The sequence below is a fragment of the Marinobacter changyiensis genome (genome assembly GCF_009193265.1).
GTDB lineage: Bacteria > Pseudomonadota > Gammaproteobacteria > Pseudomonadales > Oleiphilaceae > Marinobacter > Marinobacter changyiensis.
This window is the reverse complement of record NZ_VZZZ01000005.1, coordinates 345,219-400,372: the sequence shown is the minus strand read 5'-3', so window position 1 is coordinate 400,372 and position 55,154 is coordinate 345,219. Positions and strand designations below refer to the sequence as shown.

The 55,154-nt window shown below is 56.4% G+C and carries 63 protein-coding genes (2 of these 63 cut by a window edge); 38 read left to right on the top strand and 25 right to left on the bottom strand.

The features are described from left to right. The 4 genes from F6Y09_RS15310 to F6Y09_RS15295 all read right to left on the bottom strand — a co-directional run. Positions 1-66, bottom strand: partial view of a TRAP transporter substrate-binding protein gene (locus tag F6Y09_RS15310; RefSeq protein ID WP_152207792.1) — the 5' end (the start) only. The gene continues 975 nt to the left of window position 1, outside the view; 66 of the gene's 1,041 nt are visible here — the first part of the coding sequence; the start codon lies at positions 64-66; its stop codon lies off the left edge, out of view. A 163-nt stretch (positions 67-229) separates the two neighbouring features. Next, a complete protein-coding gene (locus F6Y09_RS15305) occupies positions 230-1,552 on the bottom strand; it encodes a TRAP transporter large permease (protein ID WP_152207791.1) in 1,323 nt (440 codons plus the stop codon). Continuing rightward, entirely contained in the window at positions 1,552-2,058 is a 507-nt protein-coding gene (locus F6Y09_RS15300) for a TRAP transporter small permease subunit (protein WP_152207790.1), read from the bottom strand. The genes F6Y09_RS15305 and F6Y09_RS15300 overlap by 1 nt, the downstream gene beginning before the upstream one ends. Further along, positions 2,058-2,894 (bottom strand): N-formylglutamate amidohydrolase, encoded by an 837-nt coding sequence (locus F6Y09_RS15295; RefSeq protein ID WP_218944180.1) that lies wholly within the window; start codon positions 2,892-2,894, stop codon positions 2,058-2,060. Before F6Y09_RS15295 ends, F6Y09_RS15300 begins: the two co-directional genes overlap by 1 nt. 253 nt (positions 2,895-3,147) lie before the next feature. Here F6Y09_RS15295 and F6Y09_RS20365 point away from each other — a divergent pair, with 253 nt between their 5' ends. Next, positions 3,148-3,291: a hypothetical protein gene (locus F6Y09_RS20365; RefSeq protein ID WP_218944179.1), complete on the top strand. Its 144-nt coding sequence runs from the start codon at positions 3,148-3,150 to the stop codon at positions 3,289-3,291. 203 nt (positions 3,292-3,494) lie between these two features. On the opposite strand, the gene F6Y09_RS15290 is transcribed toward F6Y09_RS20365, so the two are convergent. Together F6Y09_RS15290 and F6Y09_RS15285 are read right to left on the bottom strand one after the other, a co-directional pair. Continuing rightward, on the bottom strand, positions 3,495-4,469 hold the full coding sequence (locus F6Y09_RS15290) for a PA2778 family cysteine peptidase (protein ID WP_246180552.1): 975 nt from the start codon (positions 4,467-4,469) through the stop codon (positions 3,495-3,497). A 15-nt stretch (positions 4,470-4,484) separates the two neighbouring features. Then, positions 4,485-4,886, bottom strand: coding sequence for a PA2779 family protein (locus F6Y09_RS15285; protein ID WP_152207788.1), 402 nt, complete (start codon positions 4,884-4,886; stop codon positions 4,485-4,487). Between the two features lie 279 nt (positions 4,887-5,165). On the opposite strand from F6Y09_RS15285, the gene F6Y09_RS15280 reads away from it, so the two are divergent. Then, a complete protein-coding gene (locus tag F6Y09_RS15280; RefSeq protein WP_179959434.1) occupies positions 5,166-5,630 on the top strand; it encodes a tetratricopeptide repeat protein in 465 nt (154 codons plus the stop codon). Between the two features lie 127 nt (positions 5,631-5,757). Then, positions 5,758-6,411 (top strand): DNA oxidative demethylase AlkB, encoded by a 654-nt coding sequence (gene alkB, locus F6Y09_RS15275; RefSeq protein ID WP_152207786.1) that lies wholly within the window; start codon positions 5,758-5,760, stop codon positions 6,409-6,411. A 22-nt stretch (positions 6,412-6,433) separates the two neighbouring features. On the opposite strand, the gene F6Y09_RS15270 is transcribed toward alkB, so the two are convergent. The 3 genes from F6Y09_RS15270 to F6Y09_RS15260 all read right to left on the bottom strand — a co-directional run bounded on the left by F6Y09_RS15270 (position 6,434) and on the right by F6Y09_RS15260 (position 10,083). After that, positions 6,434-7,237, bottom strand: a complete 804-nt coding sequence (locus F6Y09_RS15270; protein ID WP_152207785.1) for a DUF3750 domain-containing protein — start codon at positions 7,235-7,237, stop codon at positions 6,434-6,436. A 103-nt stretch (positions 7,238-7,340) separates the two neighbouring features. Further along, positions 7,341-8,717: a sodium:solute symporter family transporter gene (locus F6Y09_RS15265; RefSeq protein WP_152207784.1), complete on the bottom strand. Its 1,377-nt coding sequence runs from the start codon at positions 8,715-8,717 to the stop codon at positions 7,341-7,343. 199 nt (positions 8,718-8,916) lie between these two features. Then, complete coding sequence (locus F6Y09_RS15260; protein ID WP_152207783.1) at positions 8,917-10,083, bottom strand: GNAT family N-acetyltransferase; 1,167 nt, start codon at positions 10,081-10,083, stop codon at positions 8,917-8,919. 227 nt (positions 10,084-10,310) lie between these two features. Between F6Y09_RS15260 and F6Y09_RS15255 the strand changes: the two genes are divergently transcribed. The 7 genes from F6Y09_RS15255 (at position 10,311) to F6Y09_RS15225 (ending at position 16,077) form a co-directional block, all read left to right on the top strand. Further along, positions 10,311-10,997 carry a response regulator transcription factor gene (locus F6Y09_RS15255; protein WP_152207782.1) on the top strand — a complete coding sequence of 229 codons (687 nt, stop codon included), beginning with the start codon at positions 10,311-10,313 and terminating at the stop codon, positions 10,995-10,997. Beyond that, a complete protein-coding gene (locus F6Y09_RS15250) occupies positions 10,994-12,346 on the top strand; it encodes a sensor histidine kinase (protein WP_246180551.1) in 1,353 nt (450 codons plus the stop codon). The genes F6Y09_RS15255 and F6Y09_RS15250 overlap by 4 nt, the downstream gene beginning before the upstream one ends. Before the next feature lie 135 nt (positions 12,347-12,481). Next, on the top strand, positions 12,482-13,006 hold the full coding sequence (locus tag F6Y09_RS15245; protein WP_152207781.1) for a DUF4136 domain-containing protein: 525 nt from the start codon (positions 12,482-12,484) through the stop codon (positions 13,004-13,006). A 32-nt stretch (positions 13,007-13,038) separates the two neighbouring features. Next, positions 13,039-13,389 carry a putative signal transducing protein gene (locus F6Y09_RS15240; protein ID WP_218944178.1) on the top strand — a complete coding sequence of 117 codons (351 nt, stop codon included), beginning with the start codon at positions 13,039-13,041 and terminating at the stop codon, positions 13,387-13,389. Positions 13,390-13,525: 136 nt separating this feature from the next. After that, the gene (locus F6Y09_RS15235; protein ID WP_152207780.1) at positions 13,526-13,882 is read left to right on the top strand and encodes a translation initiation factor Sui1; all 357 of its coding nucleotides are present in this window, start codon (positions 13,526-13,528) and stop codon (positions 13,880-13,882) included. Positions 13,883-14,038: 156 nt separating this feature from the next. Continuing rightward, entirely contained in the window at positions 14,039-15,298 is a 1,260-nt protein-coding gene (locus F6Y09_RS15230) for a D-amino acid dehydrogenase (RefSeq protein ID WP_152207779.1), read from the top strand. A gap of 110 nt (positions 15,299-15,408) precedes the next feature. After that, positions 15,409-16,077, top strand: coding sequence for a glutathione S-transferase family protein (locus F6Y09_RS15225; RefSeq protein WP_152207778.1), 669 nt, complete (start codon positions 15,409-15,411; stop codon positions 16,075-16,077). A 56-nt stretch (positions 16,078-16,133) separates the two neighbouring features. Here F6Y09_RS15225 and F6Y09_RS15220 read toward each other — a convergent pair whose 3' ends face one another. Continuing rightward, the gene (locus F6Y09_RS15220; RefSeq protein WP_152207777.1) at positions 16,134-17,777 is read right to left on the bottom strand and encodes a fatty acid--CoA ligase; all 1,644 of its coding nucleotides are present in this window, start codon (positions 17,775-17,777) and stop codon (positions 16,134-16,136) included. 174 nt (positions 17,778-17,951) lie between these two features. After that, positions 17,952-18,233 (bottom strand): pyrimidine/purine nucleoside phosphorylase, encoded by a 282-nt coding sequence (ppnP, locus tag F6Y09_RS15215; protein ID WP_152207776.1) that lies wholly within the window; start codon positions 18,231-18,233, stop codon positions 17,952-17,954. Between the two features lie 64 nt (positions 18,234-18,297). Between ppnP and F6Y09_RS15210 the strand changes: the two genes are divergently transcribed. Next, on the top strand, positions 18,298-18,792 hold the full coding sequence (locus F6Y09_RS15210; RefSeq protein WP_152207775.1) for a DUF4112 domain-containing protein: 495 nt from the start codon (positions 18,298-18,300) through the stop codon (positions 18,790-18,792). Positions 18,793-18,798: 6 nt separating this feature from the next. Here the strand turns inward: F6Y09_RS15210 and F6Y09_RS15205 are convergent, their stop codons facing one another. From F6Y09_RS15205 to F6Y09_RS15175, 7 genes are all read right to left on the bottom strand, one after another. Further along, on the bottom strand, positions 18,799-19,131 hold the full coding sequence (locus tag F6Y09_RS15205) for a Na+/H+ antiporter subunit G (RefSeq protein WP_152207774.1): 333 nt from the start codon (positions 19,129-19,131) through the stop codon (positions 18,799-18,801). Between the two features lie 58 nt (positions 19,132-19,189). Continuing rightward, positions 19,190-19,459: a K+/H+ antiporter subunit F gene (locus F6Y09_RS15200; protein ID WP_152207773.1), complete on the bottom strand. Its 270-nt coding sequence runs from the start codon at positions 19,457-19,459 to the stop codon at positions 19,190-19,192. After that, complete coding sequence (locus tag F6Y09_RS15195; RefSeq protein WP_152207901.1) at positions 19,456-19,944, bottom strand: Na+/H+ antiporter subunit E; 489 nt, start codon at positions 19,942-19,944, stop codon at positions 19,456-19,458. Before F6Y09_RS15195 ends, F6Y09_RS15200 begins: the two co-directional genes overlap by 4 nt. Beyond that, the gene (locus F6Y09_RS15190) at positions 19,944-21,461 is read right to left on the bottom strand and encodes a monovalent cation/H+ antiporter subunit D (protein WP_152207772.1); all 1,518 of its coding nucleotides are present in this window, start codon (positions 21,459-21,461) and stop codon (positions 19,944-19,946) included. The genes F6Y09_RS15195 and F6Y09_RS15190 overlap by 1 nt, the downstream gene beginning before the upstream one ends. Continuing rightward, positions 21,458-21,826, bottom strand: coding sequence for a Na+/H+ antiporter subunit C (locus F6Y09_RS15185; RefSeq protein ID WP_152207771.1), 369 nt, complete (start codon positions 21,824-21,826; stop codon positions 21,458-21,460). The genes F6Y09_RS15190 and F6Y09_RS15185 overlap by 4 nt, the downstream gene beginning before the upstream one ends. Position 21,827: 1 nt before the next feature. Next, positions 21,828-24,638: a monovalent cation/H+ antiporter subunit A gene (locus F6Y09_RS15180; protein WP_152207770.1), complete on the bottom strand. Its 2,811-nt coding sequence runs from the start codon at positions 24,636-24,638 to the stop codon at positions 21,828-21,830. Between the two features lie 350 nt (positions 24,639-24,988). After that, positions 24,989-25,816 carry a crotonase/enoyl-CoA hydratase family protein gene (locus F6Y09_RS15175; RefSeq protein ID WP_152207769.1) on the bottom strand — a complete coding sequence of 276 codons (828 nt, stop codon included), beginning with the start codon at positions 25,814-25,816 and terminating at the stop codon, positions 24,989-24,991. Positions 25,817-26,009: 193 nt separating this feature from the next. Here F6Y09_RS15175 and F6Y09_RS15170 point away from each other — a divergent pair, with 193 nt between their 5' ends. Continuing rightward, on the top strand, positions 26,010-27,053 hold the full coding sequence (locus tag F6Y09_RS15170) for a CNNM domain-containing protein (protein WP_152207768.1): 1,044 nt from the start codon (positions 26,010-26,012) through the stop codon (positions 27,051-27,053). On the opposite strand, the gene F6Y09_RS20180 is transcribed toward F6Y09_RS15170, so the two are convergent. Beyond that, complete coding sequence (locus F6Y09_RS20180; protein ID WP_179959433.1) at positions 27,042-27,206, bottom strand: hypothetical protein; 165 nt, start codon at positions 27,204-27,206, stop codon at positions 27,042-27,044. The genes F6Y09_RS15170 and F6Y09_RS20180 overlap by 12 nt on opposite strands. Positions 27,207-27,595: 389 nt before the next feature. Between F6Y09_RS20180 and F6Y09_RS15160 the strand changes: the two genes are divergently transcribed. The 7 genes from F6Y09_RS15160 to F6Y09_RS15130 all read left to right on the top strand — a co-directional run bounded on the left by F6Y09_RS15160 (position 27,596) and on the right by F6Y09_RS15130 (position 35,665). After that, on the top strand, positions 27,596-29,398 hold the full coding sequence (locus F6Y09_RS15160; protein ID WP_152207767.1) for an acyl-CoA dehydrogenase: 1,803 nt from the start codon (positions 27,596-27,598) through the stop codon (positions 29,396-29,398). Positions 29,399-29,489: 91 nt separating this feature from the next. Then, on the top strand, positions 29,490-29,747 hold the full coding sequence (locus F6Y09_RS15155; protein WP_152207766.1) for a hypothetical protein: 258 nt from the start codon (positions 29,490-29,492) through the stop codon (positions 29,745-29,747). Positions 29,748-29,909: 162 nt separating this feature from the next. Further along, positions 29,910-30,221 (top strand): hypothetical protein, encoded by a 312-nt coding sequence (locus F6Y09_RS15150; RefSeq protein ID WP_152207765.1) that lies wholly within the window; start codon positions 29,910-29,912, stop codon positions 30,219-30,221. 308 nt (positions 30,222-30,529) lie between these two features. Beyond that, the gene (locus F6Y09_RS15145; RefSeq protein WP_152207764.1) at positions 30,530-32,566 is read left to right on the top strand and encodes a PhoX family protein; all 2,037 of its coding nucleotides are present in this window, start codon (positions 30,530-30,532) and stop codon (positions 32,564-32,566) included. A gap of 221 nt (positions 32,567-32,787) precedes the next feature. Continuing rightward, positions 32,788-34,434, top strand: coding sequence for a methyl-accepting chemotaxis protein (locus F6Y09_RS15140; protein ID WP_152207763.1), 1,647 nt, complete (start codon positions 32,788-32,790; stop codon positions 34,432-34,434). Between the two features lie 185 nt (positions 34,435-34,619). Beyond that, a complete protein-coding gene (locus F6Y09_RS15135; protein ID WP_152207762.1) occupies positions 34,620-35,228 on the top strand; it encodes a LysE/ArgO family amino acid transporter in 609 nt (202 codons plus the stop codon). A 74-nt stretch (positions 35,229-35,302) separates the two neighbouring features. After that, positions 35,303-35,665 (top strand): DUF4870 family protein, encoded by a 363-nt coding sequence (locus F6Y09_RS15130; protein ID WP_152207761.1) that lies wholly within the window; start codon positions 35,303-35,305, stop codon positions 35,663-35,665. 42 nt (positions 35,666-35,707) lie between these two features. Here F6Y09_RS15130 and F6Y09_RS15125 read toward each other — a convergent pair whose 3' ends face one another. Next, positions 35,708-37,015 carry an MFS transporter gene (locus F6Y09_RS15125; protein ID WP_152207760.1) on the bottom strand — a complete coding sequence of 436 codons (1,308 nt, stop codon included), beginning with the start codon at positions 37,013-37,015 and terminating at the stop codon, positions 35,708-35,710. A 113-nt stretch (positions 37,016-37,128) separates the two neighbouring features. On the opposite strand from F6Y09_RS15125, the gene F6Y09_RS15120 reads away from it, so the two are divergent. After that, positions 37,129-37,971, top strand: coding sequence for a 23S rRNA (adenine(2030)-N(6))-methyltransferase RlmJ (locus tag F6Y09_RS15120; RefSeq protein ID WP_152207759.1), 843 nt, complete (start codon positions 37,129-37,131; stop codon positions 37,969-37,971). Between the two features lie 54 nt (positions 37,972-38,025). Here the strand turns inward: F6Y09_RS15120 and F6Y09_RS15115 are convergent, their stop codons facing one another. Further along, positions 38,026-38,412 (bottom strand): DUF4168 domain-containing protein, encoded by a 387-nt coding sequence (locus tag F6Y09_RS15115; protein WP_152207758.1) that lies wholly within the window; start codon positions 38,410-38,412, stop codon positions 38,026-38,028. 238 nt (positions 38,413-38,650) lie between these two features. Between F6Y09_RS15115 and F6Y09_RS15110 the strand changes: the two genes are divergently transcribed. The 6 genes from F6Y09_RS15110 to F6Y09_RS15085 all read left to right on the top strand — a co-directional run bounded on the left by F6Y09_RS15110 (position 38,651) and on the right by F6Y09_RS15085 (position 44,655). Continuing rightward, a complete protein-coding gene (locus F6Y09_RS15110; RefSeq protein WP_246180550.1) occupies positions 38,651-40,141 on the top strand; it encodes a sensor histidine kinase in 1,491 nt (496 codons plus the stop codon). Further along, positions 40,138-41,520 carry a sigma-54-dependent transcriptional regulator gene (locus F6Y09_RS15105; RefSeq protein WP_152207757.1) on the top strand — a complete coding sequence of 461 codons (1,383 nt, stop codon included), beginning with the start codon at positions 40,138-40,140 and terminating at the stop codon, positions 41,518-41,520. The genes F6Y09_RS15110 and F6Y09_RS15105 overlap by 4 nt, the downstream gene beginning before the upstream one ends. Continuing rightward, entirely contained in the window at positions 41,517-42,428 is a 912-nt protein-coding gene (locus tag F6Y09_RS15100) for a DMT family transporter (protein ID WP_152207756.1), read from the top strand. Before F6Y09_RS15105 ends, F6Y09_RS15100 begins: the two co-directional genes overlap by 4 nt. Further along, a complete protein-coding gene (locus F6Y09_RS15095; protein ID WP_152207755.1) occupies positions 42,421-42,696 on the top strand; it encodes a GIY-YIG nuclease family protein in 276 nt (91 codons plus the stop codon). Before F6Y09_RS15100 ends, F6Y09_RS15095 begins: the two co-directional genes overlap by 8 nt. Before the next feature lie 258 nt (positions 42,697-42,954). Further along, positions 42,955-43,962 (top strand): alpha/beta hydrolase, encoded by a 1,008-nt coding sequence (locus F6Y09_RS15090; protein WP_152207754.1) that lies wholly within the window; start codon positions 42,955-42,957, stop codon positions 43,960-43,962. 36 nt (positions 43,963-43,998) lie between these two features. Continuing rightward, the gene (locus F6Y09_RS15085; protein WP_152207753.1) at positions 43,999-44,655 is read left to right on the top strand and encodes a YiaD family glycine zipper/OmpA-like lipoprotein; all 657 of its coding nucleotides are present in this window, start codon (positions 43,999-44,001) and stop codon (positions 44,653-44,655) included. Positions 44,656-44,749: 94 nt separating this feature from the next. Here the strand turns inward: F6Y09_RS15085 and serA are convergent, their stop codons facing one another. Continuing rightward, a complete protein-coding gene (serA, locus tag F6Y09_RS15080) occupies positions 44,750-45,979 on the bottom strand; it encodes a phosphoglycerate dehydrogenase (protein WP_152207752.1) in 1,230 nt (409 codons plus the stop codon). Between the two features lie 200 nt (positions 45,980-46,179). On the opposite strand from serA, the gene F6Y09_RS15075 reads away from it, so the two are divergent. The 11 genes from F6Y09_RS15075 to F6Y09_RS15025 all read left to right on the top strand — a co-directional run bounded on the left by F6Y09_RS15075 (position 46,180) and on the right by F6Y09_RS15025 (position 53,175). Continuing rightward, entirely contained in the window at positions 46,180-47,571 is a 1,392-nt protein-coding gene (locus F6Y09_RS15075; protein ID WP_152207751.1) for an FAD-binding oxidoreductase, read from the top strand. A gap of 90 nt (positions 47,572-47,661) precedes the next feature. Further along, positions 47,662-48,171: a DUF2244 domain-containing protein gene (locus F6Y09_RS15070; RefSeq protein WP_152207750.1), complete on the top strand. Its 510-nt coding sequence runs from the start codon at positions 47,662-47,664 to the stop codon at positions 48,169-48,171. 44 nt (positions 48,172-48,215) lie between these two features. Next, positions 48,216-48,539: an antibiotic biosynthesis monooxygenase family protein gene (locus F6Y09_RS15065; protein ID WP_152207749.1), complete on the top strand. Its 324-nt coding sequence runs from the start codon at positions 48,216-48,218 to the stop codon at positions 48,537-48,539. A 6-nt stretch (positions 48,540-48,545) separates the two neighbouring features. Continuing rightward, positions 48,546-49,130 carry a CPBP family intramembrane glutamic endopeptidase gene (locus F6Y09_RS15060; protein WP_179959431.1) on the top strand — a complete coding sequence of 195 codons (585 nt, stop codon included), beginning with the start codon at positions 48,546-48,548 and terminating at the stop codon, positions 49,128-49,130. Continuing rightward, on the top strand, positions 49,123-49,674 hold the full coding sequence (thpR, locus tag F6Y09_RS15055) for an RNA 2',3'-cyclic phosphodiesterase (RefSeq protein ID WP_152207748.1): 552 nt from the start codon (positions 49,123-49,125) through the stop codon (positions 49,672-49,674). Before F6Y09_RS15060 ends, thpR begins: the two co-directional genes overlap by 8 nt. Positions 49,675-49,795: 121 nt before the next feature. After that, complete coding sequence (locus F6Y09_RS15050) at positions 49,796-50,479, top strand: SIR2 family NAD-dependent protein deacylase (protein WP_152207747.1); 684 nt, start codon at positions 49,796-49,798, stop codon at positions 50,477-50,479. A gap of 75 nt (positions 50,480-50,554) precedes the next feature. Continuing rightward, entirely contained in the window at positions 50,555-50,821 is a 267-nt protein-coding gene (locus F6Y09_RS15045) for a DksA/TraR family C4-type zinc finger protein (protein ID WP_152207746.1), read from the top strand. Positions 50,822-50,890: 69 nt separating this feature from the next. Continuing rightward, positions 50,891-51,637, top strand: a complete 747-nt coding sequence (locus F6Y09_RS15040; protein WP_218944177.1) for an SDR family oxidoreductase — start codon at positions 50,891-50,893, stop codon at positions 51,635-51,637. 143 nt (positions 51,638-51,780) lie between these two features. Beyond that, positions 51,781-51,981 (top strand): hypothetical protein, encoded by a 201-nt coding sequence (locus F6Y09_RS15035; RefSeq protein WP_152207745.1) that lies wholly within the window; start codon positions 51,781-51,783, stop codon positions 51,979-51,981. A 31-nt stretch (positions 51,982-52,012) separates the two neighbouring features. After that, positions 52,013-52,390: a thiol-disulfide oxidoreductase DCC family protein gene (locus F6Y09_RS15030; RefSeq protein ID WP_152207744.1), complete on the top strand. Its 378-nt coding sequence runs from the start codon at positions 52,013-52,015 to the stop codon at positions 52,388-52,390. A 251-nt stretch (positions 52,391-52,641) separates the two neighbouring features. Beyond that, positions 52,642-53,175 (top strand): hypothetical protein, encoded by a 534-nt coding sequence (locus tag F6Y09_RS15025; protein WP_152207743.1) that lies wholly within the window; start codon positions 52,642-52,644, stop codon positions 53,173-53,175. Between the two features lie 90 nt (positions 53,176-53,265). On the opposite strand, the gene F6Y09_RS20600 is transcribed toward F6Y09_RS15025, so the two are convergent. Together F6Y09_RS20600 and F6Y09_RS20595 are read right to left on the bottom strand one after the other, a co-directional pair. Further along, the gene (locus tag F6Y09_RS20600) at positions 53,266-53,739 is read right to left on the bottom strand and encodes a DUF6596 domain-containing protein (protein WP_246180563.1); all 474 of its coding nucleotides are present in this window, start codon (positions 53,737-53,739) and stop codon (positions 53,266-53,268) included. An 8-nt stretch (positions 53,740-53,747) separates the two neighbouring features. Beyond that, positions 53,748-54,125: a sigma factor gene (locus F6Y09_RS20595; protein ID WP_246180549.1), complete on the bottom strand. Its 378-nt coding sequence runs from the start codon at positions 54,123-54,125 to the stop codon at positions 53,748-53,750. Between the two features lie 220 nt (positions 54,126-54,345). Between F6Y09_RS20595 and mscL the strand changes: the two genes are divergently transcribed. Beyond that, on the top strand, positions 54,346-54,753 hold the full coding sequence (gene mscL / locus F6Y09_RS15015) for a large-conductance mechanosensitive channel protein MscL (RefSeq protein WP_152207742.1): 408 nt from the start codon (positions 54,346-54,348) through the stop codon (positions 54,751-54,753). Between the two features lie 81 nt (positions 54,754-54,834). Here mscL and F6Y09_RS15010 read toward each other — a convergent pair whose 3' ends face one another. Next, on the bottom strand, positions 54,835-55,154 hold the final stretch of the coding sequence (locus tag F6Y09_RS15010) for an ABC1 kinase family protein (protein WP_152207741.1). It continues 994 nt past the right edge of the window; only the last 320 of its 1,314 coding nucleotides appear in the window; its start codon lies off the right edge, out of view; its stop codon occupies positions 54,835-54,837.

Genomic DNA, 55,154 nt, shown 5'->3' with positions numbered 1-55,154 from the left:
GGGAGCAATAGCGGCAGCCCCGGCGAGGGCGGCCGCGGATGTCAGGAACTTGCGACGTGAGGTCATGGTTCTCTCCTTGATAAACACTCTAGTTGGAAGCCTTGAGGGCTCCCAGGCGTTCCGGCCCCAGCCTGTTCTGGCGTTACAGCATGCCTATCGCGGCCGAACCGGTTCAGTTGCTCGTTATGGTCATAACTTGTTGTTTCAGAAATCCTTTTGTTAACATTTCTTATTTGTTGTAGATGTGTTCGGGTAACCACAGGGCAATCTGCGGAAACACCATGATCAGTGTCAGGGCAAGCAACATGACCCCCACAAAGGGCAGAATGGAACTGTAAATGTCCCTGAGGGTGATTTCCGGCGGGGCCATTGCGCGCATCAGGAATAAATTATAGCCAAACGGTGGCGTCATGTAGGCAATCTGGGTGGTTATGGTGTAGAGGATTCCATACCAGACCAGATCAAAACCCAGAACCGCAACGAGTGGCACATAAAGCGGGGCGACGATGACCAGCATCGCGGTATCGTCCAGAAAGGTGCCCATCAGCAGGAAAGACAGTTGCATCAGGATCAGGATCATCCAGGGGTTGAGGCCCAGTTGTTCGGTAAACAGATTATCAATGGCGTCAACCGCGCCGAGCCCGTCGAAGACGGCACCGAAGCCCAGGGCCGCCAGAATGATCCACATGAACATGCAGGAGATCGCCAGGGTCTGGCGCACTGAAACCTCAAACACCTGCCGGTTCATGCGGCCTTTCAGAATGGCGGCGACAAAGGCAGCCATGGCGCCAATGGCTGAACTCTCGACCAGGCTGGTCCAGCCGTTGATGAACGGCACCATCATAGTCGCGAAGATCACCACCGGCAGGACCCCTGCCCTCAGCAGACGGAGTTTTTCCGCCATGCTGACCTGCCGTTCTTCCGGCGGCAGCACCGGCCCCAGATGAGGCTGGATACGACAGCGTACTGCGATGTACAGAATGAACATTCCGGCCATGAGCAGGCCCGGGAACACCCCTGCCAGCCAGAGTTGTCCCACGGGCTGGCGAGCGATCATGGCATAGAGCACCAGCACCACCGAGGGTGGAACCAGAATGCCGAGTGAGGACCCGGCCTGAATCACGCCGGTCACCATGCGTTTGTCGTACCCGCGACGGAGCAGTTCCGGCAGTGCGATGGTAGCGCCAATGGCCATCCCCGCCACGGACAGGCCATTCATCGCGGACACCAGCACCATCAGACCAATGGTGCCGATGGCCAGACCACCGTGAACCGGGCCCATCCAGACATGGAACATGCGGTAGAGATCATCGGCAATTTTGGATTCTGACAGTACGTAACCCATGAAGATGAACATCGGCAGGGTCAGCAAGGGATACCAGTTCATCAGCTTCATGGCGGCTGAAAAGGGTATGTCCGAGCCGCCAATCCCCCACATGGTAATGGCCGATACCGCAGCAACAGCCCCGATGGCGGCAAATACCCGCTGGCCGGTCATCAGCATCAGCATCATCGTGGAAAACATGAAAACGGCGATCATTTCCTGGGACATCAGATCGCCTCTCCCCGGATACGGGCAATATCCTTGAAGAACTCCGAAAACGCCTGCAGCAGCATCAGGAAAAAACCGATGCACATCACCAGCTTGATGGGCCACATATACGGCCGCCAGGCGGTCGGGCTGCGCTCACCGTATTGCATCGAATAGCTGGTGCTGTCGTAAGCGCCGTACAGCAGCACTCCGAGGAAGAAAATCAGGAAAAAAACAGTGAAGGCGTCGAACCAGGCTTTCTTCCGGTCTGACCAACTCCCGTAGAACAGATCCATACGCACGTTGGAGTCGAGCTGGATCGAGTAGGGCCCGCCCAGAATGTAGTAGGCCACCATGGCAAACTGCGCAGCCTCGAGGGTCCAGAGCGAAGGCAGGAAAAAGGTTTTGGAAACGGACGACCAAAGCAGGATGCCTGTCATGACGAAAATGCCGTACATCATGATCCGTCCAACGCGGTAGTTCACAGCATCCACGACACGAACGTAACCGCTGATAATCGGGGGCATCAAAATCCCTCTTTGCCGGGCAATCGGGTTGTCGGCGCGTCTCGAGCTTCCAAAGCTTTCCATGCATCCAGCAAAAGACCTGCCAGCATGGCTGCCATGGCATTTTGCTGATCCGGGGTGCTGATAAGGTCATTACGGATTTCAATCATCACGTTCATCACGCCGGTTCTGAGGCCGTGAGCCTTTAACGTGTGGGTAACCCCGTCGGCCGGACCATAGGGGTCGTTTCGTCGAAACCGAAGCGGACTATGCAGGGGCGCCCGCTGCAGCAGGGTATCGGCAAAGCGGGTATCGCTATCGTGAAGGATGCCGATCTCCGTGGCCCGTTGCTGCCCGCGATAAACCGGGGTGAAACTGTGGATGGTGGCCAGAACCGGCACGGTATGGGTGCTTTGGGTGACCACCAGAGCGTCGGTCAGCAGAGCCTCGAAAGGTTGGTAGTATTCCTCGATTCGTCGATTTCTGTCGGTTTCGCTCAGGTGCACATTGCCGGGTATGTCGAATACCTCGCTTCGGGCTGGCATTGCATCCGGCGCGGTCGGCGGCCGGTTGCAGTCGTAAACCAGACGGGACACCGTAGCCGCGACAAGCCGGGCATCGAGGGTTTCACTGAGCCTCTCGGCAACCGCCAGTGCTCCCGGGTCCCAGGCAATATGGGCGGCGCGCAACCCCTCGGGCAAGCCAAGACCATCGAACTGAGGCGGTATCAAGCAGGAGGCGTGTTCACAGACCAGCAAAAACGGAGAACTTCCCTGACTGTTGATCAGTCTTACGGGCGCACTCCGCTCGGATGGGATCGGGACTTCGGGTCCGGTGTTGCTCTGGTGATCGTTCACTCAAGCCTCCCTGTTCCCTTAGAGAATTTGTCATACCTTGGAATCTGTCAAACACTTTGGCGATTTAGTTTTCGGATGGGCGTTGGCCGAAAGCCGTCCGACAGAAGCGAAAGCACTCCGATAATGCCCGGACTCAGGCATCTCCGGCGAGGAGCTCTTCAAAGGTGGTGATCTGGCCGGGGTTGTCCGGCTCATAACCGGGTAGATCCTGAATGCGCTTGAGGAACGCTTCTGAGCGCATGAGCTCGAGCAAGTGAGAGATCTTGCTCTGATTCAGACCTTGCTCGCGGCAAAGCAACAGATAGTGTTCGCATGCCAGTTCTTTGAAATCGAGATCGAACTGATTGGCAGCGGCTTAACTTCTGAGGTGTATCTTTCTGACACCGTGCTGAAGTGAGCGGGGGATTCTTTCCAAAACAGGCTGTAAATACCCCTCCGGGGCCCGGCCCGCAATCGCAGATTGCGGTCGTTCGGCTGCGCATGAAGCTTCGCTTCAAATACATTTGCCTCACCCTTGTACGCTCGGGCTCCGCCATCCATGGCTCCGCACGGTTTTGGAAAGAATCCCCTGCTTACTTCCTGCGGACCTTAGTTGCTAGCCTACAAAGGACACTGCAATTGAGGGCACTGTCTGGATTTTCTTTCGGTGTCCTGCTTCGCATCAATCATCCCTGAAAATCTTGTATCGTCCAGCTGATATGCGCATTCCGCTGCCGCGCTGGCTTCGATGTCACATCCCTGTTTTTTCAATGCATGGGCCAGATTGTTCCACCCTGCCGCCATGTCTGGAAACCGCTCTACCATCATGCTGTATTGTTTCGCGGCAGCCTGCCAGTCCGATCGCTGGTAGGCCACGTTACCGAGACCCAGCCAGGCCGCAGGTTGGTCGGGCCAGGTTTTCGCTGCGATGCTGTAAGCAGTGCGAGCGGCGTCAAGTTGCCCGGTAGACTCCAGGTCACTGGCCGCGGTCAGATACTTCAAGGGCTTGGCGGTGGCCGGTAGACGGTCTGGTGGCAACATGACGGCTGCCCATTGGTCGGCACGCTGCCAGGTGGCGAGGAATATCCGGAGCGATTGTTCGTGGGCCTTGCGGGTGTCGGTGTGAAGGATCACGACGTTTTTGGTTTGATCAAAGCCCATCACTACCGCAAAGTGCCATTGCGGCCACCAGCCGAAACCGAGGTTTTGCATGACCAGCACCGGATTGCCGGCGGCCACTTCGGTCAGCAAGTCCTTAAGTTCCGGCTCCAGAGGGTAAACCAGCAGTTGATGGCTGCGAGCTGCCGCTACGAGCTCCACTTTGAGGCTGCCTTGACGTTCCGGTAAATAAACTTTTTCCACCAGTGCGTCCGGGTCGGTATCGTGGCCCTGACTGTTGAGCATGGTGGCCAGTGCGGCGGGGCCGCATTGGTATTTTTCCTGGGGATAAAACGGCACTTCGGTGAGCAGGTGCCGCTCCTTAAAACCGACCGCATCAGGTTGCCGGGATTCAGGCCACTGGGGCGTGCTGGCACAACCGGCCAGCACCACCACGACCAGCAATATGCTGACCGTAGCCCATTGCGGAACTATCACTATCAACCTGCTGTTCTAGCGTATGCAGTTGATAAACGGATAGATATTGGTGGCACACAGTAAATCGGTGACGATGAAGATGACCAGAAACAGTACTATTACACCAACCACGCCTTCACCGGTGGGGGCAGTGGCCAGTTGCTGCTCAAAGTCAGCCAGTTCAGCCGGGGTCAGGCTCTGGATGCGGTTCTCGACTTCCGCTTCGCTCACGCCCATGCTGGCCAGAACGTCTTTGACCTCCTGTTTTTCAAGCATGGTCATCAGGGAGGCGCGATCAATATCGGCCCGCTGTTCGGAAAGTACTTCACCGGTTCCCACCATAGCTGCTGATGCAGGGACGGCCCAGAGTGTGGTCATCATCATGGCAAAGGCCATTACGATGGATACCTGACGAAGATAAGATCTGATTGACTGCATGGTACTGCTCCCGTTTGAGTTGTTATTGCGCACGTCAAAACGGCCTGACTGACAGGCCATGAACACTATGGCCTCAATACTCCGCCGTGTCGTGTCTTATCGGCAGAATACTACGCTATTACAAGGTATTAATCTTCACTACGGATCAACGACCCGCCAGGGTCTCACCCGGGCTGGAGATATTCAGAACTTTAGGACCAGAGACGCCGGCAATTGCCCTTGGTAGTGTGAACGTTGGAGTATTCCGACCAACAGTAGCGACTTCGGAGGTAAATGGTTATGAAGGGCAACCGGCTTGTTTTTCTCCGGGGCTGTGTGGGACTGGTTGTGGTTCTGAGCCTCTCAACGCCAGCAATGGGAGATGATCAGCGCAGGATAGCGAAGGAGATGGTTCAGGTGCTGGAGGCCTATGCCGTTTATAAAATGGGACGGTATGACCAGGCCTATGAACGCTACCTGGCGCTTGCCGAAAATGGCAACATCCAGGGCATGCTGAATTTGGCGGGTATGTACGGCGACGGAAAGGGAACACCGAAGGATCAGGGTAAGGCCCTGGAGTGGTACCGAAAAGCGGCAGATCAAGGCAATGGCACCGCCATGTATGAAGTTGCCCGCGCTTTTGACCAGGGCATCGGCGTCGAGTCCAACCCGGCCAAAGCTGAGGCCTGGTATCGACGCGCTGCTCTTCAGGGCGATGAGCAAGCGCAGGAGATTCTGGAGCAGCGTAATATTGACCAAAGGTAGTAATGACCAGAATAGTGTTGAGCAAAAGTAGTGCTGGCCCAAAATAGAGATTGGTAGTTAAAGACTCCCCCCGCAGGTTGTTAAAGTAGATGAACACTCAGAGATATCGGGAAAAGAAGGTGTTCGGGTGACCGGTGATCTGTTTGCAACAGATCAGAATGAGCCCTGGGCAGAGAGCATCGGTGAGGGCACGGTTTGGCTTCACGGCTTTGCTTGCGCTTCCGCCAATGCCTTGATGACGGCGATAGCGGGTATCGCCCGCCAAGCGCCGTTCCGTCAGATGACGACGCCCGGCGGTTTCCTGATGTCTGCGGCGATGACGAATTGCGGGCGTCTGGGGTGGGTTACCGATCGCACCGGTTACCGTTACAGCGAGGTTGATCCGGAGACCGGGCACCCCTGGCCTGCGATGCCGGAGTGTCTGATGGCGTTGGCGACCAGCGCGGCCCGGGAGGCTGGCTACACCGGCTTTGTGCCAGATGCCTGCCTGATTAACCGCTATTTGCCCGGTAGTCGGATGTCCCTGCACCAGGACAAGAACGAGGAAGATTACTCGGCCCCTATTGTGTCAGTGTCACTCGGGCTGCCGATGATATTTCAGTTCGGTGGACTGACCCGCAAGGACAAACCGGCGCGGCTGCCGCTGAACCACGGGGATGTGGTGGTGTGGGGCGGGGTTGACCGTCTGCGGTACCACGGGGTCAGCCCGCTGAAACCCGGGCATCACGAGTTAGTTGGAGAATGCCGTATTAACCTGACTTTCCGCAAAGCGGGCGCCTGAGGCCAGTTTGATATTAGCCGCATCAGTTGGCGTCTGATACCTGCTTCGTAACAGGGGTTGTGCTCCATGTCGAGCGATCGATCCAGGGGTCCCGCAGGCCGATGTGCCCCAATCCCGGCAATTTGACCGCCAGGGCCAGGGGGTCGATTCCGATGTTGAGGCCGAGGATGTTCAATTCAACACCTTCCCGAATGCTCGCCATAAGACCGAAGTAACCGTTCAGGGAAAACTGATAGCCCGAACCACTGGGGGCTTTCGCGAATACTCCGTCGCTCAGGTAGTCCTTCCCGATCGCGATGTTCGGCAAGGCCACGTCCAGCTCCGGTACCTGCCGGATTACCCAGGCGACAAAGGTGTTGCTGTTGGGGCCAGGCCAGGCGGTGTATTCGTTCGGGTAGGGGTAGGCAGCAATGGCCGACCGGATACTGATGATGGCAGCAGCTGCTTTTTCACCGCGAAGGTCTGCCAGCAGCATTGGCGGGTTGCCATACCAGGCGGTGTCCGGCTCACCGGGGCGGGACCGTACAGCCTGATAACCCCAGCCGGTGACATCGTGAACCACGTAGCTGGAGGCTCCGCGCTCTTTGGTTGCAATCCAGGTGTGAACCGCAAAATGGCCGCGCCAGTTGAAGGCCCGAGCACCATACACCTGCACGATGGCTTCGGTCGCATGCCCGGGCAGCGGCGCAATGCCGGCGCTGGAGCGATCCATGTCACGCCAGCTCTGACCTGCCTGACTGCTACAGGCAGCAATCAATGCCGGGCCTGCCAGCAGAACCAGCAAAAATACGGTGGTTCTGATAAGCCATCGAAGGGGTTTGATCATTCCTGGAATACCTCGAGCTGCATGGTTTGGTTGGTGATCAAAACTCAACCAGTATACGTCTCATGCAGTCCCGGGTATCAAGGGGAAGCATTACCGATAGGTTTTATTGTGGCTGCCTTCGTGGCAGCAGCAAAACCATCAGCAGGCTGACCGCAGCAGATGCGATGAGGGCACCGGCAAACGGCCCCAGGGTTGGAATGCCACCGGGGAAACTGGCAACCACAAGACCTGACATCAGGGTGCCCCCCGCGACCCAACCCGGTAACACTGCTCCTGCAAGTCCGGCCAGAGCGCCCGCAATGGCTGCCTTCGTGGTCATCCTCGACCACAGGCCCATTAATACCGGTACCACCGCAGTGGCACAGAGCAGGTCGGCAATCAGGAACAATCGGAGTACCGAAACACCCTGGAGTGCAACGATAACGACAGGCACCATCAATGTCACCGTTACCCAGCGAGCGCCGGTCAGGGACAAGCCTTTTTTCTCTGTCACTGCCAGCGACGCCATGGCGTTTTGCAGGGTATCCACCGAAGAGGCCACCAGCGTGAGCGCCAGTACAAGGGCAGGAATTGTCAGCCACGGGGGGGCATTGTTGAGCAGTGCGAAAAAGGGTATTGGCGGGGTCCCCAGGTCGAGGCCACTCATGGCGGCGGTGATGCCAAGGCCACCCACGAGAGCAACCACAACCACGGTTATGGCGCCGCCCAGCAAGGCACCCCGGCCCAAAGCCGCGTCATTTTTGGCGGCCCAAAGGCGCTGCCAATAGCCCTGATGGAACAGATTGGCAGCGGTAACGGCAATGATCAGGGTGAGGGCCACGCTCAGTGCACTGCCAACGGGAATGGAGGGCAAGGCGGCGGTATTGGCCATGTCAGGAAGCTGCCGGAGCGCTACAAAGCCCACCACAATAAGCAGCAGAATCAGCAGCAGCCCTTGCCAGCGGTCAGTCATCAGGCTGGCCCGGAGGCCACCCCAGGCGGTGTAGATCAGTGTGGTAACCGCAACACCAATCACGGCAATTCCGCCGTTAATTCCGGACAGCAACGAAGTGATAGCGCCGATCGCGGTCAGTTCTGCGGTCAGGAAGCAGAGCATGTAAAGTACCGAGATCAGCGACACCCAGCGCCGCACGCTATTACCGTAGCAGGCTTGGGCAAATTCCCCGATGCTGCGGCCTTCGGGCAGGTAGCGCCTGATGGCGGGGCCACAGTAGGCAAATACGATGAAGGGCAGTGCCGCGCCGATGGCATAACCGGCCAGGGCAACCGGGCCTACCAGCGCCCCGACTTCGGGCGGCGCAAACAGGATCCAGCCCCCCATTCCTGAGGCGAGAAAAGATAAACCGAGGGCTCTGGCCCCCTGGGAATTGCGGGCGGTCACGTAATCATCCAGACCGCCATCCGCAAGGCGCGCTCGTAATCCAAGCCAGGTAAACAACAGCAGTGCCGCAGCCAACGCCGCAACGGTGGTGTAAAGCATGTCGCGCTTCCTCCGCCGGTATTAACCGGATCAGGTTCCAGGGTTTAAGCGCTTCCCCGACTCACTGATGGGTGGCGCTGTTTCTCAGCCCTGGCCGGCATGTTGACCGACGGGGCTCCCCTGGCGACGATGAATGTAAGATTGGTTTTGGGTGTTCGGTTATCGACGTTCCATAGTGCCACAATCAGACCGTATTTGTTTATGGCTTTTCCTGTTGCCGGTAGGGAAGCGCCTCCAGTGCGGCTTGCCGATACGCTTCAACCTCGCGGGCTTCCTCCCGGGTAAAGTGGGCAATGGCGTCGGCAAAGGCAGGGTTGGCGACCCAGTGCCAGGAATGCGTCAACACCGGCTCAAACCCTCTGACCAGCTTGTGCTCGCCCTGGGCGCCGGCATCAAAACAATGCAGACCCTGCGCAATGGCCAGCTCTATACCCTGGTAGTAACAGGCCTCGAAGTGCAGGTGATTGTACTCTTCCAGGCATCCCCAGTAGCGGCCATAGAGTGTGTTTGTGCCGGTCAGGAACAGCGCTCCGGCAATCATCTCATTGTTTTTGATGGCCATAATGATGTGCAGCTGGTCCGGCTGGTGCTGTCGCAAGGCCTGAAAGAATTCGCGGTTGAGGTAGGGGCGCTGGCCACGCTTCAGATAGGTGGCCTGATAGAACACGAAAAAGGCGGACAACACGTGATCCGGGAGGCAGGCGCCGGAAAAGTGCCGGAATTCAATACCCTGAGCTGCCACATCGCGCCGTTCCTTGCGTATGGATTTGCGTTTACGGGAGGTGAGCGTCGCCAGAAAGGCATCGAAATCCTCATATTCACGATTGAACCAATGGAACTGGCAGCCCAGCCGATGCAGACGTTCCGGCGTGTCGAGCAGTTGTTGGTCCGAATGGTCGGGAAACAGAAGGTGCCAGCTACTCGCGCCGCGATCTGACGCTATGCGATCCAGGGCGTCATTGAGGTCCTCCGGGCGGATGCGGTCACGCTCATCTTTGTCGAGTAACAACCGGGCGCCGACTGAGGGCGTGAATGGCACGGCGATCAGCAGCTTGGGATAGTAATCGAAGCCATAGCGCTGATAGGCGTCTGCCCAGGCCCAGTCAAACACGTATTCGCCCCGGGAGTGGGATTTGAGAAATGCCGGCGCCACACCGACCGGCTTCTCGCCCCGATAAAAAACCAGATGTGACGGTGTCCAGCCGGTGGCGGTAACGGTACATCCGCTGTCTTCAAGTGCCTTGAAAAAGCTGTGGCGTAAAAACGGATTTCCGGTACCACTGAAACCATCCCAGATGTGGGCAGGTATCTCGGCAATGGAGCGAACGGTCCGGATTGTAAGGGGAGTGGCAACAGACTCTGCCATGGTGGGGTAATGCTCCTGAGTGTGTTTAACACTCTATACCATACGCGAGAACCCCGGCGGCGATCACCAGGATTGTCGGGATTGGATAGCTTTACGGTTCCCGGCATACTGGCGCCTGCGTCAACAGCCGTCAGAACGGTGTAAAGGTTGTGTAAAGCGCAAAATTGAGCGGATGGCCGCTGTTTGGGCCCGTGCTAGACTTCGTGCATTCATGTGAGAGGACGCCCATGCAGAACCGTATCCTGCTTGTAGAAGATGATGAAGAGCTTCGCCAGCTGCTGGCTCGTTATCTTACCGGCCAGGGCTTTACGGTTCGTGAGGCGGCCAATGGTCGGGATGGTCTGTCCCTGGCCGCTGAGAACCATTGCGACATCGTGGTGCTGGATATCATGTTGCCGGATATTAACGGCCTAGAAGTGCTACGGCAGTTGAGAGCACAGACGCATTTACCCGTGGTTCTGTTAACCGCACGGGGAGACGAAACCGACCGAATTGTCGGTTTTGAGGTTGGTGCTGATGATTATATTCCCAAACCCTGTAACCCCCGTGAACTGGTCGCCCGCCTGCAGGCTATTCTGCGTCGGGTCGCCTGGGATCAGGCCACGGATGTGGACGCCTCCCGTGAATATGGCGACTTGCGAGTGGAGCCGGTTCAACGCCGGATTTTCCAGAATGATGAGCCGCTGGACCTGACAGCCACGGAATACGAGGTACTCCAGGTGTTGCTGGCTCACATTGGCAGCGTGGTTCGCAAGACTGACCTGATGCAATGGGCTTTAGGCCGCCGTCTGGCGTCCCATGACCGCACGCTTGATATGCATATAAGCAACCTGCGCCGCAAGCTGGGCGGTGATGATTCGCCCCGAATCGAGACTGTTCGCGGCCTGGGTTACAGCTTTCGGGGTGGGGTGTGAAGCCGAGGTTCTCACTCCCGATATTCTGGCGGATTTTTCTGTTGATCTGGCTGGCCATGGCGTTGACCGTCGTGGTGAGCAATATCGCCACCCGAGAGTTGATGGACCGGGAACGACTGTCTATTGAGCGTCAGGAAGGTTTGAGGGAGCTCGCACTGGAAGCCATTGCCATCCGCGAAGGCACGGGAGAAGACCAGGGCCGGGGCCCGGCCTGGCGTTTTCTGAAAGAGCAGGGCAGAGATCTCGATTTGCATCTGATTCTCATCGATTCGTCTGATCAGAAGGGTGAGGCCCAAAGCGACGCCCTGCCCAGCTCAATCAGAGAGCGGATGGGCGGAGGCTGGCACCGGGCCCGTCCGGCAGTCATTGAAATCAGCAATGGCTATCGCTTGGTAGCCTGGCCCCGGCTGGGCAGTGAGGGCTGGCTGGATCCGAGGTTATTCAAGTTACTGGAAATGGCTCTGGGGTTTGTGATCATCACGCTCGCGTGCTGGTGGGTGGCGCGCCGTATCTCGAAACCTCTGCGCCATGTGGAATCGACTGCCCGGGCCATCACCGGCGGTGATCTATCACTCCGTGTCAGCCCAGGTATCGCTGGTCGCCGGGACGAAATAGGCGCACTGGCAACAGCCTTCAACGGTATGACAGAGCAGCTATGCGATCTGCTTGAGCGGCAGAAACATCTGTTGCGGGATATTTCCCATGATTTGCGAACCCCCCTGACACGGCAAAGGATCGCGATTGAACTGGCCAGCGAGAACGGTGACGTCGAGCCCGACTTGATGGCCAGCATCCTGCGCCAGAATGAGCGACTGGAGGCCATGACGGCGCAAATTCTGACGCTCTACCGGATAACCGAAAAGGGATCGGATTTCGCACGCACGCCGGTGCGCCTGATTGCTGTGCTCACCAGAGTCCTTCAGGATGCGGCCGATTATGCCGAACACCGCCAGGTGGACTGTGAACTCAGGACCGCGCCGGATTGTCAGCAGGTAACTGTGCTCGGAGATGAAGGTCTGCTTCAGCGGGCGCTGGACAACGTGTTGCAGAATGCGCTGGATCATACCGCGCCGGGGCAAGTGGTCAGTATTTCACTGACGGCGGGAGCTGGAACCCTGACCTGTGATATCTCGGATAATGGCCCCGGTGTGCCGTCCGAGGTATTACCCAAGCTGTTCGAGCCGTTTTACCGGGCCGACGAAGCCCGCAGCGGGCAGGGCTGGGGGCTTGGGCTGGCGATTGCGAAAGATATCATCAAGGCCCATGACGGCAGCATCACCGCTACCAACGGTAAGCAGGGTGGTCTGGTGGTGTCACTGAGCTGGCCGGTATTTACCGGGCCGGAATAACGACTTTTGCAGTGCTTGTACGGGTCAAAAACCGGATTACCCTTCTGAAACCCGACCTACACACCATGCCTCTCATAAACAGGCATCCGTGCGTATACTGTCAAAACGATCCGTTGAATTGGAGTGAGAACAATCATGCGTGTACTAATCGCCACCCTGATGATTTTTTTGCTATCTGGTTGCGCCAGCAATGTGGTGACAGATTATGACTCGGCAACCGTATTCGGTAATTACAGTTCCTGGGCCTTTGCCGACAATAACAACGGTTCCGGTTTTGTGTCTCTCGATGGCGCCCGCGTTCAAAGCGCGGTTGAGCGTGAGCTTAATCGCAAGGCCCTGAATAAGGTGGTCGAAGAAGAGGCGGATCTCCTGGTGTCCTATCGCGTCGAAAAAGTAGATCGTCTCGATACTACGGGTCTGTCTTACGGACTCGGTTTCGGACATAGTCCTTTCGGTTTTGGTTTCTCCACAGTACCTCCGGTGCGGGAAATCGAGGAAGGCAAACTGGTGGTTGAACTGGTGGACTCCGCAACCTCTCGGGTGGTGTGGCGCGGTGCCAGCAGGCGCTACCTGAATGAAAGCCAGAGCACTGAGTATCGGCGCAAGTTGATAGATGAGGTTGTCGCTGACATGTTCGCCAAGTATCCGCCAGGGATGTGAAAGCAGGTGTCTGACGTCTGGAACACTGATCAATGAGCCTGGTCACGCTTGGCCGGTATTCGTTACCTTTTGAGGCGCACCTGGCTCGCTCGCGCCTGGAATCCGAAGGTATAGAGGCCTTTGTGGCCGATGAGCACACCGTCAACATGCAATGGATGTTGTCGAATGCCATCGGAGGTGTTCGCTTGCAGGTGCAGGAAGACGATTTGTACCGCGCCCGGAAAATCCTGGCAGAGGATCGCTCGGGTCTGATCGACGATTTCCCCGAAACCGAACCTGCCCGGGAACAGGGCGATAACCGGTCCGGTTTATCCGCGTTAGCCTCAAAACGTCGCAAGCGCGGTTTTTTCGCGATGTTGCTGGCATTGTTTATCGGCTCCTGAACGCTGCTATAGTGCTGTTCTTACACCATCTCCGGGTATTAATCCCAAAACCAGATCTCGCCGCCAGCCATCGCATAATGCTGGCATGGCGCATGCGTTATGCCATGGCGGCGGGCGAAACAGACAGGAACGCAGTATGAAAAACCGCAACCAGGGCGGCCTGGTCTTCTCCACCGAACAGGGCCGCATGTGCCCCGGTTGCAGCCAGCCTGTAGACGACTGTACCTGCAACCAAGCGTCCCAGCCGACCGGAGACGGTGTCGTGCGGGTAAGTCGCGAGACCAAGGGCCGTAAGGGCAAGGGCGTCACGCTGGTTACCGGCGTCCCGATGAATGCTGATGAGCTCAAGGCTTTCGCCAAAGTGTTGAAGGCCCGATGTGGCGTTGGTGGTACGGTGAAGGACGGCGTAATCGAAATTCAGGGTGACCAGCGGGATGTGCTGGTGCCGCTGCTTCAGGAGAAGGGCTGGACGGTTCGCCGTTCCGGTGGCTGAGTTTGGGGTAAGAGTCCTCGATTTCATAAGTATCTGGTCACTCAGAAGGTCTAGGGACGCGCTGATCAATTCCCCTGCGCTTCCCTAGGGCGCAAATAGCAGACTTACCCACTACAATGAGCATTTGTGCATTTTAACCAAAGGCGGAGGACAGGCATGCATATTATGGTCATGGGCGCGGGCGTTGTCGGTATTACAACCGCCTGGTATTTAAGACAGGCGGGGCACGATGTGACCGTTGTTGACCGTCAGAACAAGGCCGGGGTTGAAACCAGTTTTGCCAACGGTGGCCAGATTTCAGTGTCTCATGCGGAGCCCTGGGCAAACCCTTCTGCACCCTTTAAAGTGCTCAAATGGCTCAGCCAGCCTGATGCACCGCTATTATTCCGGTTTCGGCTGGACCCGGCCCAGTGGCGCTGGGGCCTGCGATTCCTGATGGAGTGCACGCCGGCCCGCACCGCTCATAACATCCGTCAGATGGTTAATCTGGGCACCTACAGCCGAAGCTGCCTGCAGGCGCTGCGCAAGGACACCGGGGTGGAATACGATCACCTGGAGAAAGGCATCCTGCATTTCTATACTGACGAAGCTGAATTCCAGAGCGCCCTGGAACCGGCCCGTCAAATGCGTGAACTCGGTTGTGACCGACAGGTAATCGATGCGGCCAGGGCAGTGGAGCTGGAGCCTGCGCTGGCCCCTGCCCGTGATCGCATTACCGGTGCAACCTATACATCGGAAGATGAGTCCGGGGACGCCCGAAAATTCACCCAGGCGCTGGCCGAAAAAGCCGCCGGCGCGGGCGTGGAATTCCGCTACGGCACCGAAGTGGTGGGGTTCGATAAAACCCGGGATACCATCCTGGGAGTTCATACTGTGTGTGAGGGTTCTTATGAGACCCTTCGTGCCGATGGTTACGTGCTCAGTATGGGGAGCTTCAGTGCGCCGATGGCGAAAACTCTGGGGCTGTGGCTGAACATTTACCCCGCCAAGGGCTATTCCATCACCGTGCCGGTCAAGAATGCCGATGCTGCATTCAACGTCAGCCTGACTGACGACCAGTATAAATTGGTGTATTCACGCCTTGGCGACAGCATGCGGATAGCCGGGACCGCAGAACTTAACGGGTACAGCCGGGATCTCAATATGATCCGGTGTCAGGCGATCGTGCGACGCACCGCTGAAATCATGCCGGAGGCAGGACACTGGGATCAGGCTTCATTCTGGACCGGCCTAAGACCGACCACGCCCTCAAACGTGCCATACATCGGCAAGAGCCATTTCCGAAATCTCTATCTGAATACCGGTCACGGCACACTGGGATGGACGCATTCCTGCGGTTCGGGGGCGGCCATTGCGGACATCATTACGGGCCGGAAGCCGGAAGTGGACTTTGCCTTCACCGGTCTCACCCGCTGACTACTTCGTAGCCGGAATGCGACCCAAAGCACGAGGGTGGTGAACCAAAAAGTTATTTGCAGCCTACTCTGTTAACCTGCCCACTCTTTTGATGCGAACGGAGTTTCTGCATGATTACAGTTCACCACCTTAATAATTCCCGCTCACAACGCGTTCTCTGGATGCTGGAAGAATTGGGCGTGCCTTACGAAATCCAGCGTTACGAGCGTGACCCCAAAACCATGCTGGCGCCTGCAAGTCTCAAGCAAGTACACCCGCTCGGCAAATCACCGGTGATCACCGATGGCGATCTGGTGGTAGCGGAGTCCGGCGCTATCGTAGAATATCTTGCCCATACCTATGGCAAAGACACCATGCTGCCCGAAAGTGGCGGCCAGGCGTGGCTTGATTACACCTACTGGCTGCATTACGCCGAAGGTTCCCTGATGCCGCCGCTGGTTATGCGCCTGGTATTTGAAAAAGTAAAAACCAGCCCGATGCCGTTTTTCATCAGGCCCGTGGCAAAAGGCATTGCCGACAAGACCAACCAGATTTTCATTGGTCCGATGATCAAAACCCATATGGATTTCGTGGAGTCCCACCTGGCGAAAAACACCTGGTTTCTCGGGGATAATCTCAGCGCGGCAGACATTCAGATGAGCTTTCCGCTGGAAGCCTCGGTGGCCCGGGGTATTGTCGGCAAGACCCGGCCTCATATCACGGCTTACGTAGAGCGCATGCACGCCAGACCCGCTTACCAGAAGGCCCTTGAGAAGGGTGGTAAGTACGATTTTGCCTGAGTAGTTGGCGGCGGGGGTGTGTCTTCTGCCATACCCCCGCCGCCTTGATCGAACCCTTACTTCAACTGGTCCCGAATCAGCTTCTTGTTGATTTTGCCGACGCTGGTCTTCGGTATATCGTCGACAAAATCAATGTGTTCAGGAATCGCCCACTTGTTGATTTCGCCGCTGTCGACAAACTGTTGCAGATGCTTCTGAATCACGGCTGCATCGGCCTCTTGCCCGGGTTTGAGCACCACCAGAGCGTGGGGCCGCTCACCCCACTTCTCGTCCGGCAGGCCCACCACTGCAGCGCCGGCCACGGCAGAATGCTGACTGATCAGGTTTTCAAGATCCAGAGATGACAGCCACTCACCGCCGGTTTTGATGACATCCTTGATGCGGTCCTTGATGACGAGCGTGTAGTCGGGTTCTATGCTGGCGACATCACCGGTATGAAGCCACCCTCCGGCCCACAGCTCCTCACCTTTCTCCGGCTCTTTCAGATAGTTCTGGGTCAGCCAGGGCGCGCGGGTGACCACTTCGCCTTTGGCTTCGCCATCCATGGGCAAGCTTTTGCCACTGTCGTCAAGAACACGAATATCCACCAGGGGGACCGGTATGCCGGTTTTGGTGCGTTTGAGGGATTGCTGCTCCAGCGGCAGGTCAAGGTCTTCCGGTTGCAGGTGCGAGGTGGTCAGCAGCGGACCGGTTTCAGACATGCCGTAGCCGGTATACATGTGAATGCCGAGTTTGGCGCCCGCCTTGCAAAGGCCTTCAGTGAGTGCACTGCCGCCAATCAGAACATGCCAGCCACTGAGGTCCGCTGTCTTGATGGATTCTGTTGCCATCAGCATCTGCATGATAGTGGGTACGCAGTGGGAGAAGGTCACCTTGTGCTGTTTTAACAGGTCTACCAGCATCTCGGGCTCATACTTTCCCGGGTAGACCTGCTTGATGCCCAACAGCGTCGCTACATAGGGAACGCCCCAGGCATGCACGTGGAACATGGGCGTGATAGGCATGTACACGCTTGAGGACCGCATCAGTGGTCGCTCGTCGTAGGTCGACAGGGCGCTTGCCATCACCAGCGTGTGCAGTACCAGCTGCCGGTGGCTGAAGAATACACCCTTGGGATTACCGGTGGTGCCGGTGGTGTAGAAGGTGGTGGCAACACTGTTTTCGTCAAAATCCGGGAAGTCAAAATGGGTGTCAGCGTCAGCCAGCAAGGCTTCGTATTCGCCATGGCTTTTCAGGCTGGTGGATTTGGCCTGGCTCTCGTCAGTCAACTGGATGTAGCTTTTGATGGTTGTCAGCTCGTCGCTGACCTGCTCCAGCAGCGGCACAAAATCATCATGAACCATCACCAGATCGTCTTCTGCGTGGTTCATGGTGTATACGATCTGCTCTGGCGACAACCGCACGTTGACGGTGTGAAGCACTGCGCCGATCATCGGGACAGCAAAGAAACACTCAAGGTAGCGGGGGGTGTCCCAGTCCAGAACCGCCACGGTATCGCCTGCCTTGATGCCGGCATTGGTCAGCGCGTTGGCGAGACGGTGGATGCGATCTACAAGGTCGGTATAGGTGTACTTGCTGCGGTTGGCGTAACAGATTTCCTGGTCCGGCGCGTACCGCGGCGCTGACAAAAGCAGCTGTTTGATCAGTAACGGGTACTGGTAAGCGTTATCCGCGGCGGGAAGAATTTTGGTCTGAGCCATTGTGAAAATACCTCTGATTCTCGTGTGTTGGAGTTGTAGCGAGACTGGGGCCAATCTGACACAGTTCGGCCAAAACCGGAACCGTTCAAGAAGCAAAAATCCGCAGGGCGAGAGAGTTTCCCGGCGGATTAGCAGAATGGATGGTAATCGTGTTTTACTGCGGTTTACACGATCTTATTCGTAGCTGCAGAGATAGGCGGTATCGATATCAGCCTTGACCTGAAAGCTGGACTGGCCAGCGACCTGGAAGCCTTCACCAGCGCCGTAGACCATCCACTCGGACATGCCTGGCAGCAGAACGGTCAGAGCGCCGCTGATGACGGTCATGGTTTCCTTCTGGCCGGTACCGAATTCGTACTCGCCCGGGCTGATGACACCGACGGTCGCAGGTAAGGTAGATGATTGAAATGAAATGGATTTTGCTTTTCCATCAAAGTACTCGTTTACTTTCAACATACGATATCTCCTGAAATTTGGAAGGCCTACTATACGGCAATTTAATCTTGTGAAAATGGCAAATATGAAGAAGGTTCAGAGCGAGACCCAATCGCAAAATCCGGAACAGAAAAAATATGTGGACTCGCTGCGCCGACTGGATCGTTACGCCCGAATGCTGGATAGCAGGTTCCGGGTTCCCTTCACCCGGATCCGGTTTGGCCTCGATCCGGTGATTGGCCTGTTGCCCGGTATCGGGGATGTGGCCGGGCTCGGGTTGTCGCTCTATTTGATCGGCGAAGCCATTAAAATCGGGGCCGGGCCCAAAACCATCACGAAAATGATGGGTAATGTCCTGATTGAATTCGTGATTGGCCTGGTGCCGTTGTTGGGCGACGTTTTTGATTTATTGTGGAAGGCAAATGACCGCAATGCGGCTCTGCTCAGAACCCATATCCAGCAGCACCTGACACCATCGAGACCGCGCAAGCGCTGGCTGTCCTATGGACTGGTGACAGTGTTTGGTCTGCTGCTGGTGACTCTGGCGGTACTGGTATTCCAGGCACTGTTTCTGGCGTGAGGGCTCTTACTGGTCCCAGGGCTTGCCGCGAGTATTCTCCATAATACCTACCTTGATGTGCATGGCCGACTTGGCAAGAATGTTGGCACTGATGGGTGCTGTCAGGAAAAGGAACACCATGATCAGTAGCTCTGTCACCCCCGCGCTTTGGCCCTGACTGAAAAAGTACACAATCGAGGCCATCGCGATGCTGCCGACGCCCAGCGTTGTTGCTTTGGTCGGGCCATGCAGGCGGGTGAAGAAATCCGGAAAGCGGGCCAGACCGATAGCACCCACCAGCGCAAATGCCCCACCGGTCACCAGCAATATCGAAACAATCAGCTCTGCAGCAAAAGTCATACCCGGGCCCTCTCGGTCGGTCGCTGGTTGCTGTCAGGGACAGTCTGGTGTGCTTTACTCATTCGATTACACTCCCGCGCTTGAGGTATTTAGCCAGCGCCACCGTGCCGACGAAACCCATGACGGCGATAAGCAGTGCTGCTTCCAGATACAATCGTGTTCCCAGGATCATGCCGAACAGAAGAATCAGTGCAATGGCATTGATATACAGGGTATCCAGCGCGAGTATGCGATCCGGAGCGTCCGGACCTCTCACCAGCCGGTATATGTTAAGCGCGACCGCAAGGCTGACCAGGGCGATAGTGAGAGACAAGGCAAAGGCAATCATTGGAATAACTCCAGTAACGGCTTCTCGTAACGCTTGTGAATCCCGTCGATGAGCGCCTGGTCATCCGTCACGTCCAGGGCGTGGATCAATAGCATCTTGTGATCATTACTGACATCTGCGCTGACGGTGCCGGGTGTTAAGGAAATGGTGCTGGCCAGCATGGTAATTCCGAGGGGGTGCTCCAGGGTCAGGGGATAACAGACAAAAGCAGATCTAGGGCTCCGCCGGAAGCTCAAAACAAGGCGTGCGACAATAACGCTGGCCACTACGATATCCGCGATAACTCTGAGCGCATACGCGGCCAGTTTCCAGGGCTTTCGGATGGCCGGGTTGTCGGGCCAGAATGCCCGGGTAAACAGTGGGAGCAGCCAGGCAAGAATAAGTCCGAGTACAGCGTTACCTGCGGACGCTCCTGCCAGCATCAGCCACACCAGTAAAAGCGCAAAGCTCAGCAAGGGCTGGGGAAAGCCGAAGCGCAGGTTCATCATTCACCCTCCGTGATAACAGGCATTTGTAGAATCTCAATATAGCCTGCGGGGTTGTGCAGTTGGGCTGCAGTAGCGTCGGTATACCGGCTGATGGGCCCAGCAAGTGCCACGATCACGATGCTTAGTCCGATCAGTGCGGTCGCCGATGCCGTTACCGGCAAAGTCAGCTTGCTGTCAGATTCGATATGCCCTTCATTATTCCGCCAGAATACGATGCTGCCAGCATGACTATAGGCAATCAGGGTAAAGAAGCCGCCAATCAATATAATTGACCATAGAAACGCCATCTCGATGCCGGGCGTGACCGCCTGAAGAATCAGCAGCTTGGCAAAGAACCCGCTCAGAGGCGGCAGTCCGGCATTGGCGGTTGCACCGAGGAAAAACAGGGTTCCCAACAGCCCGCGATTACGCATCCGCGGTGCCGTTACGATTTTGTCGCTGGCAGAGCCACGCTGGTTGGAAACCAGATCGACAACCAGAAACAATCCGCCAACCACCCAGGTTGTGTTGATCAGGTAAAAAAGTGCCGCTGAGGTTCCTGCGGAGGTATTCAGGCCGATGGCGGCCAGTAGCGTACCGACAGAAATAATCACCTGCCATGCAATCAGTGTTTTCAGCGTTCTGGAGCCCAGCAATCCAATGACACCCACAGTCAGCGTGATCAGGGCAAACGGAAATATCCAGTCCATACCCAGGTTAGCCAGCTCGCCAGCATCATCACCGAATATCAGCGTGTATACCCTGAGGATGGCGTATATACCGACTTTGGTCATCACCGCAAACAGCGCAGCGACGGGCGCTGTTGCACTGGCGTAAGCCCGGGGTAACCAAAAACATAAGGGCAGGATGGCAGCTTTCAGCCCAAAGACCACCAGCAACAACATGCCTCCGGCTTTTACGAGCGGCAACTCTTCACTACTTATTTTCGGCACCTGTACCGCCAGGTCCGACATGTTCAGGGTGCCGGTCACGCTATAGATCATGCCAACGCTGATCAGAAAGAGTGCAGAGCCGATCAGGTTCAGCACCACGTAGTGCAGGCCAGGCACGGTGCGGGTAGTCCCGCCGCCATGGAGCAGCAAGCCGTAGGACGCTATCAGCAATATTTCGAAAGCGACAAAAAGGTTGAACAGATCCCCGGTCAGAAATGCAATGTTCAGACCCGCCAGCTGGAATAGAAACAGGGTATGGAAGTGGGGACCCTGGGTATCCGTTTTACATATCGAGTAAATATGGCAGAACAGTGCAAGGACTGCGGTTACCATCAGCATCAGTGCCGCCAGGCGATCCAGCACTAACACGATGCCAAAGGGAGGCTGCCAGTTACCGAATGCGTACATCCGGTAGGCGCCATCGTCGGCAAGCCCTAACAGTACGACGGCGGCAACCAACATCATCACAGTCGTGCCCAAGGCCAGCGTTCTGCGCAGCTGCATTGGGGCATAAGACATGAATATCTGCAGTACACCGCCCAGCAGCGGGATAAGAATGGGAGCGGTTAACCAATGATTCATTGGTTGTTCTCCCCTGCATCTGTCTGCTCTGGTGGCGTTGCCTGCCTTCTTGTTCCATCGACATGATCAACGCGGGTATCGGCGAGGCTTCGTAGTGCCAGGGCCACCAAAAAAGCAGTCATCGCAAAACCAATGACTATGGCGGTCAGCACCAGAGCCTGGGGCAGCGGGTCACTATAAGCTTCAGCACCCCCGATAATAGGTTGCCCATCGGTACTCAAACGACCGGTGGAGAACAGGAACAGATTCACTCCGTAGGACAATAGCGTCAGGCCGACCACAACCGGAAAGGTTCTGGCGCGCAGGAGCAGGTATACACCAGTGCTGGTGAGTGTGCCGATGATCAAAGCGAATACGAGTTCCATGTCAGGCTCCTCCTGCGTTGCGGCTGCCGAATGACTTGGCCGGTTGTACTGACAGCTTGCTGAGGCTTGTCAGGGCGAGCAAGGTTGCGCCAATGACCGTGAGATACACCCCGAGATCAAAAATCATCGCGGTCGCAAGTTCGAATTTACCGACCACCGGGAGCGAGACATAGGTGAAGGAGGAGGTCAGGAACGGATAGCCAAAGGCATAGCTGCCAACCCCGGTTAACGTGGCAGCTGCGACACCGAGCGCAAGCATGATCTGGTAAGGCAGCGCCATGCGCTTCTCACTCCATTCGATGCCGTTAGCGATGTACTGCAATATCAGCGCAACCGCAGTCACCAGGCCGGCAACAAATCCACCGCCTGGCATGTTGTGTCCGCGGAGGAAGATAAATACCGAAACCATCAAGGCGAGTGGTAACAGCGGGCGGGATATCTGCGCCAGCATGGTTGGGTAGGCATCTCTGGTCCAGGAGTGTCCCTGGCCGTCTGTCGTGGGTGGTAGAAGCCTGGCGTTTTTCATCATGGCATAAATGCCCAGTGCCGCAATGGCCAGAACGGTGATTTCTCCCAGGGTATCGAAGCCCCGGAAGTCGACCAGGATCACGTTGACCACATTGGTGCCACCGCCACCGGGTTTGCTGTTCTCAAGAAAGAATTCGGAAATCGAGGTGAACGGTCGCGTCAGCATCGCCAGCGTCGCCAGCGTCATGCCCAGCCCTGCTGCCAGCGCGATCGCTGCATCTCGCCAGCGCACCCAGGGGGCTGTTTCTATCGGTGTCCAGGAGGGCAGATAGTAAAGCGCCAGCATCAGCAGCACGATGGTGACCACTTCAACCGAGAGTTGGGTCAGGGCCAGGTCCGGTGCGGAGAACCGGGCGAATGCCAGCGCGACCATAAGACCGACCACGCTCAGAAGTATCAATGACGTGAGCCTTTCTCTGTGCATGACTACCGTCGCAATCGCAGCGCTGATCAAAATCAGGGCGCCGAGTGTGGTCGGTAAATCAATCGGGGTCAGGCCGTTGCTGCCAATCGATACACCCAGATCCAGTAGCGGCATGAAAGCGACCACCAGTGCCGTTAACAGCAACAGTAAGCCATATCTTTGCAGCGAACCGTTCTCCAGCCTGTTTATAAGGCGTTCGGACCTATCACCAGCCCATTTGACACAGGCCTCGAACACGGCTTTCTCGTCAACTTCCTTGAAACGAGCGTGGAAATCGAAGAACCGCTGACGTTGGGTGTACATGATAAGACCACCAAAGAAAGCGAAGAAGCTCATCATCAATGGCAGATTGAAACCGTGCAGGATGGCCAGTTCGTAGTCCGGCACCGGCCCCCCCAGTGTTGCGGCAGCAGCAGCGTAGAGCAGGGGGCCCACGGAAAGCGCCGGAAACATGCCAACCATAAGGCAGGCAAAGACCAATATTTCGACCGGAATCTTCATATAACGGGGTGGTTCATGGGGCGGGTAAATCGGCAGGTTCAACGGCTTCCCGTTAAAGAAAACGTCGTGGATAAAGCGGGCCGAGTAGGCCACGGCAAAAATGCCTGCCAGGGTCGCAACGACGGGCGGCAGGTAAGCCCATAGGCCCGGAAGATTGAGCTGCAATGATTCTGCAAAGAACATTTCCTTGCTCAGGAAACCGTTGAGCAAAGGTACCCCCGCCATCGATGACGCTGCCACCATAGCCAGCGTTGCAGTATGGGGCATATACCTCCACAGGCCGTTGATCTGACGCATATCCCGGGTGCCGGTTTCGTGGTCGATGATGCCTGCAGCCATGAATAGCGACGCTTTGAAGATGGCATGATTGATAATGTGAAATACCGCCGCAACTGCGGCCAGCTGCGTGCCCATACCAAACAACAGGGTAATCAGACCAAGGTGGCTGACCGTTGAATGGGCCAGCAGACCTTTGAGGTCGTGTTTGAACAGTGCCACATAGGCGCCGATCAACAACGTAGCCATGCCGGTAAAGCTGACCATGTAGAACCACTGGTCAGTTCCGGCCAACGCCGGATAAAGTCTGGCGAGCAGGAAAACCCCCGCTTTCACCATGGTGGCGGAGTGCAGATACGCTGAGACCGGAGTGGGGGCCTGCATGGCATGGGGCAGCCAGAAGTGGAACGGAAACTGGGCGGATTTGGTGAAGGCGCCCAGTAAAACCAGAGTCAATGCGATCGGGTAAAGGGAGTGAGCTTTTATCTGATTGCCCGCTGCGAGCACGTCATCCAACTCAAAACTACCGACAATATTGCCGATCAGTAGAATGCCCGCCAGCAACGCGAGGCCTCCACCTCCGGTGACCGCCAACGCCATACGCGCGCCACGGCGGGCATCCTGCTTGTGGTTCCAGAAACTGATCAGCAGGAATGACGAGAGACTGGTCATTTCCCAGAAAATCAGCATCAGTAGCAGGTTGCTGGACATCACGATGCCCATCATTGAACCCATGAACAGCAAGAGCAGAGAATAGAATTTGCCAATATTCTCCTGTTTCTTCAGGTAGTAACGGGAATAAAGAATGATCAAAAGGCCAATGATCAGAATAAGTAAGGCGAACAGCAGGGAAAGGCCGTCAAGCCGGAAACTCAGGGAAAGCCCGATCGAGGGCAGCCACTCGTAAGTCTGGACCAGCACTTCTCCGGCTGCCAGTGTCTTCCAGTGCGGGAATAATGCGGCCAGAGCAACCACCGCCGGTATGGACGATGCAATTGCGATGGCGGTCCTGCCTGCCTGCGCGAAAAATGGCGCAACCAGGGCGCCAATGAAAGGCAGTAAAACGACCAGCGATAGGGTCATCCCAACCTCTTTTGTCATTTTTATCTGTGTTTTAGTTGCAGCTCCCCGAGTCGTTCGGGACAGCTTTCGGATGCGGGGACGATTGACCCTTTTCCCTGCTATTGCCGCCGGTAAAGCGTATCCGCGGAGCGCCCTCTACAGAATGCCGGACCAGATCAGCCGTGGCGGGTCGGGAAAGTAAGGCAGTCTGCCCCAACGTAGCCAGTGCGGTGGGTTGGACGCGGCCGGAACAGCTGAATGAGCACGGGGCTGTGCTGTCATGGAGGCTCCGTAAAATTAATATGAAGACAGATCATACGTGCACGACTTCTCAGGTCAAGCCGCTCGAACGATGGGGCCCCCGCAGCCCACTAAAGATTGCGGCGATCTTCGAACGCCCGATCAGGATCGGTGGTGTTGCGGGTCACTGCAATGCGTTGGTTGGACCGCCCGATAATCCGCCTCTGGAGGCGGGTTTCCCAGTCTAGTGCAACCTTGTCGGGAGCGCTCCAGGTGCGATTGAACAGCAGCTTGCTCGCAGCGACAGCATCAGGAGAACGGGCCGCCAGTTCCTGTGCAAACTTATAGGCCTCCGCCAATGGGTCGTCGCACACCCGGGACACCAGGCCCATGGTCCTGGCTTCGTCACCGGTAAACTGCCTCGCTGTCATGGTCAGTTCTTTTGCCAGGTCAATGGTGATTAATTCCCGCAGGGTGACCGCCAGGCTCATATCCGGAATCAGCCCCCATTTGCTTTCCATAATCGAGAATTCACAACCCGGAGTGCTGAAGCGGAAGTCCGCGCCCAGGGCGATCTGGAATCCTCCCCCGAAGCAATAGCCGTGGGTAACCGCAATGACCGGCGCTGGTACATCCCGCCAGAGATAGCCGACATCCTGGGCGAGATTACTGATTTTGCGCCCGGGTTTGACCAGTAAACGAAGAAAATTGACCGGGTTTTTTGACACCGTTTTCACATCGAGGCCCGAGCAGAACGCATCGCCTGAGCCATGCATGACGATCGCCCGCACCTGGCGTTCTTTTTTCAGCGTTTTTGCCACTCGGGTGATGGCGTCAAACATCGGCATGTCGAGACCATTAAGCTTGTCCGGCCGGTTCAGGGTTACGGTGGCAATGCCCTGGTCGATGTTGAGAAGTACCCGGTCAGTGGCGGTTTTATCGGCGGATCGCAAAGCCATAATGGTTATTCCGTTTCCCGTGGTCGTAGGATGGCTATGCTACCACGCAAACGAAAATGCCCAACATCACCGTAAGAGGCCGGCAGACAGTAAAATGTTGTCAGTTGATCCCGTGACGTTAATGTGCGGGAACTGGACGTCAGAATAGCAATGCGGCAGGGTAGTGTGCTCGCTGACTCACTATACGGAAGCTATGACTCTTCTTGTTATTTTTGCCCTGGTGTCAATCTGGTTCTCGTTTCTGTGCTCGATTCTGGAAGCCGCGTTGCTGTCAATTACGCCGAGCTACATTGCCTCGATCAAAACCAGTGATCCGGACCTGTTCGTCAGACTGAGGCAACTGAAGGACAATATAGACGACCCGCTGTCGGCTATTCTGACTCTAAACACGGTTGCTCACACCGCCGGGGCGACCGGGGTTGGTGCCCAGGTTGCGGTGGTGTTCGGTGAAGCCTGGCTGGGTCTCGCCTCAGGCATAATGACCCTTGCCATTCTCATTTTTTCGGAGATCATTCCTAAAACGATCGGCGCCAAATATTGGCGAAGACTGGCACCCAGGCTGCCAGGGATGCTCAATTTTATGATGAAGGCTTTTTTCCCTTTTATCTGGTTGTCCCAGCAGATCACCCGCCGCCTGGGGTCAGGGGATGCCGATGTTGATATACGTGGTGAAATCAGCGCATTGGCGGAAATCGGTCGGGATCAGATGGCTCTTGACGAAGATGAGAGGAAAATCATCCAGAATGTGCTGCAGTTTCACCGAATCAAAGTCAACTCCATCATTACCCCGCGCACTGTCTGCAAGTCTGTGGCAGCGGACAGCTCAATAGCGGCACTTATTGACTATGTCCGGCCCTTACCGTTTTCCCGTTACCCGGTAATCGACGAACAGAGTGAGGTGATAGGTTTCGTTCATAAATCTGATCTTATCGGCTTGTCGGAAGACGCCACTCTGAAAGACAGGATTCGCCCGATCAAGCGCGTCCGGGCACGATCCAATATTGAATATGTGTTCGGAGACATGCTGAGAGACAGACAGCATCTGGCGGCGGTGTATGACGAGACTGGCGTCTGGCAGGGGATAGTGACTCTGGAAGATATTCTTGAAACGCTGCTGGGCACAGAAATCATGGATGAAACAGACAATGTCTCCAATCTCCAGCGTTACGCCCGGCAACGGTGGAGCCGACGGCTCAAAAAAATGGCCTCGAAGCGGCCCGATAAGCTATCTGAGTGACTTCATGGCATCCTGGATGGCCTGGGCTTCGGCTTCCAGCACCCGATACCTCAAATTGTCTGACTGTCGGGACACCCCGGTTAACTGCTTCTGTTTAAGATCATAAAGCCGGGATAGAAGCGCTACCTGACCTGCTCTTGCTGGTGCATTCATGGCATATCTCCCCAATCTAACACCCTGTCGAAAAATTTTACGTTCTGGATCAGCCGACGGCCTTACTGAGAACCTAAGCATAAGCCGGGCCAAGTGACGGGCGGGGAATCAGACAGGACACCAGCGACCAAAGCGGGACCACTAGGCTCCCCCAGATCCCACCAGGCCAGCCCGCCTCCGGCACCCGCAATAGGACCATCAACTGCAATCAGCTTCTCGGGGTGACACAGTACGTCAGGGTAACGCTGACGGAACGGGTCACTATAGAGCCCCAATGCGTCGTGGCCATATGGGGGGCAGCGCTCCTGACCAGTTGAAAAATGCAACCTGGCGGTTTCCGCCGCGCCTCCAGTGTGAGAATCTGTCGCCAATTTATAAGGAGGGTCTCCATGTCCGATGTTTTGATTGATCGCCGTGATCTCGCGTTCCAGCTTTACGAAGTACTCGACACCCAAATTCTGACTGAGCGCGAGCGATTCAGTGAGCACAACCGGGACACCTATGATGCGGTCATTGAAACCGCCGACAGGATCGCCCGGGACAAGTTTGCCAATCACAACAGCGCAGCTGACAAGGATGAGCCGAAATTCGTTAACGGCCAGGTGGAAATGCTGCCTGAGGTAAAGCAGGGTTTTGATGCTTACGCCGAGGCAGGTTTTATTGCTGGCCGTTACGATTATGAGCTGGGGGGCATGCAGTTACCGGAATCTGTGATGGCGGCCTGCAATGGCTTTTTTACAGCCGCCAACCCCGGTACTGCGGGTTATCCATTCCTGACCACCGCCGCGGCCAATCTGATTCGCGTTTTTGGCAACGACGAGCAGAGAAACAGGTATCTGCCACCGATGCTGGCGGGTCAGTTTTCCGGCACCATGGCGCTGACCGAGCCCCACGCCGGGTCCTCGCTGGCCGACATTCGCACGTCCGCGACACCTACGGAGTACGGCCACTACCTGATCAAGGGTGCAAAAATTTACATCTCCGGCGGCGAGCAGTCGATCACCGACAACATCGTCAACATGGTGCTGGCCAGGATCAAGGGCGCACCTGCAGGCGTTAAAGGCATCTCCCTGTTTATAGTGCCGAAGTTCCGGGTCAACGACGGTGGCGAACCGGGCGAGCGCAACGGGGTATCCCTGGCTGGCCTGATTCATAAGCTGGGCTATCGGGGTACCACCTCGACAGCCCTGAGCTTTGGTGATGACGCGCCGTGTCATGGCTATCTGGTGGGTGAGCCGCATCAGGGTCTCAAATATATGTTTCAGATGATGAATGAGGCCCGGGTAGGGGTTGGTTTTGGCGCGGCAGTCATCGGCTATCGAGGCTACATGCACAGCCTGGAATACGCCAAAGACCGGTTACAGGGTCGCAAGGCGTCGGAGAAGAATCCGGAGTCTCCCCAGGTGCCCATCATCCAGCACGCAGACGTGCGGCGTATGCTGCTGGCACAGAAGGCCTATTGTGAAGGCGGTCTCGCCCTGTGCCTGTATGGCGCGCGCCTGATGGATGACCAGCATACCCATCCCGACGCCCAGAAACGTGAAGAAGCTGGCAAACTGCTGGACCTGCTGACCCCCGTAATAAAAGCCTGGCCCTCGGAGTTTGGCCCGAAAGCGAATGATCTGGCAATTCAGGTATACGGCGGTGCTGGTTACACTCGGGAATACCCGGTGGAGCAGTGCTGGCGGGACAACCGCCTCAATCCCATTCACGAAGGCACCAATGGCATTCAGGCGCTGGACCTGTTGGGCCGCAAAATCTGGCAGGATCAGAGCCATGGGCTTCAACTGCTGATGAAAGCCATGCAGGTGGATCTGGAGGCAGCCACCACGCCCCGTTGTCAACAATGGGCCCTGTCACTGAGTGAAACGCTGCAGCAGGCGGTGCAGGTGACTCAGATGCTTGGTAAGGCCTTGATGAGCGAAGGTCCGGATGGCGTGCTGGCCAATGCCTCCTGTTACCTGCACTTGTTTGGACACATTACCGTGGCCTGGATGTGGTTGCGGCAAGCCAATGTGGCGGCCAAGTGCCTCGAAGCGGCCAACACCGACCACGAGCGTAACTTCTATCAGGGTAAGCTACAGGCTGCTCAGTACTTCTTTCATTGGGAGCTGCCGGCGGTGGCGCAGGATATCGTACTGCTGCGGAACCAGGACGACAGTTGCCTCAATATGAAGCCCGAATGGTTCTGAGAAGTTCATCTTTTGCCTGCCACTAAGAGCTGGCGAAACCCTCGCCTCTAAGCCAGACTGATAATTCATCAGTCTGGCTTCAGGGACGGGTATGAGCGTAAGTAATGGATATCAGCCTGTTGAATGCGCTACCCGCACATTGCTGACTCGTGTTTTGATGTCCCGTGATGTGGTTGAGGTGGTGTTCAGGGACGAGTCTGGCCAGATACAGCATTACCATGATGTCATCCGTGATCTGTTCTCTCGGGCGGGTGAGGAATTTCTGTTGTTGGGTCGGGGACAGCTAGTGCGGCTGGATCACGTGTTAATGGTCAATGGTTACGCGATTGGCCAAACAGGCGTGGCCTGATCAAACTTGTGAGAACAACCCTCAAATCGGCCCTGAAACCCCTAACGCCCTGTCATTATTAAAATATCTGTAACCTGTGGCATGTTGTGGAGCTGCGAGGTGGGGTCGTAGACTACACGTTCGATGATTGATGTTGAATGTACCTCACAGAAGGGATTCCTTATGAAAAAATTAACACTTGGTGCGCTGGCTCTGACCATGACTCTTGGGCTGGCCGCATGCAGCGATGAGCCGGACGAAGGCGTCGATCTTGATGAAGCCGCTGATAACGCTGGCGAGATGCTGGACGATGCAGGTGATTCGGTCGAAGAAACTTACGAAGAGGCTACTGGCCAGGATACGGTAGGTGACGACATCGAAGACGCCGGCGAAGAAACCGGTGAAGCCATGGAAGATGCCGGCGACTCCATGGGCGACACTGCTGAAGATGTTGGTGAATCCATGGAAGAAAGCGCCGACGAAGCTACTAATTAATTAGTTGGTGTCTTAGTCCGAAGCCCGCCCTAGCGCGGGCTTTTTTGTGCGCCCGGCACGGGCGCGTAGCAGCCCGACATTTGTACGGAAGGTGTGGCAGTAAATGCGGCAGGTATAAGTATGAATGTCTCGCGTCTTACCCTGGAAAGGCGGGTTTTCTGCCTCGGTGCAACGTACGTTGTCCCCCTGCTCGATTGAACTGTCAAAAAAGCTTAAAGAAACTGACTTCTGGTTGTCTGCAATCTGTCACCTGAGCCATCGACACTGTGTTCTCTAAAACCGATAAAACACCCGAGAGAGGCAGGACCATGGCAAAGCATGACCTGGATCCGAATTACCTGGATCCCAATTACGAACCCGTTGTAAATCATTCGGGCAATACGTCCTTCGCATCGGTGCTGACAGCAAGGATGCAGCGGCGCACTCTGATGAAGGGCAGTGTTGGCGCTGCTCTGGTCAGTGTGATGGGAATGAGCCTCGTCGGTTGCTCTGACAGTGACGATGACGATGATAACGGCACCACCAGTGGTAATGCCCAGGCTGACACAGAGCTCGGGTTCAAGGCTGTCGCGGTTTCCAGCGAAAACCGCGTGACCGTTCCGGAAGGTTATTCTTCTGTTACCTTCGTACCCTGGGGCACGCCCATTACCGGGAGCTACCCGGAGTACCGCGCCGATGGCACCAATACCGGTGCTGATCAGGAGCAGCAGGTAGGCATGCATCACGACGGCGTGCACTTTTTCCCGATCGACCAGAAGGCCGGTGGCAACAGTTCTACCGAAGGTCTGCTGGTAATGAACCATGAGTACATCAACCAGAGTGCGCTGCATGCCAATGGCCCGACTAAAGCTGTTGACAACGGCGGCGTTCGCCCGGCGGACGAGGTTCGCAAGGAAATCGCGGCTCACGGCGTTTCTGTCATTCATATCAAGCAGGACAGTGAAGGTAAGTGGGACGTCGTTTTCGGAAGCCCCTATAATCGTCGCATCACCGGCGGCACCCCGATGGACATCCGTGGTCCGGTGCGTGGATACAGCAAGCTTGTAACTCCCTATAGCCTGAGCGCTACGGAAACCCGTGGCACCCTGAATAACTGCGCCATGGGGCCGACCCCTTGGGGTACTTATCTGGCAGCCGAAGAGAACTGGCATGGCTACTTCACCACCAGCGCGGCAGAGCGTCCGCGGGAATACGTTCGTCACGGTGTGGGTAGCAGCTCCCGGTATGACTGGGAACTGGCTGACAGCGGGCTTGACCAGTACGTTCGCTTCAACGTAACGCCCATGGATGGTGGTTCTGCCGAAACTGACTACCGCAACGAAGCCAACACCTTCGGCTACATGGTCGAGATTGATCCGTTTGCACCCGAGAGCAAGCCTCAGAAGCGCACGGCCCTGGGGCGCTTTGGTCACGAGGGTGTGATTTTCGCACCGGCCAAAGAAGGCAAACCTGTGGTTTGCTATTCCGGCGATGATTCACGATTCGAGTACATCTACAAGTTCGTGTCTGCCCAGGCCTACAATGCCTCTACCGCGAATGGTTCGCTTCTGGAAGACGGTACGCTGTACGTTGCCCGGTTCAATGAGGACGGAACTGGCGATTGGCTGGCGCTGTCTCTCGACGAGGCAGAATTCGCTGCCAAGGTCGCTGCCGCCGAGGGCAATGAAGTGGGGCGTAGCGGCATTCTGTTCGACGGGTTCGAAAACCAGGCCGATGTTCTGGTGAACACCCGACTGGCGGCCGATATCGCGGGCGCTACGACGATGGACCGCCCGGAGTGGGGTGCTGTTGATCCGAACACTGGTGCGGTTTACTTCACCCTGACCAACAACAGCAACCGTACTGAAGAACAGACGAATGCCGCGAACCCGATTGTAGAGAACCGGACCGGTCACATCATCCGCTGGAGTGAGCAAGGCAATGATCACGCCGCCACCAGCTTCGACTGGGATATCTTCGTCTTTGCCGGCGAGCAAGGCACCGAGACTGTCGTTGATGATGAAGTGATCGTGTCACTGACTGACGACAACATCTTCAGCAGCCCGGATGGTCTCTGGTTCGATTACAACGGTCGCCTGTGGATCCAGACTGACAACGGTTATAAAAAAGAGACTTTTGGTAACGACATGATGCTGGCTGCGAACCCGGAAACCCGCGAAATCAAGCGTTTCTTCGTTGGGCCCCAGGGCTGCGAGGTGACGGGCGTTGTCTCCACGCCGGATGTGAAGACCATGTTCGTCAACATCCAGCATCCGGCCGGCAACTGGCCGAACGCGGCGGAGGATCGTCCCCGAGATGCGACCGTCATCGTAACGAAGGATGACGGAGGTGTCGTCGGGGCCTGATACAGGCTCTTACGTTCTCGACTGAATCCGACCGCAACGCTGGGCGCTTCTGAAAAGAAGTTTCCGGGTTGCGGTTTTTTGTATCAGATTTGTAGCAGTCAGCCGTAAAACACTTGCTGATGAACTAAAGTGGCAGGTATTAATACAGGTCAGTTCATTAATCTCTCGGGTGATAATAAGTCAAGGATGTATTCACTAATAATGATAATAACGAGGTTGCTATGGGTTTGCTCAGTCGACCTGTTTTGTTGGTGGGGGTTTCGGTTGCCTTTGTTGTCGCCATTGCGGCCATGGTGGTGGCGCCGTTGATGGGGTTGGATGGTGCGTCGGTTCTGGTGGGGCTCGTCATTGGCCTGGTGGTGGCTACCGCCTATCTGGTTTTGCGTGTGCTTGAACCGGTAGAGCGATCCCTTGAGCAATTGAACGCAGGCGAACTGCCAGCCGGCAGTCCGCTCGGGAAACAATGCAAGAGTCTTCTGGCAGAAGCCAAAGTCGGTCGTACCCTGGTAGAAACACTTTCTGGAAGCGCCGACAAGAATGCCATTTCCGCCGCCCAGGTGTCTTTCGCGGCGGACCAGCTAAAGATTCGTCTGGATCGCCAGGTCAGCGAAACCGCTCAGATGTCGGAGTATGCCGGGCAAATTACCGAAAGTGTGCGTGAATCCGCCCAGCAGGCCACGGATGCTGCCACCATGGCCTTGCAGAATCGTCAGGTGAGCATAGAAGGGCGCGAGGCGCTGACCTTCGCAATAGACAGCGTGCGGGCTGTGCATGAGCAGTCCAGTGAGAATCTGAGGCTGATTCAGGAGCTGAACGAGAAATCCAACAAGATTCAGGGGGTGACCACCACCATTCAGGCCATCGCAGAGCAAACCAACCTGCTTGCCCTGAATGCGGCGATTGAAGCAGCCCGTGCAGGCGATCAGGGGCGGGGGTTCGCGGTTGTTGCTGATGAAGTCAGGCAGTTGGCCGGTCGGACAGCACAGGCAACCGGGGAAGTGGCCGAAACGCTCCAGGAAATACGGTCTGACACCTCCTTGATCGTCTCGCGAATTGAGGACCTTGCCAAAAGCGTAGCGACCGGCCTGAAATCTGTTGAAGGTGTTGGAGAGCGCCTGGATCAGATTCGCGATCAATCCGATCGGGTTCAGCAACAGGTAGCGCGTATTGCCGAGATTGATCAGAATAATGAGCAGAGCCTGCGGCAGGTGTCCTCTGCTATTGAAACGGTTCGCGACCAGATCACAGAGAGCGATTCCAGTGTCACCTCACTTGCCCAGCAGGCTGCGACTCTGATGGAGCTGGCGGAAGAAGCCAATGCGGCGTTTGCCCTCAACAGTAGTGAAAGTTATCACCGTTTCTTCTATGAACAGGCAAGGCAAGGTGCCGATCGCATTGCTGCCATGTTCGAACGAGCGCTGGAAACCAATGACCTCACAGACACGCAACTGTTCGACAAATCCCGGACACCAGTGCCTGGTACCACGCCTGCCAAATTCCGTTCCGCCTTTGACAGTTACACCGATAAACAGCTGCATGGCATCCAGGAGCCCGTAAAGGATTCGAACGAAGCGGTCGTGTTTGCCATTGCCTGCGCGCCGGACGGCTACGTGCCTACCCACAACCGTGATTTTGCCCATGAACCCACCGGTGATCCGGAAAAAGACCTGGTTCGCAGCCGTAGTAAGCGCCTGTTCAATGACCGCACCGGCGCCCGGTGCGGTAGCCATATTCAAACCATGCTGCTGCAAACCTACCGCCGGGATACCGGTGAAATCATGCACGACATGTCCGTGCCGATTTATGTGAAAGGCCGCCATTGGGGAGGCTTCCGTGTGGGTTACCGTCCTCGTGTGGTAGCAGCGTAACCGGGCCTCACCATACGTTGCCAGGCCCCGTTAGCGAGCAACGCACTTTCCCACGGTTGCGATGACGGTAACCAAGGCCTGAACCAATTTGTAGTCCGGCATAAGTAAAACCTATTTTAGGAATATGGTTTTTAGGTATAGCAATGCCGGATTATGCTGGCCTTCTCCAAATCGGCGAGGTGGACATGTTACAAAGTTATCTGACGGGGCTGGTGGTTTGCGGGGGCATCATAATGGCTATCGGCGCCCAGAATGCCTATTTATTGGGGCAGGCGTTCCGGAGAGAGCATCACTGGTGGTCCGCGGTCTTGTGTATGAGCACCGATGCCCTGCTTTTTATTGCGGGCATGCTTGGCCTCAGTGCAGCATTGATGGCCGTACCTTCGGCGCTTGAGGTGTTAAGGTGGACCGGTGTCGCGTTTTTGCTGTGGCTGTCCTTTACAGCCTTCAGGCGCTCGGTGCAGGGGCGCTCGTCGCTGACCGCGCAGGTTGAGACCCGGCGAAGTCTGGGCGGGGTGTTACTGACGACCCTGGCGGTTACGCTGCTGAACCCCCAGGTTTATCTGGATACTTTGTTGCTGATTCCCTCAATCGGCGTGCAGCAGTCCGAGCCTATGGTGTTTGTGGCGGGCGCCACCAGCGCGTCCATACTCTGGTTCGCCCTGTTAGCCTGGGGCGGGGCGGCGCTCGGCCCGCTGCTCTCCAGGCCCCTGGCGTGGCGTATTATCGATGGTGCGATCTCACTCATGATGCTGTTTATTGCCCTGCATCTGCTGTTTAACGGGCTGGGGTGAGTGGCGGGCAACCAAAGAATGCTCTCATCTTATATACTGGCGACAAGATATTATCAGGATGGGAGTAAACAATTTTGGCTGAACCCGAATTCCGTCCGGCAAGCCCGGACCCGATCGACCGAAGAAGTGACGCCGCCCGTAATCTTGCGGTGGTGGTTTATATCCTGCAGGCCCTGTCATTTTTTCTGGGCGGTATCAGCGGTCTGGTCGGAGTTATCATCAACTACGTGAAGATGGACGATGTCCAGGGCACCTGGATCGAATCCCACTTTCGATGGCAGATTCGCACCTTCTGGATCGGTCTGCTCTGGACCGTCATCGGAGTGGTGACCACCATGATCATCATAGGTTGGTTTATTCTGCTCGGGATTGCCATCTGGATCATCTTCCGGATCGTCAAGGGCGCGTTGGCTCTGAACGACGGCAAAACCGTTTAGGTATTTCAGGCACGACCCGGCAGGCCTTGATTCTGGCCGGGCCTATTCGACTTCCCGCAATTTCAAAGCACAAAGGGTACCGGTCAGCCCCATCAGCCCCAGCATGGTGATGACTGCGCCGGTGGAAATCAGTGAGGCAACAACGCTCAAGCCGCCAGCCACCAGCAGCAGTACACCGATCACCGTGTTGCTGACCGCATTATAATCCGTCCGCTTGTTGCCCCCTGCCATATCTACCAGGTACGTCTTGCGGCCGAGCCGCACCCCCGCGTGGGCGATGCTCAGCAGGAAAAATGCAACAGGGTAGAACCAGATCGACATCTTCCCGTCACCGGTGACAATATTGGTAATGCCAATCCCCAGGCAAACCAGAGTTGCAATTGCGGCGCCGCGGATCATCACCTGTCGGCTGGATTTGTCCGCCATCCAGCCCCACACGCTGGCACTGACAGAACTGGCAAGGCTGCTGGCAAGCAGGAATACCCCCAGTAGCCAGCCGTTGTCAGACTGCTGTTGGGCCAGTACCACAAAATAGGGCGAGGCAAGGGCCGAGCACAGTAACAGTGCCCGGGTTATCACGAAGTGCCGGAAGGGTTTGTCGTCCCGCAGCAGAGACAGGCTTGCCACGGCTTCCCCCATGGCATTGCCGCCGCCCCCGGTTTCGCCTTGGTATTCGTCCACCACCGCGAACAATGCGCTGGCTATCAGCCAGAGTCCGGCCGCCAAGAGCAGCAGGATGGTATAGAACAGTACCGACGGGTCACCGCGGTCCCAGAACAGCAAGATGGTGAGCCCCACTGTGGCTGCGCCACCCAGGGTGCTGGCCAAGCCGGATAACCTGCCACGACGTGCTTTGGGAATACACTTGCCCTGGACATCCTTCATGGCGACAGAGCAAAACCCTCGGGACAGTGAGAAGACGATCAACGCAGCGATGACCCCATAGCCAGCCGGATAGCCCTCAAGCAACCAAACGCTTGCCGCCATACCTGTCACACTGGCGGCCTGGCCGAGGCTGCCCAGCACCCAAAACCACTTGCGCACGGGTTTTTTGCGAACCCAGGCACCAATGACCAGTTGCGGAATCATCGAGCCGGCTTCCCGAATCGGCACCAGCCAGCCCACCAGCCCTGCGGCACCAAGGGCTGTCAGCAGCCATGCCAGTACGGTCTTGGGGCTGATGAGTAAATCGCCGAGTTTGGTCAGCACCAGGCTGCCGAGGATCAGGAAAAAATTCCTGGGCACCTCCCGGCAAGCGTCCTCAGGGATGTCCTTACAGGCTCGCGCGTCTTCCTCGTTGGCGATGAGGGCATAGAGTTGGTCTGCAGTGTTGACGTTCTTTTGTGACAAAACGGCTTCCTCGGGGTTATCTTCGGGCTTGCGTTTGGCGCTGAGGGCCCCAAAGCATAGCAGTCTGAATTATAACGTTGAATCCGAAGCACGCCGATTTCCGGGAGTCATACATGCTCAGTTACCTCCACGCCTTTCACGCCGGTAATTTTGCCGATGTGCAAAAACACAGCGCGTTGTTTCTTACACTTCAGTTGATGCAGGCAAAGTCGTCGCCCATTGCGTGTTTCGACACCCACGCCGGCAGCGCCTTGTATGACCTGAAAAGCGAGCGGGCGCTCAAGACGTCGGAGGCGGCCGAAGGCATCCAGGCGCTCTGGTCACAGCGCCGCGCGTTGGCGTCGCCGGATTGGCAAGGGTTTATGGATCATCTTCAGCGAGTGAACAAGGGTGGCGGTGCTCTGATCCGTTATCCGGGATCACCGGCATGGCTGGCGGACAGGTGTCGGAGTCAGGATTCAGTAACCTGCTTCGAGCTTCATCCCTCAGAAAGCGGGGCGCTTTCCCGTTGGGCCGGTTCGACTCCGGTACAGGTGCGTCATCAGGATGGCCTGCGAGGTCTGCTCGGCTGTCTGCCGCCTGACAAGCCACGCCTGCTCACGTTGATTGACCCATCCTATGAAGTGAAAGCCGAGTATAAACAGGTAGCCGAGACGCTCGCCAAAGCCTGGCACCGCTGCCGCCACGGCGTGTTCCTGATCTGGTATCCATTGCTGCCAAAGCAGGATCATCAGACCCTGCTATCCGCCATTGCAGCGGGCAAGATCAGCAAGGTATTGCGCAGTGAAGTGTTGCTGAATCGTCCGCCGGATCGGGGCATGTTCGGTTCTGGAATACTGGTGATCAATCCGCCGTGGGGGTTTGAGGAACGATATGCCGGCATGATCCGGGATGCTGTCCGGCCGGAGGTACTGGATGCCCGGCATCAACTCGACTGGCTCGTTCCCGAGTCATAAAAAAACCCCGCACAAGGCGGGGTCAAGAGGGTTAATGCACTCTGAATTGCGGGTTTACATCAGGGCATCGACACGGTTACGAACCCGTGGTTCGCTGTTGTAGGCAGTGGCGATGGCGTTGTAGGTCGGGATATCCAGACCGGCATCCTCAATAACGGTTACCATCTCATCGTTGGCTTCCATCTGAAGCTCCTGAGCGTTCTCCTGAGAGTCGGACGATTCGATCTTCTTCATATAGTCTTCGCGGATTTCATTGATACCTGATTGAGCTTCTACAAACTGCTTGAGTTCAGCATCGTTGTAGTTGGTTTTCTGGGTGCCTGCTGAGGCCGGATCACTGTAGCTTTCCTTGTCAACGCTTTCGGTTGCCTGCTGAGCGATTGCCGGCCCACCGGCCAACAGGGCCATGGACAATGACAGTGAGGTCAGAAGTTTTTTCATGGTCTTCTCCTTTCTGGGTTGGACATCTGTAGAACGGCTTACCTTGTTTCGTACCAGTTGTTTCGTATCAAGTACTATCCAACCTCCGTGCCAAGTCATTTTTTTCAGCGAAAAATAACAAAATAATCAATAAAAACAATAATTTAATATATTCGTAAAATGAAAGCTGAGCAATGTTGATTGAGGCGTAATGCCACATGTGGCATTACTGTGGGACATTTTTGCAGGAGACCACGACGTGCCCGTGACATTACCCACACCCAAGCGGGTGTTTAATTCATTGCGCCTGACATTAGTGCTCAGCATTGTTGTGCCGTTGCTGGTTTTAAGCGGTGGGGCGATTGTTTGGGGGCTGTCAGCGGTTGAAAGCAGCCTGGATGACAGGCTCAGGGAGGATCTGGAGCTGGTTGCCAGAGCTGCAAGCGGCCCACTCTCCCTTGCCATGTCGGAGGGGGATACCATTGTATTGGATGACGCCCTGAAATCGATCTTCCGCATCGGGCGTGTGTTCGGGGCCTCTGTTTATGATGCCAAGGGAGATCTGGTTGCCAGTCTGGGCGTGGCCGATAGCAGCGTTAACCGCAGTCAGAGCGCAGTGCAAGCCATTGAAACCGGTGAGCTGGGGGGTGCTTTTCGCCGGGTCGACGGCAAAGCAGTATTTTCGCAATTTACGCCTTTAATTGCAGAAGACGGCAGAATACAGGGTCTACTCCAGATTACCCGCAAGCGCAGTGATTTCCAGGAACAGCTCACCGCCACTCGATTTCGGGCTATCGCGATCTGGAGTGCGCTGTCTTTGATTGTCATTCTGGTGGTGGTGATCGGGCATTACGGCTCTATCGGTCGCCATGTCAGTCAGTTATTGGCGGATATGGCAGCCCTTGGCCCCGGGCAGTGGCGAATTCCGCACTCGCCTTCCGGGCCGCGGGAAATTCGCCAGATTCACCAGGGGCTTGATGCAATGGCGCAGCGCATGGCGTCGGCGGAACAGGAAATTCTTACGCGGGTGGAGCGCGAGCGGGATCTGGCAGACCGGCTTCAGTATCAGGAGAAAGTAGCGATGATCGGTCGGGTGGCCGGTGGTGTTGCTCATGAACTGGGGGCGCCATTGAGTGTGATCGAGGGCAGGGCAAACATTCTGGCTCGATCGCTGGCTGGCGACAGCCAGAAGCGTCACCTCAGTGATATCACTTACCAGGTAAGGCGAATGACGCTGATCATCGAACAGCTACTCGACTGTTTTCGCCACGTGCCCGATGCGCGCCGACCGCTTGATCTGGGTAAGGCCTTACGCGAGGTGGTGGTGCAAGTGCTGTCAGACCGGCGCAAGGAAGATCGCCAACTGGCGGTCTATGGTCTGGACCAGCTGGCATGGATACTGGCGGAGCCGACTCGCCTGCAGTTGGCCTGCCTCAATGTTATTCGCAATGCCTGCCAGGCCGCCCGGTCGCGGGTGGAGGTCCGTCTTTCAAAAGCCTCCGGTGGCTGGGAAGTGTTGGTAGATGATAACGGCAGCGGTATTGAAGAGTCGTTACGCCAGCGCATATTTGAACCATTTTACAGTACCCGGGCAGCGGGTGAAGGCACCGGGCTGGGCCTTGCTGTGGTGGGCAGTGTGTTAAAGGAGCACGGTGGCACCATTGATGTGGCTGACAGCGATATGGGCGGCTGTCGCATGCGCCTGTTCTGGCCTGAGTTTCAATCACGTTCAGCGGGAGATGCAGAATGACGGAGCAATCATCGCGAATTTTGCTGGTGGAAGACGACGCCAGTTTGAGGTCTCTGCTCACCGAAGAGCTGGAAATCGACGGCTACCAGGTTGAATCAACCGGCTCTTTCGGGGAGGCCGTAGCCGCTGCCGTGGCACGACGACCCGCGCTTGTGGTGTCAGATTTGCGACTGCCGGATCAGGACGGACTCGCGATACTGCGCCGCCTGCAGGCGGAGGGCATAGCCGTACCCTTTATAGTTGTTACCGCGTTTGGCACCGTGGACCAGGCGGTGGAGGCGCTGAAAGCCGGCGCTGATGATTTCCTTACCAAACCGCTCTCTATTGATCACTTGCGTTTGAAGGTAAAGCGTCTGTTGGCCCATGCCGCCATTACCTCGGAGCTGGCGCAATATAAATCCCGCAATCAGATCGACTCTGACCACGGCTTGATCGGTCAGAGTGACGCCATGTCCGAGTTGCGCAAGCAGCTGGAGCGCATCGCGCGCAGCCAGGCGTCGGTACTGGTTAATGGCGAGAGCGGCACCGGCAAGGAACTCGTTGCCAAGGCAATCCACCACCTGAGCAGCCGTCGTGATAAGCCTTTCATACCTGTCAACTGTGCGGGTATTCCCCATGAGTTGATGGAGAGTGAGTTTTTCGGTCATGAAGCCGGCGCTTTCACCGGGGCAAAGCAGGCCCGTAAAGGCCTGTTTGCCGAGGCCGATGGCGGCACACTCTTGCTGGATGAGATTGGGGAAATGCCCCTTGCCCTGCAGGCTAAACTGTTGCGGGTTCTACAGGAAGGTCAAATCAAACCGGTAGGTGCTGACCATGAGGAACCCGTCGACGTCCGGGTGATTGCGGCTACCCATGTCGATCTGGTGAAAGCTGTTCAGCAGGGCGACTTTCGGGAGGATCTGTATTATCGCCTCGACACTCTTACTCTCAGCGTACCGCCGCTCAGGGAGCGGGGTGAAGACATCGAGTTGCTTGCCATGCATTTCCTGCGGGAAGCTGCCGGGCGGCACGGTCGGGGTTTCTTGCGCCTCAGTGAGATAACGTCCCAGGTGCTGGCGGACTATCCTTTTCCCGGCAATGTACGAGAGCTTGCCAGCGCAATGGAACGCGCGGTGACATTCTGCGATGGTGATACCGTTCAGCCGGAGCACTTGCCGGTGCGCATACGAAAGCGTGAGGCCGGAGTGGTGGAGCCTGTCAGCGGCCGCGACAGTGACAACATCGCGCAGTGGCCAACCCTTGACCAGATTCAACAGGATTACGTTGGTCAGGTCATCAAAGCCGTTGAGGGCAACAAGCGCCGGGCGGCCCAGATTCTGGGTATCAACCGTCGTACGCTCTACCGCTGGCTCGCCGCTGACGAGGGCGAAGCCTCATGAAGAACCAGTCCCAGGCCATGGTTTACGGCCTGGCTACTGTGCTGCTCTGGTCAACGGTCGCTACGGCGTTCAAACTGTCACTGCGCGAAATTTCTCCGGTCCAGCTGCTGTTCATCGCATGCGCTGCCTCGGTCGTGGTACTGGCTCTGGTGCTGGTTGTTCAGCGTCGCTGGCATCTGGTGTTTGCCCTTCGCCGTCGCCAGTATCTGCAGTCCATCGGCATGGGGCTGGTAAATCCCTGTCTCTACTATTTTCTGTTATTTGGCGCCTTTGACCGTTTGCCTGCCCAGGAAGCCCAACCCCTGAACTACACCTGGGCTCTGGTGCTGGCCTATCTGTCGGTGCCCTTTCTCGGTCATCGGTTGCGCAAGGTTGATGTGGTCGCAGGGCTTATTTGCTACAGCGGGGTGGTGGTCATCGCAACCCGTGGCGATGTGCTGTCATTGACGTTCTCGGACCCTCTGGGCGTCGCTTTTGCCCTGGGCAGCACACTGGTCTGGGCGTCCTACTGGATTATCGCCACACGGGACCGCCGTGACCCGGTGGTGGGCCTGTTTCTGAATTTTCTCTGTGGCTTGCCCTTCATTGCATTGGCTTGCGGCTTAACGGACGGATTCGGGTTCGGGTTGGGGCAGGGTGTGGTCGCCGCGCTGTATGTGGGGATTTTTGAGATGGGGATTGCCTTTGTGTTCTGGTCCTATGCAATGAAAAAGGCAGAGAACACCGCACAGGTCAGCAACCTTATTTTTATTTCGCCGTTTGTGTCTCTGGTGTTTATCTATTTTATTCTGGGTGAAGTGATCTTGCCCTCCACCTACATTGGTCTGATGCTAATCGTAGCCGGGCTGTGGTTCCAGCAACATCGCAAAGCAACGGCACCTGTTCCGGGCGCGGTGCCCCATGAGTAACTGGTCACTTTATCTTGTTCGCACCCGACAAGGCTCCCTCTATACCGGCATTACCACGGATGTGGAGCGGCGTCTTGGGGAACACCAGGCCGGTTGGCCAAAAGGGGCGAAAAGCCTGCGTGGCCGGGGGCCGCTGACGCTGGCTTTTTCGGTTCCGGTCGGAAACCGGGCGCAGGCGTCCCGTCTGGAATGGCTGGTCAAACAATGGTCCCGACAGAAAAAAGAAGACCTGGTAAGCGGCAGGATCATTTTACCAGGTGAGGCCTGATGTGACTGCCAGCCGCTGACGCCCGATCCCGACGCTCGGTGACAGCATCGGCCGGACCACGCGTAGCATGGTTTGTCGCAGGCCAGATTCAAGCACCGCCTGAATCCTGTTTATCTCCGAATAAAGGGTGTGATACGTCCCATGGCAACGCCCGGATATGCTAACCTGCTGGCATTGATCGGGTGCCGTTGACAGGGTGCCCCGGGCTATTGGCAAACCATCCAACTTACCGTGCAAATGACAGGCGCTTGACACTACGTGTACTGGAAAACGGATACCATAGATATTCCCGGCTGGGACCGGGCATCGTTGATCACGCAAGTCCGTGTATTTGAACCGGAAGGTGATCAAGGCATTGTGCCGGAAGCCGAGGAATATTGTCGTTTTTACGGTCTTGATCTCTGGGTAGAGCATCCGAATGTTGTCTACCAGCAGGGTAGTCTTGAGGCGGGCGGGCACAGTGTAGTGGCGCACTATTACCGGATGCCGGAAGCCCGGGGCACAGTATTTATCCTGCACGGTTATTTTGATCATGTGGGGCTTTATAGCCAGCTTATTGACCGCTGTCTTGCTGCCGGGTTCGATGTTATGGCTTACGATCAACCTGGCCACGGGCTCTCAAGCGGCACGCCAGCGGCAATTGGTAGCTTTGTGGAATACCAGGCGGTGCTGACCGATGTCATGGCCGCTGTGCGTGGGCGAATACGCGGGCCCTGGTTCGCTGTGGGTCAGAGCACAGGCGGTGGTATATTGATCGATTACCTGCTCTCCAACCACCACAATTGTGAAACCTCGGCCTTCCGTCGCGTAGTGCTGCTGGCACCATTGATCAGGCCTGCGGGCTGGCTCGGTGCAAAGGTGCTGCACAGTTTCGCCAAACCGTTTATACGGCGCTGGCGACGACTGTTTTCCGAGAACAGTGGTAATTCCCGGTTCCTGCGATTCTTGAAAGAGGTGGATCCACTGCAGGCTCGCGCGGTTCATGTGGACTGGGTTACAGCGCTGCGCCAGTGGGTCCCGCATATCGAGTCGGCCCGCCCGGTGGATTTTCCGCTCACCGTTGTGCAGGGTGAGAAGGATTTGACGGTGGATTGGCGGCACAATCTGAGAATCCTGAGAAATAAATTTTCCCGGGTAACGGAACTCAGAATCCCGGATGGGCGTCACCATCTTGTGAACGAAGCCCAGGATTTGCAGGCGACCGTCTTCAATACAATTATTGATGTGTTCAATGAGGAAGCAGGCGCTCTTTCCAAGGCCGGCTGACTCTTCATAACCCGTTGTAGTAGTAAGGAGTAGGATGTGAAAAAAACAATTGTAGCGGTTTCTGTTGCTCTGGTAGGCCTCAGTGGTTGTATGACCTATGATCCCTATACGGGAGAAGAGAAAACCTCCAGTGCCACCAAAGGCAGCATTATTGGCGCTCTGAGCGGTGCCGCTGTGGGCGCAGCCACCTCCAGTAAAAGCGATCGCGGCAAAGGCGCGCTGATTGGTGCTGCATCCGGCGCAGCTGTCGGTGGCGGTATCGGTTATTATATGGACCGTCAGGAGGCCAAGTTGCGTCAGCAGCTCGAAGGCACCGGCGTTCGCGTTGTCCGCGACGGCGACCAGATTGAACTGATCATGCCGGGTAATATCACCTTTGATGTTAACGAATCGACAATCAAGCCGACGTTCAGCAACACTCTGGAGTCTGTCGGGCTGGTACTGAACGAATTCGATAAAACCATTATCCAGATTGAGGGCCATACGGACAGCACTGGCGCCCAGAGCTACAACCAGTTGCTGAGTGAGAGCCGAGCGGCTTCGGTACGTGACTTCCTGCTGAACCAGGGTATTCAGGCCAGCCGTACCCGTGCAGTGGGTTATGGCCCCCGCTATCCTCTTACTTCTAATGACACAGCGTCAGGACGCGAGCAGAACCGCCGCGTTGAGTTGACCTTGGTACCGATGCAGTAACGGCCAAAGGTTAAACGAAAACGCCCGCCGGTTTTAAAACCGGCGGGCGTTTTTTTGTTTCAAATCAGCGGACTCTGTTCAGGCTGAACTTTATTCAGAACAGCACGCGGCAGCGAATCGTGCCCTTGACGGACTTGAGTTTCTCAAGGGCCAGTTCCCCGTAGGCCTTGTCCACATCCATCACCACGTAGCCAATGTCTTCCTTGGTTTGCAGGTACTGGCCGCAGATGTTGATGCCGTTCTCGGAAAACACAGTGTTGATCTCGGACATGACGCCGGGAATGTTCTCGTGAATGTGCAGCAGGCGGTGCTGACCAGGGTGCGATGGCAAAGCGACTTCCGGGAAGTTCACGGAAGACACCGAGGTGCCGTTATCGCTGTACATGGCCAGCTTCTCGGCGACCTCACGACCAATATTCTCCTGGGCTTCGATCGTGGAACCACCCACATGGGGGGTCAGGATAACGTTATCGAATTCACGCAGCGGTGAGACGAATTCCTCGTTATTGGATTTCGGCTCGACCGGGAACACGTCAATGGCAGCGCCCAGCAACTTGGCGCTTCCGAGGTTCTCTGCCAGCGCGTCAATGTCCACCACCGTACCTCGGGAAGCGTTCATCAGAATGCTGCCCGGCTTCATCTGGGCGAACTGCTCCGGGCCGAACATGTAGCGGGTCGCCGGGGTCTCTGGTACGTGCAGACTCACCACATCAGCAATATTCAGCAGCTCCTGCAACGTGCCTACCTGAGTGGCGTTACCAATCGAGAGTTTGGACACCACATCGTAGAAATAGACGTCCATGCCCAGGCCCTCGGCCAGCACGCTGAACTGGGTGCCGATGTTGCCATAGCCGACGATGCCGAGTTTTTTGCCCCGGATCTCGTAACTGTCCTTGGCGGACTTCAGCCACGTACCCCGGTGAGCCTTGGCATTTTTCTCCGGCACGCCGCGCAGCAGCAAAATAGCCTGGGCCAGCACCAGTTCAGCCACGCTGCGGGTGTTGGAGAAGGGCGCGTTAAAAACCGCAATACCACGACGGGTGGCAGCCTGAAGATCAACCTGGTTGGTGCCAATGCAGAAGCAACCCACAGCAACCAACTTCTGGGCAGCCTCAAAGACTGCCTTGCTAAGGTGGGTTCTCGAACGAATACCGACGAAGTGGGCGTCCGAGATTTTCTCGATCAGCTCTTCTTCCGACAGGGAGTGGGTCAGATACTCGATGTTGCTATAGCCGGCTGCGTTCAGCGTATCAATAGCAGATTGATGCACACCTTCCAGCAGCAGGATCCGGATTTTGCTCTTTTCGAGAGACTTCGTTGACATGGGCTTGCTTCCAGACCTTTCGTCGCGTCGTAGGGATAATGAGATGACCCGTGAGATTCGCACCATGCCAAAGGCAGAGCCCGGCTCACAGAACGGGGCCGGTATGATAACATAAACGTACCTTTTGACAGTGCGTCGGATCACCTGGATCACGTCAGGTTCATGATCCTGCGCCCATTCCCTTCAGAGACCGGATACCCATGACTGCCGAACAGATCATTGCCACACTCAAGACCCTGGTGGACGATGGCAAAGTCCTGACTGATGCCACCGACCTGGACACCTATGGCAAGGACTGGACCAAAATTTATCCGCCCAGACCCGTGGCCATCGTGTTTCCGAAATCCACCGCGCAGGTGCAGGCGCTGGTAAAGTTTGCCAACGAACATCAGGTTGCGCTGGTGCCCTCCGGCGGACGCACGGGCCTGAGTGCCGGTGCCGTCGCGGCCAATGGTGAAGTGGTGGTGGCGTTTGACTACATGAATCAGATTCTTGAGTTCAGTGCCAGTGATCGCTCAGTGACTTGCCAGGCTGGTGTGGTTACCGAGCAGCTGCAGAAGTTTGCTGAAGAGAAGGATCTCTATTACCCGGTAGATTTCGCCTCGGCAGGCTCCAGCCAGTTGGGCGGTAACCTGTCCACCAATGCCGGAGGCATCAAGGTGATTCGTTACGGCATGAGCCGGGACTGGGTGGCTGGTCTCAAGGTTGTCACGGGTAAGGGCGATATCCTGGAGCTTAACCGGGGCCTGGCCAAGAACAATACCGGCTATGATTTGCGCCACCTGTTTATCGGCGCCGAGGGCACGCTGGGTTTCATCACCGAAGCCACCATGAAGTTATGCCGCAAACCGGATGATCTTACCGTGCTGGTGCTGGGTTTGAACGACCTCACCAACACCATGGATGTGCTGCAGACATTCCAGAAGCAGATTGATCTCACCGCCTATGAGTTCTTTTCCCATCAGGCCATGCAACATGTGCTGGCCCATGGCCAGGTGCAGGCGCCGTTTGATACCGAGGCGCCTTATTACGCACTGCTGGAGTTCGAAGCCGTGTCCGAACAGGTGATGGAAGACGCCATGGGGCTGTTTGAGCAGTGCATGGAGAGCGGCTGGGTACTGGATGGCGTAATCAGCCAGAGCGAGACCCAGGCCAGAAATTTGTGGCAGCTTCGTGAACGCATATCGGAGTCCATTGCTCCGCGCACGCCCTACAAAAACGATCTGTCTGTGGTGGTATCAAAAGTCCCCGGCTTCCTGCAGGAAATCGACGCCGTAGTGACTGAGCACTATCCGGATTTCGAGATCATCTGGTTCGGTCACATTGGTGACGGCAACCTGCATCTGAACATTCTCAAGCCGGATGATCTGGCAAAGGAAGACTTCTTCGAGAAGTGCAAGCAAGTGAATACCTGGGTGTTCGACATCGTCAAACGCTACCAGGGCAGCGTTTCGGCGGAACACGGCGTCGGTATGACAAAGAAGGACTACTTGCACTATACCCGCAGCGAGCAGGAGATTGCTTACATGCGGGCTATCAAGCAAGTGTTTGATCCTAACGGTGTGATCAACCCCGGCAAGATCTTCGACTGAATGTAGATACAGAACCAGCTCTGGCGCGTAAATTGAACAAGCGTCCGGGTGGCTTTTACCCGGTGCAGGCATCTTGTAAGGGTGGTTGCCATGGTTGAACAGTTACAATGTGACAACGGCCTCCGGCTATTACTTACGCCCAACCGCTCGCTCAGTTGGCGGGCAAACATCCGGATATGGCTGGCACTGTGCGCGGTCTCATTGCTGATCGTCATTGGCATGCTCTGGCTCGGAGCCTGGGTGGTGCTGCCCTTTGCCGGGCTGGAACTTACGGCGCTGGGTGCGGCTCTGTACTACACGGCCCGGAAATGTCAGCAGCAGGAAGTGCTCTTGATATCCGCTGATACCCTGCATCTTGAAAAAGGCCGCTACCGCAAAGAATTCGAGTGGGACATGCCGAAGCGCTATACCCGGGTTTTTATTGATTCGCCCAAGCATCCCTGGGTGCCGCTGAAACTGACGTTGAGCCATCGCGATACGGAAGTGGACCTTGCAAACTTTCTGAACATTGACGACTCGGCAAAACTGGTTGGCCTTCTGGAAGGCCAAGGGCTAACAGTTCAGCGACGGCGAGAACCCTATACGGGCTTATGGTTCTGACGGACACTGGATACGAAGCAGCCAAATCAACGGAGGGTGAATTGATGAAATACATCTTTGAGGTTCGCATCCGGGATGGACACACCGCCGAGGAATACGCCGACGCCTGGGTGCGTGCCAGTGAGATCATCCAGCAGGCACCGGGTGCGCAAGGCACCGAACTGCACCGCAAGATCGACGACCCAAAAGTGTTGATCGCCATTGCCAGTTGGGACAGCAAGGCAGAACGGGACGCGATGGAAGGGCAACACAATCCGGAGGTCGCCCGCATTATCCGCAGTGCCGCACCGTTCTGCGATATTACGCCCCTGGGTGAATTCGAAGACCCTGAGTGGGTAGTCATGCCTCCCGGCAAGCGGGATCGCTAAGGGGTCATGGCTGGGAAGCGCTCGCAGATGTCGCCCTATACGGCGCTGATGTTTCAGGGCAGCATCGGAGTGGTGGGGCTGGTGGCGATCTTTGTGTTTGGAATTCCTGTCGATATCGACGGAGTGAGCCCGGGAGTAGCTGTTTTCGGAGGTATCGCCGGCAGTGTAGCGACCTACGCACTAATCATGATGCTGAGCTGGCTGCCGGGCTTGCTCCGGGATTCACTGGAAACCCAGATGGTGCAATTGCACCGGTTTGCGTGTGATTATTCCTGGCCGGCTCTGATTGCCTTGTCGGCATTCGCCGGGGTAGGCGAGGAGTTGCTTTTCAGGGGCGCGATCCAGGGCTGGTTGGCCCAGCACGTCCACGATGCGGTCGCGGTAGTGGCAGCTTCGGTGCTGTTCGGGCTGGTGCACTATCTCTCTTTTACCTACTTTGTATTGGCGACCGGACTGGGCCTGGTGCTGGGAACAGCCTATGCACTAACCGACAGTCTGGTCCTGGTGATGGTCTGGCATGGCGTGTACGACATGATTGCACTGTATTGCCTGCGCCGGTTTCCGCAGTTCTTCGGGGTGCGGGTTGGATAAGCCAGTCACGCTTCGCCTGTTCTTCGGACTGGAACTTCCGGAGTCCGTCAGACAACGGTTGTTGTCGGTTCAGCGACCGATCGTCGGTGCGCGCTGGCAGAGTGCGGATCAGCTGCACCTGACAGTGGCGTTCCTGGGCAGTGTGGAAGCGCAACTGCTTCCAGACGTTCGAGAGGCAGCCCGGAATTTGCCGGTTAAACCGTTTAATCTTACGGTCAGCGGGATCGGTTGTTTTGGCGATCCGGATCACCCGAAGAACCTCTGGGCCGATGTGCAGCCCGTGGAAGAACTGACTGAGTTGCATGACGTGCTCAATCAAAGGCTGGCCGCGTGTGGACTCGGGCAAGAAAAGCGTACTTTTCGGCCTCACATCACCCTGTCCCGTTTCAGGAAGGAGTCGGGTTCTGTTCGGGAACTATTGCGGGAACCTCGGGAGGCCCATGCCGGTACTTTTTTGGTGGACCGCATCACGCTTTTCCAGAGCATCCAGGGTTCACGGGGATCGACATACAGAGCTCTGGCTCACTTTCCTCATTCAATGTAATGCGATAGATTCAGACTGATGCCTGTTTGCAGTGCAGTTGGGCGCGATTCGATCATAGCCCTGGTGGCTCCTCCAGTGGCTCAGCAGCCGGGCATTGGCTTATTTGGGGGTAACCACGGCTATGAAAAAACACATCGTAGTTCTCACTGGCGCTGGCATCAGCGCCGAAAGTGGCCTCTCCACCTTTCGTGACAACGACGGTCTGTGGGAACAACACAGCGTGTACGACGTTGCTACACCCGAGGCCTTCGCCCGCAACCCCGAGCTCGTCTTGCGGTTCTACAACGAGCGCCGTCGACAGCTTCAGGGCGTCGAGCCCAATGCAGCTCACCGGGCACTGGCAGAGCTGGAAAGCGCCCACCGCGTTACCATCATCACCCAGAATGTAGACGACCTGCATGAACGCGCAGGCTCCAGGGAGGTCATTCATCTCCATGGCGAGCTTACCAAAGCGCGCAGCTCCAAAGAGGACGGTCACATCTATGACATCGGTTACGGAGCAATTGAACTGGGCCAGCACTGCGAATCCGGCACCCAGCTTCGTCCCCATGTGGTCTGGTTTGGCGAAGAAGTACCGATGATCGAAGTTGCCGCTGCAATAGTGCCGACCGCAGACTTTCTGCTGATTGTCGGCACCTCCCTGCAGGTCTATCCCGCCGCCGGGCTGGTCGATCTGGTAGGCTTTGACTTACCGGTCACCGTAATTGACCCGGGTGAGCCGGCCAGCGTATCCCGAGCCCGGGTGATTCGTAAGGGGGCTTGTGAGGGTGTTGCAGAGTGGATGGCGACTTTACACTTACGTTGACCAGCTATTGACAGGACCGTGTGCAGAACAAACAGAGGTATTGAGCAGCACCTAAACAACAGAGAGGTGAGCGTTATGGCCAGCGGCTGGGCGAAAGAAGGCGCGGTACAAGAACAGATTGATAGCACCGTGGAGGATGCACTGAAACGGGCGCGGGATCAACTGCCGGTGGGGGTGAGTCTGACCCATTGTGAAGAGTGCGATGCGGCTATTCCCGAAGCGCGGCGCGAAGCATTACCGGGCGTGCGATTGTGTGTTGCTTGCCAGAGCGAACTCGACAAACAGCAATCGGTGTCCGGTGGTTACAACCGGCGGGGCAGCAAGGATAGCCAGTTGCGTTAAGGTCTGTTCGACAGTTGGTGTCTCTCAAAGTATATCAACAAGCCTGTCATCGACGACTCTGGAGGATGAATGATTTCAAACATTCTACTGGTGACCGGCGGTAGTCGCGGCATTGGTGCGGCGACTGCCCGGCTTGCCGCTACCCGGGGCTACTCCGTATGCCTGAGTTACCTGAACAACCGGGAGGCCGCAGAGTCGGTAGTCAGGGATATCGAAGCTAAGGGAGGAGGCGCGTGGGCAATTCAGGCGGATGTTGCGGACCAGGCGTCGGTGGTCCAATTGTTCGAGGCTGTTGACGCCCGCGGTCAGTTAGCCGCTCTGGTGAACAATGCGGGCATTCTCGAGCGCCAGATGCGAGTGGATGAAATGGACGCCGCCCGATTGCAGCGCGTACTGGCCACCAATGTGATTGGCAGCTTTACCTGTGCCCGGGAAGCGGTTCGACGCATGTCTACGCTTCATGGCGGCAAAGGTGGAGCCATTGTGAATCTGTCCTCCATGGCTGCGCGGTTGGGCGCTCCGGGTGAGTATGTGGATTACGCGGCTGCCAAGGGCGCCATTGATGCTTTCACGATCGGGTTGGCCAAGGAGGTCGCCAGCGAAGGTATTCGCGTCAACGCGGTACGGCCCGGCGTTATCCATACCGATATCCACGCCAGTGGTGGCGAGCCGGGTCGAATCGAACGGGTCAAGGGAAGCGTACCTTTGCAACGGGGCGGGCAGCCGGAAGAGGTGGCGGAAGCTATTCTGTGGCTGCTTTCGGGTGCCGCGTCCTACACTACCGGTGCCCTGCTGGATGTTTCCGGCGGCCGGTGAGGGGGCTGTAGCGATTACGGTTTTTTTGAGGACAGTCAAATACCGATGAAGTTTAGCTTGATGGCTGGTTGAATTTCGACCAATCGGACAGTTGCGATGCTATCTTTGAAATAAGAGGTTCACTAATCAAGGAGCATTATCCGATGAATAAAACCATCAACGGAAAATACGACAGTGATGAGCAGGCTCGAAATACCGAAGAGGATCTGATTGCGACCGGCATCCCTCGCGATAATGTCTATCGGGATAAGCCAAATCAGGTCATCAAGGTGAGTGTGCCGGCTGAAACCGAACGGGAAATTCAGGAGATATTCACTCGGCACGGTATTCATTTCGATCGCTGAGAAACCTCCGGACAGGGTACAGGGTCTCACCATGGGCAACAGGCAGGAAGGGCTCCGGGTTTTCTATGATGGCGCCTGTCCGAGTTGCGTCAAGGACCGCAGAATGTATGAGCGGCTGGCGGGCAGGACCGGGAAAACCGTTGAATGGGTCGACATCACTGGCCGTGACGACGAGCTCAGGCAGTTAGGCATCGAGCCCCGGGATGCTTTAAAGGAGCTTCACGTCGAGGATGCCGGTGGCAAGATTCACCGGGAGCTTGATGCCTATATTCTGCTGATGTCCAGGGTGTGGCTGCTCAAACCCTTGGCCTGGCTGATCAGCTTGCCGGTGGTTCGTCCGGCATTGGCAAAACTTTATCACCGAATGGTCAGTAAACGGCTGGAGCAGAGTGGACGTATGCCTCGATAGCCCGGGGCGAGCCATCCTGTATTTTCATTAATTATTCATAACACGGCATTAAAACAAAGCCGCCAACCCTTGTCTGCCAACGTAACCCATCCATCGTTTCAGATCCCGCAGCAACATTCGCTGTCGGAAAGCAGTGCCTGCTGGATCGGTTACGGGAACGTCATTGGGAATCCAATCTCCGGTTTTGTAGGCTGGTCAGATAAGGAGAGTAAAACCGCAGTACTCCTCCAATATGAATAGGAGGCTTTATTATGAAAAATGCTGCGAGATTGAAGGGAGAAGTGGTTGATCACAAGATTGCTGCCATCTTTGCATCGAGCACCGAAGCCGAGAATACTGCGTTGGCACTGCGAAAAGAAACCAGTTTGGCTTCAGAGCAGATCATCGTGATCAGCCCGGATGATCCCGAATCAGGGCGGGCACTCGAGCCGGAGAGCCAGGGAATCTGGCGTACATTGGTACGCTCCCATGTGGGCCTGGGCATTGCGGGCGCGGTGGTCGGTTTTGTTCTTTTTCTGGTGCTTTACTCTGCGGATGTTGCCTTTATAACGCTGAATCTGGTGGTTTCTGTCATTGTGCTCACCGTTTTCGGTGCTGTGGGCGGGCTTTTACTGGCAGGTATGGTAACGCTGCGGCCAGACCACACACCTTATCTGGTATTGGCCCAGTCGGCGTTGCGCAAGGGCAAATATGTTCTGACAGTTCACGCGTCCTCGGCAGAGCAACTGGATGAGGCCAAGAAAATCTTGAGAAATCGGGGTGTGCGTTCAGTAAGCAGTTTTTGATACCAGGCCGCAGGTCGTTTAAACCTGCGCTTCATGCGGCCATGGCTATCGGTTGTTATTCCGCCAGAATCCCTTCAGATCCTCCGTAAATCAATCTTTGGGGGGTAACTCCCGCACCGGTCTGACTTCAATGCCGGCTTTAATCTGGGTCTGGTCCCACAGGGTGCGATCCTGTTCTTCGAGTGTGATGAGATCACCGTTGGCATCCTGTCGGGCTTGCGGCAGGGAATCATGCCGCAGCATTAATGCCAGTACGCCGTAGATCTCAGCATCTGGAACCATGTCGGCGAGTGATCGGGCAAGGCGAACAGCCTCACGGGTCAGGCTGACGTTCACCACCGCCTCACCGTCACTGGCGGAATAGCCTTCGTTGAACATCAGGTAGATGACTTTGAGAACACTCTGCAGGCGCCCGGGCAACTCCTTGGGTTCCGGCACTTCATAGGGAATACCGGCGTCCCGGCTCTTGCGTTTGGCCCGGACGATGCGCTGGGCAACGGTGGACGGTTTCTGCAGCAGAGCGCTGGCCCCCTGTTCTGTGGTAAGGCCGCACATTTCCCGCAGTGTCAGCGCTAGCTGGGCTTCCGGTGCGAGGCTGGGGTGGCAGCAGGTGAAAATAAGCCGAAGCTGGTCTTCGTCGATGCTGTTTGCGTCGGTAGGCTGGGTCTCGCCCTCTTCGGGTGGCAGTTGCTGTAGATGCTTGCGGGCCGTCTGCTTCTTGCGGAGCTGGTCGATGCCTCTCCGTTGGCCGGTTTGATCAGCCAGGCCGCCGGGTTATCAGGTATGCCCTCTACCGGCCACTGCTGCACGGCAGCGGCAAAGGCGTCCTGCAGGGCCTGTTCTGCCAGATCAAAGCTGCCGAGTAGCCGAATCAGGGTAGCCAGGACACGGCGGGATTGCTGTTGATAGATGTTATCAATATTGCGGCGGATTACGGTGTCTGGGTCCATGGTCCCTGCCAGTATCAAATCGCGGTATGACCTGTTCCGCTAGCATGTCGGTATTGGTATATCGCAATACGTCAGGAATTGTCTACCCCGGGCGGATTAAGCCTGCCTGATGAAATAGATTATGTATTCCCTTGTCTTGGACTAGACTTTACCTGCGCTCAGTTGAGCGGCCCCCGGAGCCCGCCGGGGTGGGGTCCTGATGACAACGGAGTGACGTCCCATGGGTATGATGAGTGAGTTCAAGGAATTTGCCGTCAGAGGCAATGTGGTTGATTTGGCCGTCGGTATTATCATTGGTGTAGCGTTCGGCAAAATAGTGTCTTCTTTTGTGGCGGATGTCCTGATGCCGCCCATCGGTTTACTGATTGGTGGGGTGGACTTCAGCAATCTGTCGATAACGTTACAAGCCGCGACGGAGGGAGCAGAGGCCGTAGCGGTGCGATATGGCGTCTTTCTGCAGGCTGTGTTCGATTTTGTGATCATTGCCTTTGCCGTGTTTGTCGTCGTGCGGATGCTCAATAAACTGAAGCGCAAAGAAGTGGAAGCGCCGGCGGCATCGGTTGCGCCTACGGTTGAGGAAAAATTGCTGGAGGAGATTCGGGATCTGCTCAAGCAGAAAACTCTCTGAGCGGTAATAACTGGCGCCAGCGCCTGAATCATCAGCATCATCCGGGCCGTGCAGTGCGTACCCGGATGGTGCTTCGCCCGACTACTCTGCGCCTGGCATCAGATAGGTCTCCAGTTCTTCCCTGAAGGCTGCTTGTACGCCCAACCGCTTCATCATCCAGTAGTGGCCTGCGATCATGCGGTCAATGAAGATACTTTCCACCGGTGGCTTGAAGTAATCCAGGTACTTGAACACCGTGGTGGTTTTGGCAGCGACATGTTTGTGGATGTCGGATTCTGCGAAATCGTAGGGGGTATCGCTGTTGAAGGGTTTGACCAGTATGTCCCGCCACATGGCGTAATAGGCTTCATCGACAGCGGGCTGGGATTCCACCCGAGCGCCCAGATCAATCAAGTGCTGGT

Bases quoted from the DNA above. Each gene is read 5' to 3' on its own strand.
- F6Y09_RS15045 (WP_152207746.1), top strand. From the start codon at position 50,555: ATGGCCAGCGGCTGGGCGAAAGAAGGCGCGGTACAAGAACAGATTGAT.
- F6Y09_RS15225 (WP_152207778.1), top strand. From the start codon at position 15,409: ATGATTACAGTTCACCACCTTAATAATTCCCGCTCACAACGCGTTCTC.
- F6Y09_RS15050 (WP_152207747.1), top strand. From the start codon at position 49,796: ATGAAAAAACACATCGTAGTTCTCACTGGCGCTGGCATCAGCGCCGAA.
- F6Y09_RS15100 (WP_152207756.1), top strand. From the start codon at position 41,517: ATGAAGAACCAGTCCCAGGCCATGGTTTACGGCCTGGCTACTGTGCTG.
- F6Y09_RS15025 (WP_152207743.1), top strand. From the start codon at position 52,642: ATGAAAAATGCTGCGAGATTGAAGGGAGAAGTGGTTGATCACAAGATT.
- F6Y09_RS15160 (WP_152207767.1), top strand. From the start codon at position 27,596: ATGTCCGATGTTTTGATTGATCGCCGTGATCTCGCGTTCCAGCTTTAC.
- F6Y09_RS15075 (WP_152207751.1), top strand. From the start codon at position 46,180: ATGACTGCCGAACAGATCATTGCCACACTCAAGACCCTGGTGGACGAT.
- F6Y09_RS15265 (WP_152207784.1), bottom strand. From the start codon at position 8,717: ATGCTTTACACCACCGTTGCGGCGTTGGCTGCGGCACTGCTGTTGTTT.
- F6Y09_RS15060 (WP_179959431.1), top strand. From the start codon at position 48,546: ATGGCTGGGAAGCGCTCGCAGATGTCGCCCTATACGGCGCTGATGTTT.
- F6Y09_RS15170 (WP_152207768.1), top strand. From the start codon at position 26,010: ATGACTCTTCTTGTTATTTTTGCCCTGGTGTCAATCTGGTTCTCGTTT.
- F6Y09_RS15030 (WP_152207744.1), top strand. From the start codon at position 52,013: ATGGGCAACAGGCAGGAAGGGCTCCGGGTTTTCTATGATGGCGCCTGT.
- F6Y09_RS15040 (WP_218944177.1), top strand. From the start codon at position 50,891: ATGATTTCAAACATTCTACTGGTGACCGGCGGTAGTCGCGGCATTGGT.
- F6Y09_RS15200 (WP_152207773.1), bottom strand. From the start codon at position 19,459: ATGATTGCCTTTGCCTTGTCTCTCACTATCGCCCTGGTCAGCCTTGCG.
- F6Y09_RS20595 (WP_246180549.1), bottom strand. From the start codon at position 54,125: ATGGACCCAGACACCGTAATCCGCCGCAATATTGATAACATCTATCAA.
- F6Y09_RS15140 (WP_152207763.1), top strand. From the start codon at position 32,788: ATGGGTTTGCTCAGTCGACCTGTTTTGTTGGTGGGGGTTTCGGTTGCC.
- F6Y09_RS15240 (WP_218944178.1), top strand. From the start codon at position 13,039: ATGAGCCTGGTCACGCTTGGCCGGTATTCGTTACCTTTTGAGGCGCAC.
- F6Y09_RS15185 (WP_152207771.1), bottom strand. From the start codon at position 21,826: ATGGAACTCGTATTCGCTTTGATCATCGGCACACTCACCAGCACTGGT.
- F6Y09_RS15135 (WP_152207762.1), top strand. From the start codon at position 34,620: ATGTTACAAAGTTATCTGACGGGGCTGGTGGTTTGCGGGGGCATCATA.
- F6Y09_RS15210 (WP_152207775.1), top strand. From the start codon at position 18,298: ATGAAGAAGGTTCAGAGCGAGACCCAATCGCAAAATCCGGAACAGAAA.
- F6Y09_RS15180 (WP_152207770.1), bottom strand. From the start codon at position 24,638: ATGACCCTATCGCTGGTCGTTTTACTGCCTTTCATTGGCGCCCTGGTT.
- F6Y09_RS15120 (WP_152207759.1), top strand. From the start codon at position 37,129: ATGCTCAGTTACCTCCACGCCTTTCACGCCGGTAATTTTGCCGATGTG.
- F6Y09_RS15280 (WP_179959434.1), top strand. From the start codon at position 5,166: ATGAAGGGCAACCGGCTTGTTTTTCTCCGGGGCTGTGTGGGACTGGTT.
- F6Y09_RS15235 (WP_152207780.1), top strand. From the start codon at position 13,526: ATGAAAAACCGCAACCAGGGCGGCCTGGTCTTCTCCACCGAACAGGGC.
- F6Y09_RS15175 (WP_152207769.1), bottom strand. From the start codon at position 25,816: ATGGCTTTGCGATCCGCCGATAAAACCGCCACTGACCGGGTACTTCTC.
- F6Y09_RS15205 (WP_152207774.1), bottom strand. From the start codon at position 19,131: ATGACTTTTGCTGCAGAGCTGATTGTTTCGATATTGCTGGTGACCGGT.
- F6Y09_RS15245 (WP_152207781.1), top strand. From the start codon at position 12,482: ATGCGTGTACTAATCGCCACCCTGATGATTTTTTTGCTATCTGGTTGC.
- F6Y09_RS15220 (WP_152207777.1), bottom strand. From the start codon at position 17,777: ATGGCTCAGACCAAAATTCTTCCCGCCGCGGATAACGCTTACCAGTAC.
- F6Y09_RS15260 (WP_152207783.1), bottom strand. From the start codon at position 10,083: ATGGCAGAGTCTGTTGCCACTCCCCTTACAATCCGGACCGTTCGCTCC.
- F6Y09_RS15190 (WP_152207772.1), bottom strand. From the start codon at position 21,461: ATGAATCATTGGTTAACCGCTCCCATTCTTATCCCGCTGCTGGGCGGT.
- F6Y09_RS15300 (WP_152207790.1), bottom strand. From the start codon at position 2,058: ATGCCCCCGATTATCAGCGGTTACGTTCGTGTCGTGGATGCTGTGAAC.
- F6Y09_RS15145 (WP_152207764.1), top strand. From the start codon at position 30,530: ATGGCAAAGCATGACCTGGATCCGAATTACCTGGATCCCAATTACGAA.
- F6Y09_RS15105 (WP_152207757.1), top strand. From the start codon at position 40,138: ATGACGGAGCAATCATCGCGAATTTTGCTGGTGGAAGACGACGCCAGT.
- F6Y09_RS15035 (WP_152207745.1), top strand. From the start codon at position 51,781: ATGAATAAAACCATCAACGGAAAATACGACAGTGATGAGCAGGCTCGA.
- F6Y09_RS15115 (WP_152207758.1), bottom strand. From the start codon at position 38,412: ATGAAAAAACTTCTGACCTCACTGTCATTGTCCATGGCCCTGTTGGCC.
- F6Y09_RS15070 (WP_152207750.1), top strand. From the start codon at position 47,662: ATGGTTGAACAGTTACAATGTGACAACGGCCTCCGGCTATTACTTACG.
- F6Y09_RS15255 (WP_152207782.1), top strand. From the start codon at position 10,311: ATGCAGAACCGTATCCTGCTTGTAGAAGATGATGAAGAGCTTCGCCAG.
- F6Y09_RS15095 (WP_152207755.1), top strand. From the start codon at position 42,421: ATGAGTAACTGGTCACTTTATCTTGTTCGCACCCGACAAGGCTCCCTC.
- F6Y09_RS15195 (WP_152207901.1), bottom strand. From the start codon at position 19,944: ATGAACCTGCGCTTCGGCTTTCCCCAGCCCTTGCTGAGCTTTGCGCTT.
- F6Y09_RS15065 (WP_152207749.1), top strand. From the start codon at position 48,216: ATGAAATACATCTTTGAGGTTCGCATCCGGGATGGACACACCGCCGAG.
- mscL (WP_152207742.1), top strand. From the start codon at position 54,346: ATGGGTATGATGAGTGAGTTCAAGGAATTTGCCGTCAGAGGCAATGTG.
- ppnP (WP_152207776.1), bottom strand. From the start codon at position 18,233: ATGTTGAAAGTAAACGAGTACTTTGATGGAAAAGCAAAATCCATTTCA.
- F6Y09_RS15155 (WP_152207766.1), top strand. From the start codon at position 29,490: ATGAGCGTAAGTAATGGATATCAGCCTGTTGAATGCGCTACCCGCACA.
- F6Y09_RS15285 (WP_152207788.1), bottom strand. From the start codon at position 4,886: ATGCAGTCAATCAGATCTTATCTTCGTCAGGTATCCATCGTAATGGCC.
- F6Y09_RS15305 (WP_152207791.1), bottom strand. From the start codon at position 1,552: ATGTCCCAGGAAATGATCGCCGTTTTCATGTTTTCCACGATGATGCTG.
- F6Y09_RS20180 (WP_179959433.1), bottom strand. From the start codon at position 27,206: ATGAATGCACCAGCAAGAGCAGGTCAGGTAGCGCTTCTATCCCGGCTT.
- F6Y09_RS15270 (WP_152207785.1), bottom strand. From the start codon at position 7,237: ATGATCAAACCCCTTCGATGGCTTATCAGAACCACCGTATTTTTGCTG.
- F6Y09_RS15150 (WP_152207765.1), top strand. From the start codon at position 29,910: ATGAAAAAATTAACACTTGGTGCGCTGGCTCTGACCATGACTCTTGGG.
- F6Y09_RS15230 (WP_152207779.1), top strand. From the start codon at position 14,039: ATGCATATTATGGTCATGGGCGCGGGCGTTGTCGGTATTACAACCGCC.
- serA (WP_152207752.1), bottom strand. From the start codon at position 45,979: ATGTCAACGAAGTCTCTCGAAAAGAGCAAAATCCGGATCCTGCTGCTG.